47 protein-coding genes and 1 pseudogene are annotated in these 57,671 nt (G+C 74.3%); 32 read left to right on the top strand and 16 right to left on the bottom strand.

Translation table 11 applies throughout. The features are described 5' to 3' along the window. Positions 1–41: 41 nt before the first annotated feature. The 8 genes from IE271_RS07355 (at position 42) to IE271_RS07320 (ending at position 7,866) form a co-directional block, all read left to right on the top strand. A complete protein-coding gene (locus IE271_RS07355; protein WP_190189627.1) occupies positions 42–281 on the top strand; it encodes a hypothetical protein in 240 nt (79 codons plus the stop codon). 29 nt (positions 282–310) lie between these two features. After that, positions 311–2,158, top strand: a complete 1,848-nt coding sequence (glmS, locus tag IE271_RS07350) for a glutamine--fructose-6-phosphate transaminase (isomerizing) (protein WP_190189386.1) — start codon at positions 311–313, stop codon at positions 2,156–2,158. Between the two features lie 4 nt (positions 2,159–2,162). Then, positions 2,163–2,531: a holo-ACP synthase gene (locus IE271_RS07345; protein ID WP_190189385.1), complete on the top strand. Its 369-nt coding sequence runs from the start codon at positions 2,163–2,165 to the stop codon at positions 2,529–2,531. A gap of 476 nt (positions 2,532–3,007) precedes the next feature. After that, positions 3,008–4,438, top strand: a complete 1,431-nt coding sequence (locus IE271_RS07340; protein ID WP_190189384.1) for an NAD(P)H-hydrate dehydratase — start codon at positions 3,008–3,010, stop codon at positions 4,436–4,438. A gap of 48 nt (positions 4,439–4,486) precedes the next feature. After that, positions 4,487–5,644, top strand: a complete 1,158-nt coding sequence (gene alr, locus IE271_RS07335; RefSeq protein WP_190189383.1) for an alanine racemase — start codon at positions 4,487–4,489, stop codon at positions 5,642–5,644. A 122-nt stretch (positions 5,645–5,766) separates the two neighbouring features. Next, positions 5,767–6,987: an alpha/beta fold hydrolase gene (locus IE271_RS07330; protein ID WP_190189382.1), complete on the top strand. Its 1,221-nt coding sequence runs from the start codon at positions 5,767–5,769 to the stop codon at positions 6,985–6,987. After that, entirely contained in the window at positions 6,956–7,489 is a 534-nt protein-coding gene (gene tsaE, locus IE271_RS07325; protein WP_190189381.1) for a tRNA (adenosine(37)-N6)-threonylcarbamoyltransferase complex ATPase subunit type 1 TsaE, read from the top strand. Before IE271_RS07330 ends, tsaE begins: the two co-directional genes overlap by 32 nt. 188 nt (positions 7,490–7,677) lie before the next feature. After that, on the top strand, positions 7,678–7,866 hold the full coding sequence (locus tag IE271_RS07320; RefSeq protein ID WP_190189626.1) for a hypothetical protein: 189 nt from the start codon (positions 7,678–7,680) through the stop codon (positions 7,864–7,866). A 42-nt stretch (positions 7,867–7,908) separates the two neighbouring features. Here IE271_RS07320 and IE271_RS07315 read toward each other — a convergent pair whose 3' ends face one another. Then, entirely contained in the window at positions 7,909–8,463 is a 555-nt protein-coding gene (locus IE271_RS07315; RefSeq protein WP_190189380.1) for a hypothetical protein, read from the bottom strand. Between the two features lie 111 nt (positions 8,464–8,574). Between IE271_RS07315 and tsaB the strand changes: the two genes are divergently transcribed. From tsaB to IE271_RS07290, 5 genes are all read left to right on the top strand, one after another. Continuing rightward, the gene (tsaB, locus tag IE271_RS07310) at positions 8,575–9,228 is read left to right on the top strand and encodes a tRNA (adenosine(37)-N6)-threonylcarbamoyltransferase complex dimerization subunit type 1 TsaB (protein ID WP_190189379.1); all 654 of its coding nucleotides are present in this window, start codon (positions 8,575–8,577) and stop codon (positions 9,226–9,228) included. A gap of 17 nt (positions 9,229–9,245) precedes the next feature. Further along, positions 9,246–9,773, top strand: coding sequence for a ribosomal protein S18-alanine N-acetyltransferase (gene rimI, locus IE271_RS07305; RefSeq protein ID WP_190189603.1), 528 nt, complete (start codon positions 9,246–9,248; stop codon positions 9,771–9,773). Continuing rightward, the gene (tsaD, locus tag IE271_RS07300; protein WP_190189378.1) at positions 9,766–10,857 is read left to right on the top strand and encodes a tRNA (adenosine(37)-N6)-threonylcarbamoyltransferase complex transferase subunit TsaD; all 1,092 of its coding nucleotides are present in this window, start codon (positions 9,766–9,768) and stop codon (positions 10,855–10,857) included. Before rimI ends, tsaD begins: the two co-directional genes overlap by 8 nt. Continuing rightward, positions 10,854–11,123: a hypothetical protein gene (locus IE271_RS07295; protein ID WP_190189377.1), complete on the top strand. Its 270-nt coding sequence runs from the start codon at positions 10,854–10,856 to the stop codon at positions 11,121–11,123. Before tsaD ends, IE271_RS07295 begins: the two co-directional genes overlap by 4 nt. Before the next feature lie 198 nt (positions 11,124–11,321). Further along, a complete protein-coding gene (locus tag IE271_RS07290; protein WP_190189376.1) occupies positions 11,322–12,386 on the top strand; it encodes an LCP family protein in 1,065 nt (354 codons plus the stop codon). 63 nt (positions 12,387–12,449) lie between these two features. Here the strand turns inward: IE271_RS07290 and IE271_RS07285 are convergent, their stop codons facing one another. Next, positions 12,450–13,607, bottom strand: a complete 1,158-nt coding sequence (locus IE271_RS07285; RefSeq protein WP_190189375.1) for an acyl-CoA dehydrogenase — start codon at positions 13,605–13,607, stop codon at positions 12,450–12,452. Positions 13,608–13,772: 165 nt separating this feature from the next. Here IE271_RS07285 and IE271_RS07280 point away from each other — a divergent pair, with 165 nt between their 5' ends. Then, positions 13,773–15,116 (top strand): UDP-glucose dehydrogenase family protein, encoded by a 1,344-nt coding sequence (locus tag IE271_RS07280; protein WP_190189374.1) that lies wholly within the window; start codon positions 13,773–13,775, stop codon positions 15,114–15,116. Positions 15,117–15,195: 79 nt separating this feature from the next. Here the strand turns inward: IE271_RS07280 and IE271_RS07275 are convergent, their stop codons facing one another. Beyond that, positions 15,196–15,696: a CGNR zinc finger domain-containing protein gene (locus tag IE271_RS07275; protein WP_190189373.1), complete on the bottom strand. Its 501-nt coding sequence runs from the start codon at positions 15,694–15,696 to the stop codon at positions 15,196–15,198. A gap of 113 nt (positions 15,697–15,809) precedes the next feature. On the opposite strand from IE271_RS07275, the gene IE271_RS07270 reads away from it, so the two are divergent. Next, positions 15,810–16,169: a VOC family protein gene (locus IE271_RS07270; RefSeq protein ID WP_190189372.1), complete on the top strand. Its 360-nt coding sequence runs from the start codon at positions 15,810–15,812 to the stop codon at positions 16,167–16,169. A gap of 19 nt (positions 16,170–16,188) precedes the next feature. Here IE271_RS07270 and IE271_RS07265 read toward each other — a convergent pair whose 3' ends face one another. After that, positions 16,189–17,340, bottom strand: a complete 1,152-nt coding sequence (locus IE271_RS07265) for a dipeptidase (RefSeq protein WP_190189371.1) — start codon at positions 17,338–17,340, stop codon at positions 16,189–16,191. A 273-nt stretch (positions 17,341–17,613) separates the two neighbouring features. Next, the gene (locus IE271_RS07260) at positions 17,614–18,873 is read right to left on the bottom strand and encodes an LCP family protein (protein WP_190189370.1); all 1,260 of its coding nucleotides are present in this window, start codon (positions 18,871–18,873) and stop codon (positions 17,614–17,616) included. A 131-nt stretch (positions 18,874–19,004) separates the two neighbouring features. On the opposite strand from IE271_RS07260, the gene IE271_RS07255 reads away from it, so the two are divergent. Then, positions 19,005–19,553: an acyl-CoA thioesterase gene (locus IE271_RS07255; RefSeq protein ID WP_190189369.1), complete on the top strand. Its 549-nt coding sequence runs from the start codon at positions 19,005–19,007 to the stop codon at positions 19,551–19,553. Between the two features lie 184 nt (positions 19,554–19,737). On the opposite strand, the gene IE271_RS07250 is transcribed toward IE271_RS07255, so the two are convergent. Next, positions 19,738–21,219 carry an LCP family protein gene (locus tag IE271_RS07250; protein WP_229919186.1) on the bottom strand — a complete coding sequence of 494 codons (1,482 nt, stop codon included), beginning with the start codon at positions 21,217–21,219 and terminating at the stop codon, positions 19,738–19,740. Between the two features lie 126 nt (positions 21,220–21,345). Between IE271_RS07250 and IE271_RS07245 the strand changes: the two genes are divergently transcribed. After that, a complete protein-coding gene (locus IE271_RS07245; RefSeq protein WP_190189367.1) occupies positions 21,346–22,374 on the top strand; it encodes a glycosyltransferase family 2 protein in 1,029 nt (342 codons plus the stop codon). Positions 22,375–22,609: 235 nt separating this feature from the next. Here IE271_RS07245 and IE271_RS07240 read toward each other — a convergent pair whose 3' ends face one another. The 4 genes and pseudogenes from IE271_RS07240 to IE271_RS07225 form a co-directional block, all read right to left on the bottom strand. Continuing rightward, a complete protein-coding gene (locus IE271_RS07240; protein WP_190189366.1) occupies positions 22,610–24,325 on the bottom strand; it encodes an LCP family protein in 1,716 nt (571 codons plus the stop codon). 110 nt (positions 24,326–24,435) lie between these two features. Continuing rightward, positions 24,436–26,208, bottom strand: coding sequence for an LCP family protein (locus IE271_RS07235; RefSeq protein WP_190189365.1), 1,773 nt, complete (start codon positions 26,206–26,208; stop codon positions 24,436–24,438). Positions 26,209–26,575: 367 nt separating this feature from the next. Then, positions 26,576–27,501: pseudogene (locus tag IE271_RS07230) on the bottom strand (LCP family protein). Positions 27,502–28,246: 745 nt separating this feature from the next. Next, complete coding sequence (locus IE271_RS07225; RefSeq protein ID WP_190189364.1) at positions 28,247–29,002, bottom strand: TIGR03089 family protein; 756 nt, start codon at positions 29,000–29,002, stop codon at positions 28,247–28,249. A 108-nt stretch (positions 29,003–29,110) separates the two neighbouring features. Between IE271_RS07225 and IE271_RS07220 the strand changes: the two genes are divergently transcribed. Together IE271_RS07220 and manB are read left to right on the top strand one after the other, a co-directional pair. After that, positions 29,111–30,661: a peptidoglycan recognition protein family protein gene (locus IE271_RS07220; protein ID WP_190189363.1), complete on the top strand. Its 1,551-nt coding sequence runs from the start codon at positions 29,111–29,113 to the stop codon at positions 30,659–30,661. A 117-nt stretch (positions 30,662–30,778) separates the two neighbouring features. Next, positions 30,779–31,861: a mannose-1-phosphate guanylyltransferase gene (gene manB, locus IE271_RS07215; protein WP_190189362.1), complete on the top strand. Its 1,083-nt coding sequence runs from the start codon at positions 30,779–30,781 to the stop codon at positions 31,859–31,861. A gap of 76 nt (positions 31,862–31,937) precedes the next feature. Here manB and IE271_RS07210 read toward each other — a convergent pair whose 3' ends face one another. The 4 genes from IE271_RS07210 to IE271_RS07195 form a co-directional block, all read right to left on the bottom strand. Beyond that, entirely contained in the window at positions 31,938–32,945 is a 1,008-nt protein-coding gene (locus tag IE271_RS07210; protein ID WP_190189361.1) for a DNA-3-methyladenine glycosylase family protein, read from the bottom strand. A 301-nt stretch (positions 32,946–33,246) separates the two neighbouring features. Further along, positions 33,247–34,578 (bottom strand): coenzyme F420-0:L-glutamate ligase, encoded by a 1,332-nt coding sequence (locus IE271_RS07205; RefSeq protein ID WP_190189602.1) that lies wholly within the window; start codon positions 34,576–34,578, stop codon positions 33,247–33,249. 236 nt (positions 34,579–34,814) lie between these two features. Beyond that, complete coding sequence (cofD, locus tag IE271_RS07200) at positions 34,815–35,774, bottom strand: 2-phospho-L-lactate transferase (RefSeq protein WP_190189360.1); 960 nt, start codon at positions 35,772–35,774, stop codon at positions 34,815–34,817. A gap of 109 nt (positions 35,775–35,883) precedes the next feature. Further along, on the bottom strand, positions 35,884–36,471 hold the full coding sequence (locus tag IE271_RS07195; RefSeq protein ID WP_190189359.1) for a cysteine dioxygenase: 588 nt from the start codon (positions 36,469–36,471) through the stop codon (positions 35,884–35,886). 701 nt (positions 36,472–37,172) lie between these two features. On the opposite strand from IE271_RS07195, the gene IE271_RS07190 reads away from it, so the two are divergent. The 3 genes from IE271_RS07190 (at position 37,173) to IE271_RS07180 (ending at position 42,897) form a co-directional block, all read left to right on the top strand. Further along, complete coding sequence (locus tag IE271_RS07190) at positions 37,173–37,439, top strand: WhiB family transcriptional regulator (protein WP_190189358.1); 267 nt, start codon at positions 37,173–37,175, stop codon at positions 37,437–37,439. A 269-nt stretch (positions 37,440–37,708) separates the two neighbouring features. Beyond that, positions 37,709–41,389, top strand: coding sequence for a glycosyltransferase (locus tag IE271_RS07185; RefSeq protein WP_190189357.1), 3,681 nt, complete (start codon positions 37,709–37,711; stop codon positions 41,387–41,389). Then, positions 41,386–42,897 carry a DUF5719 family protein gene (locus IE271_RS07180; protein ID WP_190189356.1) on the top strand — a complete coding sequence of 504 codons (1,512 nt, stop codon included), beginning with the start codon at positions 41,386–41,388 and terminating at the stop codon, positions 42,895–42,897. The genes IE271_RS07185 and IE271_RS07180 overlap by 4 nt, the downstream gene beginning before the upstream one ends. 193 nt (positions 42,898–43,090) lie before the next feature. Here IE271_RS07180 and IE271_RS07175 read toward each other — a convergent pair whose 3' ends face one another. After that, the gene (locus IE271_RS07175; RefSeq protein ID WP_190189601.1) at positions 43,091–43,543 is read right to left on the bottom strand and encodes a metallopeptidase family protein; all 453 of its coding nucleotides are present in this window, start codon (positions 43,541–43,543) and stop codon (positions 43,091–43,093) included. A gap of 420 nt (positions 43,544–43,963) precedes the next feature. On the opposite strand from IE271_RS07175, the gene IE271_RS07170 reads away from it, so the two are divergent. The 9 genes from IE271_RS07170 (at position 43,964) to IE271_RS07130 (ending at position 54,915) form a co-directional block, all read left to right on the top strand. After that, a complete protein-coding gene (locus IE271_RS07170; protein WP_190189355.1) occupies positions 43,964–44,386 on the top strand; it encodes a DUF3499 domain-containing protein in 423 nt (140 codons plus the stop codon). Positions 44,387–44,807: 421 nt separating this feature from the next. Next, positions 44,808–46,424 (top strand): L-lactate permease, encoded by a 1,617-nt coding sequence (locus IE271_RS07165; RefSeq protein WP_190189354.1) that lies wholly within the window; start codon positions 44,808–44,810, stop codon positions 46,422–46,424. A gap of 92 nt (positions 46,425–46,516) precedes the next feature. Then, the gene (locus tag IE271_RS07160; RefSeq protein ID WP_190189353.1) at positions 46,517–47,881 is read left to right on the top strand and encodes a phosphomannomutase/phosphoglucomutase; all 1,365 of its coding nucleotides are present in this window, start codon (positions 46,517–46,519) and stop codon (positions 47,879–47,881) included. A gap of 281 nt (positions 47,882–48,162) precedes the next feature. Continuing rightward, entirely contained in the window at positions 48,163–48,333 is a 171-nt protein-coding gene (locus IE271_RS07155) for a Trm112 family protein (protein ID WP_190189352.1), read from the top strand. A 29-nt stretch (positions 48,334–48,362) separates the two neighbouring features. Further along, the gene (locus IE271_RS07150) at positions 48,363–49,499 is read left to right on the top strand and encodes an SIS domain-containing protein (protein ID WP_190189351.1); all 1,137 of its coding nucleotides are present in this window, start codon (positions 48,363–48,365) and stop codon (positions 49,497–49,499) included. Between the two features lie 199 nt (positions 49,500–49,698). Then, complete coding sequence (manA, locus tag IE271_RS07145) at positions 49,699–50,850, top strand: mannose-6-phosphate isomerase, class I (RefSeq protein WP_190189350.1); 1,152 nt, start codon at positions 49,699–49,701, stop codon at positions 50,848–50,850. A 255-nt stretch (positions 50,851–51,105) separates the two neighbouring features. Continuing rightward, complete coding sequence (locus IE271_RS07140) at positions 51,106–52,083, top strand: cation diffusion facilitator family transporter (RefSeq protein ID WP_190189349.1); 978 nt, start codon at positions 51,106–51,108, stop codon at positions 52,081–52,083. Positions 52,084–52,745: 662 nt separating this feature from the next. Further along, the gene (gene ahcY / locus IE271_RS07135) at positions 52,746–54,203 is read left to right on the top strand and encodes an adenosylhomocysteinase (RefSeq protein ID WP_190189348.1); all 1,458 of its coding nucleotides are present in this window, start codon (positions 52,746–52,748) and stop codon (positions 54,201–54,203) included. 97 nt (positions 54,204–54,300) lie between these two features. Then, entirely contained in the window at positions 54,301–54,915 is a 615-nt protein-coding gene (locus tag IE271_RS07130) for a hypothetical protein (protein ID WP_190189347.1), read from the top strand. A gap of 48 nt (positions 54,916–54,963) precedes the next feature. Here IE271_RS07130 and IE271_RS07125 read toward each other — a convergent pair whose 3' ends face one another. After that, complete coding sequence (locus tag IE271_RS07125; RefSeq protein ID WP_190189346.1) at positions 54,964–56,010, bottom strand: RDD family protein; 1,047 nt, start codon at positions 56,008–56,010, stop codon at positions 54,964–54,966. A gap of 115 nt (positions 56,011–56,125) precedes the next feature. On the opposite strand from IE271_RS07125, the gene IE271_RS07120 reads away from it, so the two are divergent. Then, positions 56,126–57,133, top strand: coding sequence for a stage II sporulation protein M (locus IE271_RS07120; RefSeq protein WP_190189345.1), 1,008 nt, complete (start codon positions 56,126–56,128; stop codon positions 57,131–57,133). The last annotated feature ends 538 nt before the right edge of the window (positions 57,134–57,671 follow it).

Here is a 57,671-nt window from a genome sequence, read left to right as displayed (position 1 = left end):
CCGAGCCGGCGTGGGGTGCGGAGCCGGCCCTTCAGGAGCGGGTGTGGAGCGAGCTGGTCGCCGACCTGCCGGACGAGGACCTCGGCGAGGACCTCGAGGCTTGCCTGGAGGACTACGAGATGGGCAGCAAACCGCGCTGCGAGGAGGCGGAGTACCTCGCGCTGGTGCAGGACGCGATCGACCGGATCGCGGACGGCGGGAGGGGGAGCAGCAAGCGCAAGGGCCGCATACACGGTGGCGGGGCTCCGTGGGTGCGGCGCGGGCGGTTTCGTGCGTCGTGACGGCGCGGCCCGGGGCCTAGGCTGCCCGCATGTGCGGAATCGTGGGATACGTGGGGTCGCAGTCGGCGCTTGACGTGGTCGTCGCCGGACTGAAGCGGCTGGAGTACCGGGGGTACGACTCGGCGGGCGTCGCGGTGCTGTCCGACGGCGGGCTGGCCGCGGCGAAGAAGGCCGGGAAGCTGGTCAACCTGGAGAAGGAGCTGGTCGACCGACCGCTGCCCAGCGGGTCCACCGGCATCGGGCACACCCGGTGGGCCACGCACGGCGGACCCACCGACGCCAACGCCCATCCGCACCTCGACAACGCCGGGCGGGTCGCCGTCGTCCACAACGGCATCATCGAGAACTTCGCCGCGCTGCGGGCCGAGCTGGCCGGGCGCGGGCACCGGCTGGCCTCCGAGACGGACACCGAGGTCGTCGCGCACCTGCTGGCCGAGGAGTTCTCCGCGTGCGCGGACCTGGCCGAGGCGATGCGGCTGGTGTGTCGGCGCCTGGAGGGCGCGTTCACGCTGGTCGCCGTGCACGCGGACGAGCCCGGCGTGGTCGTGGGCGCGCGGCGGAACTCGCCGCTCGTGGTGGGCGTCGGGGAGGACGAGGCCTTTCTGGCCTCGGACGTGGCCGCGTTCATCGCCCACACGCGCTCGGCGATCGAGCTGGGGCAGGACCAGGTCGTGGAGCTGCGCCGGGACAGTGTGACGGTGACCGGCTTCGACGGGCGGCCCGCCGAGGTGCGCTCGTACCGCGTGGACTGGGACGCGTCCGCGGCGGAGAAGGGCGGCTACGACTACTTCATGCTCAAGGAGATCGCCGAGCAGCCCAAGGCGGTCGCCGACACGCTGCTGGGCCGCGTCGACGCGGCCGGCTCGCTGACGCTCGACGAGGTCCGCATCTCCGACTCCGAGCTGCGCGAGATGGACAAGGTGGTGATCGTGGCGTGCGGTACGGCCTTCCACGCCGGGCTCATCGCCAAGTACGCCATCGAGCACTGGACCCGCATCCCGTGCGAGGTGGAGCTGGCGAGCGAGTTCCGCTACCGCGACCCGATCCTCGACCAGCAGACCCTGGTGATCGCCATCTCGCAGTCCGGCGAGACCATGGACACGCTCATGGCGCTCCGGCACGCCCGCGAGCAGGGCGCCAAGGTGCTCGCCATCTGCAACACCAACGGCTCGACGATCCCGCGCGAGGCGGACGCGGTGCTCTACACGCACGCCGGTCCCGAGGTCGCCGTCGCGTCCACGAAGGCGTTCCTCACGCAGCTGGTGGCGTGTTACCTGGTCGCGCTGTACCTGGGCCAGGTGCGCGGCACCAAGTGGGGGGACGAGATCCGGGCCGTCGTACGGGACCTGTCGCACATCGCGGGCTCGGTCGAGCAGGTGCTTGGAACCATGGAGCCGGTGCGAAAGCTCGCGCGCTCGCTCGCGGACAAGGACACCGTGCTGTTCCTGGGGCGGCACGTGGGCTATCCGGTGGCGCTGGAGGGGGCGCTGAAGCTGAAGGAGCTCGCGTACATGCACGCCGAGGGGTTCGCGGCGGGGGAGCTGAAGCACGGGCCGATCGCGCTGATCGAGGAGGACGTGCCGGTCGTGGTCGTCGTGCCGTCGCCGCGGGGGCGGTCCGTGCTGCACGACAAGATCGTGTCCAACATCCAGGAGATCCGGGCGCGGGGGGCGCGGACCGTGGTGATCGCGGAGGAGGGGGACGAGGCGGTGACGCCCTACGCCGACCACCTCGTGCGCGTTCCGGCGACGCCGACGCTGCTGCAGCCGCTGGTGGCGACCGTGCCGCTGCAGGTGTTCGCGTGCGAGCTGGCGACCGCGCGGGGCAACGAGGTGGACCAGCCCCGCAACCTCGCCAAGTCCGTGACGGTGGAGTGAGCCGGTGATCATCGGGGTCGGCATCGACGTTGCCGAGATCGAGCGGTTCCGGGCGTCGCTGGAGCGGACGCCCGGGCTGGCCGCGCGGCTCTTCGTGGAGGGGGAGCTGACGCGGCCCGACGGGGAGCGGCGGGGGGCCGCCTCGCTGGCGGCGCGGTTCGCCGCGAAGGAGGCGGTGGCCAAGGCGCTGGGGGCGCCCGGGGGGCTGCGCTGGACCGATGCCGAGGTGTACGTGGAGGAGAGCGGGCAGCCCCGGCTGCGGGTGCGGGGGACCGTGGCGGCCCGGGCCGCGGAGCTGGGGGTGCGGGCCTGGCACGTGTCGCTGAGCCATGACGCGGGGGTGGCCTCCGCCGTGGTGGTGGCCGAGGGGTAGTCGGCGGACGGTGGGCGACGGGCGGCGGGCTGCGACCGGTCCGGCCGCGGCCGGCGGGCGGTGTGCCGTCCGGCTGTGGGTGGGGCGCTGTTCGGCTGTGGGCGGTGCGCCGTCCGGCTGTGGGTGGGGCGGGTGCGGGCCGGTGTGTCCGTCCGCGACCCGTGGGGTTCGCGGTGCGGGGCAAGTGGGCGTTCGCCGGTGCGGGCGTGAGTCGCGGACATGTGACACACCGGCCCGCCCCCTTCCGCCGGATCGCGTCCATGGGTCGTCGTGGGCGGGCCTGGGTGCGGTGGTTCGTTCTTCCATGGTCGGATCGTGTCTGCCGGTCGTCTTGGGCCGGTTCGGGTGCGGTGGTTCGTTCTTCCATGGCCGGATCGTGTCCGCTGGTCGTCTCGGGCCGGTTCGGGTGCGGTTCTCGGGCCGTGGCGCGGTGGGTTCGGTCGGCTGGAGGCCCGGCTGTGGGGAACACTCACGGCATGCGAAATGCGTACGGCGTGGAGACGGTGCGGGCGGCCGAGCGGGAGCTGATGGCGCGGCTGCCGCAAGGGGCGCTCATGCAGCGGGCGGCCGCGGGGCTCGCCGCGGCCTGTGCGGATCTTCTGGGACGTGTGTACGGGGCCCGGGTGGTGCTGCTCGTGGGCAGCGGGGACAACGGCGGGGACGCCCTGTACGCGGGAGCGCGGCTGGCGCGGCGGGGTGCCGGGGTGTCCGCCGTGCTGCTGGCACCCGGGCGGGCCCATCCCGGTGGGCTCGCCGCGCTGCTGGCCGCGGGCGGGGTCGTTCTTCAGGAGGACGCCGAGGACACGGTGCGGCGGGCCGATCTCGTGGTGGACGGCATCGTGGGGATCGGGGGGAGGGGCGGGCTGCGGGACGGGGCCGTGCCGCTGGCCGAGGCCGCCCGGGAGGCGCGGGCCGTCGTGGCCGTGGATCTGCCCAGCGGCGTCGACGCGGACACGGGAGAGGTGCGCGGAGCCGCCGTGCGGGCCGATCTGACCGTGACCTTCGGGACGCACAAGCCGGGGCTGCTCGTCGACCCCGGGCGGGAGTACGCCGGGTCCGTGCGGCTCGTCGACATCGGGCTGGCGCTGCCGGGGGAGCCCGAGGTCGAGGCGTTGCAGCACGCTGATGTGGCCGCGTTGCTGCCCGTGCCGGGTGCCGAGAGCGACAAGTACCGGCGGGGTGTGGTGGGGGTCGCGGCCGGGTCCGACCGGTATCCGGGGGCCGCCGTGCTGGCCGTCGCGGGCGCGCTGCGGGGCGGAGCGGGGGCCGTGCGGTACGTGGGCCCCGCGGGCGGTGCGGTCCTCGCGCGGTTCCCCGAGACGCTCGTGTCGGACCGGGGGCCCGCCAAGGCCGGGCGGGTGCAGGCATGGGTGGTGGGGCCCGGGGCTGGCGACGACGCACAGGTCGTGGAGGAGGTGCTGGCCGCCGAGGTGCCGGTGCTGATCGACGCCGACGGACTGCGGCTCGCCCCGCGGGACGTGGTGCGGGAGCGGTCGGCTCCCACCCTGCTCACCCCGCACGCCGGGGAGGCCGCCCGGCTGCTGGGGACCGGGCGCGAGGAGGTCGAGGCGGCGCGGCTCTCGGCCGTGCGGGAGCTGGCGGGGCTGTACGGGGCGACCGTGCTGCTGAAGGGGTCCACCACGCTGGTCGCCGGGGCGGGGGGCGGGGCGGTGCGCGTGAACGCCACCGGGACGCCCTGGCTCGCCACCGCGGGCAGCGGTGACGTGCTGTCGGGGCTCGCCGGCTCCCTGATGGCCGCCGGTCTGGAGGCGCTGGACGCGGGGAGCGTGGGGGCCTACCTGCACGGGCTCGCCGGGCGGTTCGCCGCCGACGGGGCGCCCGTGGGCGCGCACGACGTCGCGGAGGCGATCCGTTACGCGTGGCGTGACGTCGTCCGTACCGGGTGACCGGTGGCCGCGGGGCGCCTCCGGAGCCTCTGAGAGACTGGGGCCGCTATGAGTGATACTGCGCCGCTGCGCGCCCGTGCCGAGATCGATCTGGACGCCCTGCGGTCCAATGTGCGGACCCTGCGTGCCCGTGCCTCCGGCGCGGCCCTCATGGCCGTGGTGAAGGCCGACGCGTACGGGCACGGGGCGGTGCCCTGCGCCCGGGCCGCCCTGGAGGCCGGGGCCGACTGGCTGGGCACCGCCACCCCGCAGGAGGCCCTGGCCCTGCGGGCCGCGGGACTGCCGGGGCGGATCATGTGCTGGCTGTGGACGCCCGGCGGTCCCTGGCGCGAGGCGATCGAGGCCGACCTCGACCTGGGCGTCGGCGGGATGTGGGCCCTGAGGGAGGCCGTCGGGGCCGCGCGGGAGGCGGGGCAGGCCGCTCGTGTCCAGCTGAAGGCCGATACGGGGCTCGGGCGCAACGGGTGCCAGCCGGCCGACTGGCCCGAGCTGGTGGAGGAGGCGGTGCGGGCCGAGCGGGCGGGGCTCGTGCGGGTCACCGGGCTGTGGTCGCACTTCGCCGCCGCCGACGAGCCCGGGCACCCCTCGATCGCCGGGCAGCTGGAGCGGTTCCGCGAGATGGTCGCGTACGCGGAGGAGCGGGGCGTGCGGCCCGAGGTGCGGCACATCGCCAACTCGCCCGCCGTGCTCACCCTTCCGGAGAGCCACTTCGACCTCGTGCGCACCGGCATCGCCCTGTACGGGATCTCGCCCAGCCCCGAGCTGGGGACGCCCGCCGACTTCGGGCTGCGGCCCGTGATGACGCTGTCCGCCTCGGTGGCGCTGGTCAAGCACGTGCCGGGCGGGCACGGGGTCAGCTACGGGCACCACTACGTCACGCCCGGCGACACCACCTTGGGGCTCGTGCCGCTCGGGTACGCCGACGGGATCCCGCGGCACGCCTCCGGGACGGCGCCCGTGCTGGTGGCGGGCAAGTGGCGGACGGTCGCCGGGCGGGTGGCCATGGACCAGTTCGTGGTCGACCTGGGCGGGGACGAGCCCGCGGTCGGGGCGCGGGCCGTGCTGTTCGGGCCCGGCGACGGGGGCGAGCCGACCGCCGAGGACTGGGCCCGGGCGGCGGGCACCATCGCGTACGAGATCGTGACGCGCATCGGAACGCGCGTCCCGCGCGTCCATCAACATGTGAAGAGTGAACGAGACGGGTAACTCCGGATGGTGTGCGGCACACAGCGAGCATGCGTACCGGAGGCGGGAGCGCTCGGCGGGCGGCGGCCCCCGAGCGCGGGTGCGGCGCGCGGGCGCCGGGCCCCGGCGAGGAGGAGCGGCACGTGAGCGAGAGCAGCGCGGAGGCCGTCGCCGACGTGGCCTCCGCGGCCGGGAGCCGGCGGCGGGCCACTCTCGCGGGTGCCGCGATAGGCGTGGTCGCCGCGGGCGCCGCCGCCGGGGTCGCCCTGGAGCGGCTCACGGTCGGGCGGGGCATACGCCGTAGGGCCCGGCTGGCCCTGGACTCGGCGGGGCCGTACGGCGCGCTGCGCGGCACGCCCGGCAAGGCGTACGCCGACGACGGCACCGAGCTGTACTACGAGGTCGACGAGGCCGACCCGGACGTCGCGCTCGCCCCGCGCCGCCGCAGGCTCTTCGGCCGCAGGGCGCCCGCCCCGGTGACGGTCGTCTTCAGCCACGGCTACTGCCTGAGCCAGGACTCCTGGCACTTCCAGCGGGCCGCGCTGCGGGGAGTGGTGCGGACGGTCCACTGGGACCAGCGCAGCCACGGACGGTCGGGGCGCGGGGTCACCCAGCTGAGGGACGGCGAGCCCGTCTCCATCGACCAGCTGGGGCGGGATCTGAAGGCCGTCGTGGACGAGGCCGCGCCGGAGGGCCCCGTCGTGCTCGTCGGGCACTCGATGGGCGGCATGACGGTGATGGCGCTCGCCGACCAGTACCCCGAGTTCGTACGGGAGCGCGTGGTCGGGGTCGGCCTGGTGGGGACGTCGTCGGGACGGCTCGGGGAGGTCAACTTCGGGCTGCCGGTGGCCGGCGTCAACGCGGTGCGGCGGGTGCTGCCCGGGGTGCTGAAGGCGCTGGGGCAGCGGGCCGAGCTGGTGGAGCGCGGGCGCCGGGCCACCGCCGACCTGTTCGCGGGGGTCGTCAAGCGGTACTCGTTCGCGTCCCGGGACGTCGACCCCTCGGTGGCGCGGTTCGCGGAGCGGCTGATCGAGGGCACGCCGATCGACGTGGTCGCCGAGTTCTACCCCGCCTTCGCCGACCACGACAAGACCGAGGCGCTCGCCCGCTTCGCCGGGCTGCCCGTGCTCGTCCTCGCGGGGATCAAGGACCTCGTCACGCCGAGCGAGCACAGCGAGGCCATCGCCGACCTGCTGCCCGACGCGGAGCTGGTGCTCGTGCCGGACGCGGGGCACCTGGTGATGCTGGAGCACCCGGAGGCGGTGACGGACCGGCTGGCCGACCTCCTCGTGCGGGCCGGCGCCGTCCCCGCAGGGGCTACGGTGGGCAGCTATGGAAGCACCAGCAGCGCACAACCAGGCTGAGCCCGCGACCGACGGCGTCAGCGCCCGGATCACCGTCACCTCCCCCGAACAGATGCAGCAGCTGGGCCGCCGCCTGGCCGGGCTGCTGCGCGCCGGTGACCTGGTACTGCTCACCGGCGAGCTCGGCGCAGGCAAGACGACCCTGACCCGGGGGCTGGGGGAGGGGCTGGGGGTCCGGGGCGCGGTGACCTCGCCGACCTTCGTGATCGCCCGCGTGCACCCCTCGCTGGGCGACGGGCCGCCGCTGGTCCACGTGGACGCGTACCGCCTGGCCGGCGGGCTCGACGAGATGGAGGACCTCGACCTGGACGTCTCGCTGACCGACTCCGTGGTGGTCGTGGAGTGGGGCGAGGGCCGGATGGAGGAGCTGACGGACGAGCGTCTGCATGTGCTCATCCACCGGGCCGCGGGCGACACGGACGACGAGACCCGCGAGGTGGCGCTGACCGGACTCGGCGCGCGGTGGGCCGCGGTCGGTCTCGCGGAGGCGCTGGGGGACTGATACGCGGGTGAGAGGGGAGGGGCGCCTGGCGGCGCCCCTTTTTCGTTTACGCGTTCGTATGTTCGCCCAACGTGCCGACATGTTGTCGGGAAGATATTGCGTCCACGGGTGCGGCCGTGTTCACATGGATGCCAATGTTGGTTAGGTCTACCTAACCACGTCTGCTCCCGGAGCCCCAGGAGGCGGCCATGGCTACTTCGGAACGTGACGTGCCGCGGACTCCGGCGGGGCGGTGCGCGGTGCCGCCGTTCCGGCCGGGCGGCCTCTCCATGGGCGAGCTGCTGGCGTCCTGCGCCGCGGCCGCCGCGGTGTCCACGCCGCCGCCCGCGCCCGCCCCGGCGCCCGTCGTCGCGGAGGAGCGGCGCGAGGCCGCCTGAGCGAGGTCCACCGGTCCGTCCCGCGGTGCGGGACGGCGCGGGCTACTCGACGACGACGACCTTCTTGCCGATCGTCGCGAACTCCCACATCGCGTTGCCGTCCGCGCGCGACTCGCGGATGCCGCCGAGCTTCTTCGTGGCGTCCGGCGCCCGGGTCGAGCCGTCGACCGCCGCGCTGAAGCCGATCGGCACGCCCTCGGTGGACGCGAAGATCACGACGTGCTCGATCGCCACGCCGTCGGAGCCGGTGATCTGCCCCGTGCGCGAGGTGACCGTGTAGCTGCCGGCCGCCGGGTCGACCGTGCCGGGGGTGACCTTGAAGGTGCGGCCCGCCGTGCCGCTCTCGTCGACGATCCAGACCCGGTCCTCGCCCAGCGCGTACACGACCCGCTCGCCCGTGCCCGACCCGGCGGGCAGCGCGGTCGGGTCCTCCTTCTCGGGCGGCGCCTTCGACGCGCTCGCCTCGGGCGACGCGGAGGGCTGCGGCTTGCCCAGGTCGGTCGGCACGTTCGCCGACGCCTGGTAGGCGAGGAAGCCGACTGCGGCGATGGCCGCCGCGGTGAGCCCGGCCACGAATCCCGAGCTGCTCCTAGCCACCGTGTGTGCCACCTCTCGAACCGCGCGTGTGTTTGTGCTGTGACGGTAGCAGCCGCCCCGCTCCGGACCGGGGCGGCCGTGCCCTGTGCTCCGGAGCCGTAGGCTGTTCGCGTGCTCTTGCTCGCTCTGGATACCGCCACTCCCGCCGTCACCGTCGCGCTGCACGACGGCACGGCCGTCGTCGCCTCGTCGAGCCAGGTGGACGCCCGCCGCCACGGCGAGCTGCTGCTGCCGGCCGTGGACAAGGTGCTCTCCGAGGCCGGGCTGCGGCTCGACGCCGTCACCGGCGTCGTCGTCGGCACCGGCCCCGGCCCCTACACCGGCCTGCGCGTCGGCCTCATGACCGCCGACACCTTCGGCCTCGCCCTCGGTGTGCCGGTGCACGGCCTGTGCACGCTCGACGCGCTCGCGTACGCGGCGGACGTCGAGGGCCCCTTCGTGGTGGCCACCGACGCGCGGCGCAAGGAGGTGTACTGGGCGCGGTACGAGGACCGGCGCACGCGCGTCGCGGGGCCCGACGTGGACCGGCCCGCCGACATCGCGCGGGAGGTGGCCGGGCTGCCCGCCGTCGGCGCCGGCGCACGGCTCTACCCCGACACCTTCCCGGACGCCCGCGACCCCGAGCACGTCGGTGCGGCGGCGCTCGCCTCGCTGGCGGCCGAGAGGCTGGCCGCGGGCGAGGAGCTGCCCGCCCCGCGCCCCCTCTACCTGCGCCGCCCCGACGCCCAGGTGCCCAAGAACTACAAGGTGGTCACGCCGAAGTGATCCCCGTGCTGCGCGAGATGCGCTGGTGGGACATCGATCCCGTACTGGACCTGGAGAAGGACCTCTTCCCCGAGGACGCCTGGTCCCGGGGCATGTTCTGGTCCGAGCTGGCCCACGCGCGCGGGCCGGAGGCGACCCGGCGCTACGTCGTGGCGGAGGCGGACGGACGGCTCGTCGGCTACGGTGGCCTCGCCGCGTCCGGCGCCGGCGACGCGCCCGGCGACGGCGCCGGCATCGTCGGCGACGTGCAGACCATCGCCGTCGCCCGCGACCAGTGGGGCACCGGCCTCGGCTCCCGGCTGCTCACCGAGCTGCTGCGGGCCGCGACCGACTTCGAGTGCGCCGAGGTGATGCTCGAGTGCCGCGTCGACAACGTCCGCGCCCAGAAGCTGTACGAGCGCTTCGGCTTCGAGCCCATCGGCTTCCGGCGCGGCTACTACCAGCCGGGGAACGTCGACGCCCTGGTGATGAGACTGGACACAGCAGCCGAGGCGGGACCGCCCGCCGGCTCGACCCCCGCACAAGGAACAGACAACCATGGCTGACGAACCCCTCGTCCTCGGCATCGAGACCTCCTGCGACGAGACCGGAGTCGGCATCGTCCGCGGCCGCACGCTGCTCGCGGACGCCGTCGCGTCCAGCGTCGACGAGCACGCCCGCTTCGGCGGCGTCGTGCCCGAGGTGGCCTCGCGCGCGCACCTGGAGGCGATGGTCCCGACCATCGAGCGCGCCCTGAAGGAGGCCGGGGTCAGCGCCCGCGACCTCGACGGCGTCGCCGTCACCGCCGGACCCGGGCTCGCGGGCGCGCTGCTCGTCGGCGTCTCGGCGGCCAAGGCGTACGCCTACGCCCTCGGCAAGCCGCTCTACGGGGTCAACCACCTCGCCTCCCACATCTGCGTGGACCAGCTGGAGCACGGCGCGCTGCCGGAGCCGACGATGGCGCTGCTGGTGTCCGGCGGCCACTCCTCGCTCCTGCTGTCCACCGACATCACCAGCGACGTGCGCCCGATGGGCGCGACCATCGACGACGCGGCGGGCGAAGCCTTCGACAAGATCGCGCGCGTGCTGAACCTCGGCTTCCCCGGCGGCCCGGTCATCGACCGGTACGCCAAGGAGGGCGACCCGGACGCGATCGCGTTCCCGCGCGGGCTCACCGGGCCGCGCGACCCCGCGTACGACTTCTCCTTCTCCGGCCTGAAGACCGCCGTGGCCCGCTGGATCGAGGCCAGGCGCGCGGCCGGCGAGGAGGTGCCGGTGCGGGACGTCGCCGCGTCCTTCCAGGAGGCCGTCGTCGACGTGCTCACCCGCAAGGCCGTGCGGGCCTGCAAGGACGAGGGCGTCGACCACCTGATGATCGGCGGCGGCGTGGCCGCCAACTCGCGGCTGCGGGCACTGGCCCAGGAGCGCTGCGAGGCCGCCGGGATCCGGCTGCGGGTGCCCCGGCCCAAGCTGTGCACCGACAACGGCGCGATGGTCGCGGCGCTCGGCGCGGAGATGGTCGCCCGGGGCCGCGCCGCCTCCGACTGGGACCTGTCCGCCGACTCCTCGCTGCCGGTGACCGACCCGCACGTGCCGGGCCACGGTCACGACCACGTGCACGAGACGGCCAAGGAGAACCTGTACTCATGACCGTCGCGCTGATGTGGGAGGCCCGGGCCGTGGCCGGCCGGGGCGAGGAGCTGCTGGCCTGGGTGCGGGCGCAGGAGCTGCCGCGGGAGCCGCTGCGCCGCGAGGTGCTGCGGGCGCCGCAGGACCGCGTGCTCGTCATCACCTGGTGGGACGCCCCGTACGACGCGGAGGTGCCCGAACTGCCGGAGCCCGGCGCGGAGCTGGTGACGCGGGCGGTGCACCGGTGGCGCTTCGAGTCCGTGTCCGCGACCGGCACCGGGGACTGAGCGGACCGGGGCCTTTCCGTGCCCGCGGCCGGCGACTGGGCGGGCCGGGGCCTTCGTTCCGCCCGGCGTCCGTGCGGCAGGGCGGCGGTCCGCCCTGCCGTACGGATCCTGAGAAAGCTCAACGAAGTCTGAGAGTTTTCGAAATAAATGCGTTAAGGGGTTCCTGCCCGTAATAATTCGGACTTACGTTCCTGTCCTGTGACGGGAGAAGCCGAGGGCGGGGACGACACCGGCGGCGCGAGACCCGGCGGCCGGCGCCCCCGGCTGCTCAGGGCCGCGGGCATCGTGCTGGGCTGCGCCCTCGTGGCCGGCGCCGCCGGGGCGGGCTGGGCGTACCGGCATCTGAACCACAACATCACCAGCGTCGACATCAGCGGGGCGCTCGGCGACGACCGGCCGGCCCGGGGCGTGACCACCCCGACCCCGTCGGGGACCGGGTCCGCCACCCCGCTGCCCAGCGGCGCCCTGAACATCCTGGTCCTCGGCTCGGACTCGCGCAGCGGCGCGGAGAACGCGGAGCTCGGCGGCGGCGGCGGCGAGGGCGCCCGCTCCGACACGGCGATGGTCGTGCACCTCGACGAGGGCCGCACCTCGGCGACGGTGGTCAGCATCCCGCGCGACACCCTGGTCACCCGCCCGGCCTGCCCGGCGGAGTCCGGGGGCACCACGCCGGTGGCGTACGGCGCGATGTTCAACAGCGCCTACGCGGTGGGCGGCCCGGTGTGCGCCGTGAAGACGGCCGAGGCCCTGACGGACGTGCGCATGGACCACTACGTCGAGATCGACTTCTCCGGCTTCGCACGCCTCGTCGACGCGCTCGGCGGCGTCACGGTCACCACGGACGAGGACATCGACGACGACCGGAGCCGTCTGAGGCTGGAGGCGGGCGAGCACCACCTCGACGGCGAGCGGGCGCTGGCGCTGGCCCGCACCCGGCACGGCATCGGCGACGGCAGCGACCTGGGCCGCATAGGACTGCAGCAGCAGCTCGTGAAGGCCCTGCTCGACCGCGTCTCCTCGATGGACCTGTTCACCGACCCCGCCGAGCTCTACGAGGTCGCCGACGCGGTCACCGGCAGCCTCACCACGGACACCGGCCTGGACTCCCTGGGCGAACTCGTCGAACTGGGCCGCAGCCTGCGCGGCCTCGACTCCGGTGCGGTGAGGACGGTGACCATGCCCGTCGTCCCCGCCCCCTACGACGCCAACCGGGTCGTCGCGGACGAGCCGGAGGCGGGCGAGCTGTGGGAGTCGCTGAAGTAGGCGCGGGGGAAAGGGCCCGCCCCCCGGCGACGGTCCGGGGGCGGGCGGGGAAGCGCCGGGGCGCTACGGCAGGTTGCGCGCCATGACGATGCGCTGGACCTGGTTCGTGCCCTCGTAGATCTGCGTGATCTTGGCGTCGCGCATCATGCGCTCGACCGGGTAGTCGCGCGTGTAGCCGTAGCCGCCGAGCAGCTGGACCGCGTCGGTGGTGACCTCCATGGCGACGTCGGAGGCGAAGCACTTGGCCGCCGCGCCCTGGTAGGTGAGGTCGGCGTCGCCGCGCTCGGAGGCGGCGGCCGCCTGGTAGGTCAGGGCGCGGGCGGCGGAGATCTTCATCGCCATGTCCGCGAGCATGAACTGGATGCCCTGGAAGTCGGCGATCGGCTTGCCGAACTGCTTGCGCTCCTTGACGTAGCCCTTGGCGTAGTCGAGGGCGCCCTGCGCGATGCCGAGGGCCTGGGCGGCGATGGTGATGCGGGTGTGGTCCAGGGTCTTCATCGCCGTGGCGAAGCCGGTGCCCTCCTCGCCGATCATGCGGTCGGCGGGGATGCGGACGTTGTCGAAGTAGACCTCGCGGGTCGGGGAGCCCTTGATGCCGAGCTTCTTCTCCGGGGCGCCGAAGGAGACGCCCTCGTCGGACTTCTCCACGACGAAGGCCGAGATGCCCTTGGAGCGCTTGGCCGGGTCGGTCACGGCCATGACCGTGTAGTACTCGCTGACGCCCGCGTTGGTGATCCAGCGCTTGACGCCGTTGAGGACGTAGTGGTCGCCGTCGCGGACCGCCTTGGTCTTCATGCCGACCGCGTCCGAGCCCGCGTCCGGCTCGGAGAGGCAGTACGAGAACATGGCGTCGCCCTTGGCCAGCGGCGTCATGTACTTCTTCTTCAGCTCCTCGGAGCCGGAGAGGATCACCGGCAGGGAACCCAGCTTGTTCACGGCCGGGATCAGCGAGGAGGACGCGCAGACGCGGGCCACCTCCTCGATCACGACGACCGTGGCGAGCGCGTCGGCGCCCGCGCCGCCGTAACTCTCGGGAACGTGCACCGCGTGCAGGTCGGAGGCGACCAGCGCGTCGAGGGCCTCCTGCGGGAAGCGGGCCTCCTCGTCCACCGCGGCGGCGTGCGGCGCGATCTTGGCCTCGGCGAGCGAGCGCACCGTATCGCGGAGCATGTCGTGCTCTTCGGTCGGCCGGTACAGGTCGAAATCAGGCGATCCCGCCAAGACTCTCACTCTCCAAGGGCGCTAACTACTGTTAAGTAACCGGAATTTTAGGGCGCGGGCTCACCGGAGGGATACGTGAGCTTGGCGACAGCGGGAAGGGTGCCCGGTCAACGGCGCGACTATGCTCATGCAGCGCACCTCCGCCGGACACCCCTGGAGCACCCCATGGCCTTGAAGATCACCGTGATCGGCACCGGCTATCTCGGCGCCACGCACGCCGCGGCCATGGCCGAGCTCGGCTTCGAGGTGCTGGGTCTCGACGTGGTCCCCGAGAAGATCGAGATGCTCCGGCGGGGCGAGGTCCCGATGTACGAGCCCGGTCTGGAGGAGCTGCTGCGCAGGCACGTGGCGGGCATCGAGGGCTCCACCGGGCGGCTGCGCTTCACGACGGACTGGGCCGAGGTCGGTGCCTTCGGCGACGTCCACTTCGTCTGCGTGAACACCCCGCAGAAGCACGGTGAGTACGCCTGCGACATGTCGTACGTGGACAGCGCGATCGCGTCGCTGGCGCCGCACCTGACGGGCCCCGCCCTGGTCGTCGGCAAGTCGACGGTGCCGGTCGGTTCGGCGGACCGGCTCGCCCGGGAGCTGGCGGCGCTGGCCCCGGCCGGCGAGGGGGTCGAGCTGGCCTGGAACCCCGAGTTCCTGCGCGAGGGCTTCGCCGTCCAGGACACGCTGCACCCCGACCGGATCGTCGTCGGCGTGCGCAGCGACCGGGCCGAGAAGCTGCTGCGCGAGGTGTACGCGACGCCGGTCGGCGAGGGCTCGCCGTTCGTGGTGACGGACTTCCCGACCGCCGAGCTGGTGAAGACGGCCGCGAACTCCTTCCTCGCCACCAAGATCTCCTTCATCAACGCCATGGCGGAAGTGTGCGAGGCCGCGGGCGGCGACGTGGCCAAGCTCGCCGAGGCGATCGGGTACGACGAGCGGATCGGCCGGAAGTTCCTGCGGGCCGGCATCGGCTTCGGCGGCGGCTGCCTGCCCAAGGACATCCGCGCCTTCATGGCCCGCGCGGGCGAGCTGGGCGCCGACCAGGCGCTGACCTTCCTGCGCGAGATCGACTCCATCAACATGCGGCGGCGCGGGCAGATGGTGGCGATGGCCCGCGACGCGCTCGGCGACGGCTCGTTCCTGGGCAAGCGGGTCGCCGTGCTCGGTGCGACCTTCAAGCCGGACTCCGACGACGTGCGGGACTCCCCGGCGCTGAACGTCGCGGGCCAGATCCACCTCCAGGGCGGCCAGGTCACCGTCTACGACCCCAAGGGCATGGACAACGCCCGCAAGCTCTTCCCGACCCTCGGCTACGCCGGCTCCGCGATCGAGGCGGTCCGGGGCGCCGACGTGGTGCTCCACCTCACCGAGTGGGCGGAGTTCCGCGACCTGGACCCGGCCGAGCTGGGCGAGGCCGTCGAGCGCCGCGTCCTGCTGGACGGCCGCAACGCGCTGGACCCGGCGGTGTGGCGCGCGGCGGGCTGGACCTACCGGGCGATGGGGCGGCCGTCGGCCTGAGCGCCCCGGACGTCCGTGTGCCCCTCCGGCGGCCGCCGGAGGGGCACACGCGTGTTCCGGCGGGGCGCGGCCGCGCCGGCTACTTCGACCGGTAGCGGCGCATCTTCGCGCGCGCCCCGCACACCGCCATCGAGCACCAGCGGCCGCGGCCCGCGGGGCTGCGGTCGTAGTAAGCCCACAGGCAGGTCTCGGCCTCGCACGCCTTCAGGCGCGGCCAGGTGCCGGCGGCGGCCGCCCCGGCGACGGCCGCGGCCACCCGGGAGACGAGCGGGGCGGGATCGGCCGGGACGAGGGACGCCGAGCCGTCGCGCGCGTCGACGGCGACCAGCAGCGGCGCGCGGGCCAGCAGCTCGCCGAGCGGGGCGACCGGCCGGTGCGGGGGGTGGCCGGCGTGCGCCAGGCAGGCCGCGCGCAGCGATTCGCGCAGCTCGCGGGCGGCCGCGACCCCGTCCTCGGGGACGTCCAGCGCCGCGCGGCCCTCCGCCGTGTCCAGGGAGTCGGCGCCCGACTCCACGTCCAGGGTGTTCACCAGGGCCTGGACCAGGGCCAGGCCGCCGGGGGCGGGCGCGCGGTCGTTCATGGTTGCGACGTTACCCGTCATACGGCACCATGCGGTAACGGTTACCGGCTGACGCCATCTACTGGTAACCGCTGATGCGGTACGGACCGAGAAGACCGACCGAGGAGGAAGTCATGGCTCACGCCGAGCTGGCCACCGTCGTCCTGGACTGCCCCGATCCGCGGGCGCTGGCCGGGTTCTACGCCGAGGTGCTGGGCGGTTCCGTGGAGGGCGAGGGCGACTGGGTGGATCTGAAGGTCCGGGGCGGGCGGACGCTGGCGTTCCAGGCCGCGCCGGGGTACGTGCCGCCGAGGTGGCCGGCGCCCGACGCCTCGCAGCAGTTCCACCTGGACCTCGTGGTGGACGACCTGGACACGGCCGAGAAGGCGGTACTGGCGCTGGGCGCGACGGTGCTCGACGCGGCGGACCGGGAGCGGTCCTTCCGGGTGTACGCGGACCCGGCCGGGCACCCGTTCTGCCTGTGCGCCTCCTGACCGGCCGCTTTCCGGCGGCTCAGCCCGGCAGGGCGGCGGGGGCGCGCGGTCCGTCCAGGTCGGCGATGCGCGCGCCGGACGGGCCGCGGCGCTGCCGGGCGGCGCGGGCCGCGAACTCCACGCTCCGCAGGACGCGCTGCATGTTGCCCCAGGTGAGCAGTGCGACGTCGGACTCGGGCCAGCCGCGGTCCAGCAGTTCGGCGACGAGCCGGGGGTAGCAGGAGGCGTCGGGGAGCTCCTGCGGATGGGCGGCGGAGCAGTCGTACGTCCCCGACAGGCCGACGCTGTGCGGGCCGGCCACCGCGCGCACGTGGTCCAGGTGGTCGGCCACGTCCCGCACGGTCGGGCCGGTCTGCTCGGCGGTGAGCGGCACCAGGCACAGTCCCTTGGCGGCGCCGAGCGCGGCGAGCACGTCGTCGGAGAGGTTCGCCGGGTGCGGGCGCAGGGCGCGCGCGGCGGAACGGGCGCACAGGACCGGCGCCTTGGAGACGCCGAGGGTGCCGCGGATCGTCGCGTCGCAGGCGCCGGACAGGTCGGCGACCATGCCGACGCGGTTCATCTCGCGCACCACCTGCTCGCCGAACCGGGTCAGCCCCGCCTCCGACGCCCAGGAGACGCCGGTGAGGGTGAGCACGCGCAGGCCGAGCGTGTACAGGGCGCGCAGGATCTCCAGGGAGTCGCCCATCGCCGGGGCGTCGGCGGGACCGAGCAGCACGGCGACACGGCCGCAGTGGCGGGCGTCGGCCACCTCCGAGGCGCTGTGGGCCGCCCGCAGGCTCTCGGGGTAGGCGCGGATCACCGAGCCCGCCAGGTCGAGCCGGCGCAGGACGGCGCCGACGGGGCCGTCCCCGTCGGCGCCGTCGGCCGGGTGCAGCGACCACAGCAGCGCGCCCACGTGTCCGGCGCGCAGCCGCGGCACGTCCGTGCAGACGGCGTTCTCGCCCAGCTCCAGGTCGTAGTACGTGAGTCCGCGAAGAGCCCGCGACAGCCCGTTGTAGCCGTCCGCCACCGGGTGCGCGGCCAGGAGGGCGCGGGCCCGGGCCAGGGTCTCCTCGTCCGGCTCTCCGGTGCTCGGCTGCGTCCTCGCGGGGTCGGGCCGGGCGAGGACGAGGCCCTCGTCGAGCTCGCCCACCCCGGTGGCGAAGAGCAGCTCGTCCTGCAGATCAGCCATGGCGACACTCCATGAAAATCGACGCGGCGGGGGGTACGGCCACCGTGCCACGCACATGTCAGGGAGGCGCGGCGAGCGGAGCGTTCGGGGTACGGGGCGCGCGGCGTCCGCGGGGCGCACTGCGGACGCGGCGCACGGCCGTACGGCGACCGGCGGGGCGGAGGCGGCGTCGGGGCGGGTACGGCGACGGGGCCGGGGCGGGTACGGCGACGGGGCCGGGGCGCGCGCCCTCCGGCGCGTGCCCCGGCCCCGTGGGACGGACCGGGCGCGGGGTCAGTTCCCCGACACGGTCACCGTCTCGTCGTTCTTCAGCTGCTCCACCAGGGTCTTGACCTTGGCGGTGTCCCACTGGAGGTTGCCGTTGGCGGCGTTGCCGGAGATCGGCATGTTCATGGACTTGCCGTCGCCGCCGGTGACGCCCTTCATCGCCCAGAACATGCCCGCCAGGTCGAACAGGCCCATGTCCTTGTCCACGATCAGGGTGTCGAGGCCCGCGCTCATCGTCGGGTAGAGCTTGAAGGGGTTCAGGACGGTGCTCGGCGTCGCCGTCTGACCGGCCAGGGCCGAGAGGAACTTCTGCTGGTTCTTCGTGCGGTCCAGGTCGCTGCCGGCGAGGGCGTAGCGGGTGCGGACGAAGGCGAGGGCCTGCTGGCCGTCGAGGGTCTGCTTGCCCTCCTCGAAGTCGGCGCCGGACTTCGTGTCCTTCATGCCGCCCTTGGGGATGTCGATCTCGACGCCGCCGACCGCGTCCACGATGTTCGCGAAGCCCGCGAAGCCGATCTCGACGTAGTGGTCGATGTGGAGGCCCGTGTTGGCCTCGACGGTGCGCACCAGCAGCTCGGGGCCGTCCTCCGCGTACGCCGCGTTCAGCTTCACCTGGCGGCCGGTGCCCTGGTAGAGCTTGCCGGACTCGGAGCCCTTGTACGAGGGGATCGTGACGTTGGAGTCGCGGGGGAGCGAGACGAGCGTCGGGCCGTTGGAGCCGGTGTGCAGGATCATCATCGAGTCCGTGCGCTTGCCCTCGGCGGACCCGGTGTGCAGCTTCTTCTTCTCCTCGTCGGACATGCCCGCGCGGCTGTCGGAGCCGACGATGAGGTAGTTCGTGCCGTCGCCCGCCTCCGGCCGGTCGATCACCATGGACAGGTCGACCTCGCGGTTGAGCTTGGAGTCGGCCCAGAAGTACGTGCCGACGGAGACCACGACGAACAGGACGACCAGGGTGATCGCGGTCACCTTGATGCGGCGGCCCCAGTTCGGCGCGGGGCGCGGGCCGCGCCCGTCCGGACCGCCGGGTCCGCCCCCGCTGCCGGCCCCGTAGACCTGGCCCGTGTTGTACCCGCTGTCGTACCCCGAACCGTCGACGTACGACTGCTGGGGCGGCACCCCGCCGCCCCGGGGCGGCGCGGGCGGGTACGCTCCGCCGCCCTGGCCGCGCTGCACATGACGCATCACACGGGCGCCCTCGGGCTGCGCGCTGGCGCTGCCGCGACCGTGGCGGTTGTCGTCGGACCATCCCTCGGGCCAATCGTTCATGAGCCCCAGTGTGCAGTGCCCTGCTGTGTCCCTTACAAGAGTCCGTGGAAATTGGGGTCCGGGCTGTTGCAGAGCTGATGCAAAGCATCGGCCGCACGCCCCGGGCATGCCCCGGGCATAAGGTGGACGCCATGACAGACCAGGCCCCCGCCTCGGAAAACGGTATTCCGGGCAAGCCGACCTCGGCCTCCCGCACCACCCTCAGCCACATCATGACCCACAGCGACACCAACCTCCTGGGAACGGTGCACGGTGGCGTGATCATGAAACTGGTCGACGACGCGGCCGGTGCCGTGGCCGGCCGGCACTCCGGCGGCCCGGCCGTCACCGCCTCCATGGACGAGATGGCCTTCCTGGAGCCGGTCCGGGTCGGCGACCTGGTCCACGTCAAGGCGCAGGTGAACTGGACCGGCCGGACCTCCATGGAGGTCGGCGTGCGCGTCCTCGCCGAGCGCTGGAACGAGTCGACCCCGCCCCAGCAGGTCGGCTCCGCCTACCTCGTCTTCGCCGCGGTCGACGCCGACGGCAAGCCCCGCCCCGTACCGCCGGTGATACCCGAGACCGAGCGCGACCGGCGCCGCTGCCAGGAGGCCCAGATCCGCCGCACCCACCGCCTCGCCCGCCGCCGCGCGATCATGGAGCTGCGCGAGAAGCGGGCGGCGGAGGGCCTCGACGACTGAGGCGGGACGCCGCCGGGCGAGCGGGTGTCCCGGCGGGTGCCGGAGGCCGGTGCACGCCGGAGCCGGGCGGCCCGCGGCGCCGCGGTGCCCGGTCCCGGTTGCCGGTGCGGTGCCCCTCGGCCCCGGCATGCGGCGCCGCCCCGTGCGGTCCCGGCGGTCCGCCGCCCCCGGCCGGGCGGCCCGGTCAGCCGCCGCACACCACCTCGTCGCCCCGCACCGGGTCCGACCCGGCCTCCGCGGCGGCGTCCACGCGGACGCCGCGGACCCGGTGGGACTCCGAACCCACGATCACCCTCAGGGTCGCGCCCTGGCCGGGGACCGACCGCAGCACGCTGCCCGGCAGGGCCGCCGCGAGGGACTTCGCCGAGCGGTCCCAGCCCGGGTCGTACGCCACGACCGTGCGGCGCACGCCGTGCTCCTGGGAGTTCACCGGCGCGCCCGTGGTGCGGAAGCCCGTCGCGGCCAGCGCGGCGTCGACCCGCTCGGCCAGCCCCGCCGCCGCCGTGCCGTTCTCGACCTGGACCCGGATCCGCTCCGGCGCCACGTCGACCAGCGCCACCGGTCTCCTCCCGCCGTACGGCGCGAGCGGCCGGTCCTCGCGCAGCGCCGCGAAGACCTTCTCCGCCTTCCTGTCGTCCCACTTCACCGTCGACCCGATGCCCTCCACCGGGTACGCCACGTTCCCGACCGGCACGGTCGTGAACTCCGAGGATGCGGGCGAGAAGCTCCGCATCGCCCGTCCGAGGCCCACCAGCTCGTCCGCCCCGAACCCCTCGTCCGCGCGCACCGACCCGAGCACGGCCCGCGTCACGGCGCGGAACTTCACCGGGTTCAGCAGCACCCCGGACGAGCCGGCCCGCGCGATCAGCGCCGCCATGAACCGCTGCTGGCGCTGCATCCGCCCCAGGTCCGCGGCCCCGTCGACGTGGCGCGAGCGCACGTACTGCAGGGCCTGCCCGCCGTTCAGGTCGTGCTTGCCGGCGGGCAGGTCCAGGCCGGTGTACGCGTCCTTCAGCGGCCGCGCCGTGCACAGCTCCACCCCGCCGAGCACGTCCACCGTCCTCATGAAGCTGACGAAGTCGACCTCCAGGTAGTGGTCGATCCTCACGTGCGTCATGTGCTCGACGGTCCGCACGGTCAGCTCCGGGCCGCCCTCCGCGTACGCCGCGTTCAGCTTGACCGGGTGCGGCCCGTGCCGCTCCCCGGTGGTGTGGTCGGTGTGCGCGGGCGTCTCGGCGTACGAGTCGCGCGGCAGGCTCACCACGCTGGCCCGGTCCCGGTCCGCCGAGAGGTGCACGATCATCACCGTGTCCGTGCAGTGGCAGGGCTCCCCGCCCAGCCGGTACCTGCGCTTCTCCTCCGGCGTGAGGCGGTCCCGGCCGTCGGTGCCGACGAGCAGGATGTTCATGCCGTCGCCCCCCTGCGGGCGGTTCTTCATGTCCTTGAAGGGGTCGACGCGGGCGATGTCGGAGGTGAGCCCGCCGACCAGTACGTGCCCGACCCCGGCCACCCCCAGGACGCCGACCGACAGCGCCGTCGCGGCCCGTCCGGCCCAGCGCGCGCCGCGCCGCCCGCCGCCCTCCGGCCGCCCGGTACCGCCGCCCCGGAACAGGGAGAACCGGGCACGTCCCCGCGCGGAGCCGGGGGAGCGGGGCGGCGTGGGCAAGAGGAGCACCTCCACGGCGGCCGAACGGGCGATCTGTGAGCACCGTAGGCCCATACGATCTGCTGCCCGGTGCACCACCGGGGCGGCACGCCTCCGCGTCCCCCGTTCGCGGTAACGTAAGCCGCGATGAACGCGAAGCCCGACGTGCAACTTCCCGCCGTTTCCGTGATCATGCCGGTCCTCAACGAGGAGCGGCATCTGCGCGGCGCCGTCCAAGCGATCCTCGCCCAGGAGTACGCGGGCGAGATGGAGGTCGTGATCGCCCTCGGTCCCTCCACGGACCGCACGGACGAGATCGCCGCCGAGCTGGTGGCCGAGGACCCGCGCGTGCACACGGTGCCGAACCCGACGGGCCGCACGCCCGCCGCGCTGAACGCGGCGATCAAGGCATCCCGCCACCCCGTCGTGGTGCGCGTCGACGGGCACGGCATGCTCTCGCCGAACTACATCGCCACGGCCGTACGGCTGCTGGACGAGACCGGTGCGCAGAACGTCGGCGGCATCATGCACGCCGAGGGCGAGAACGACTGGGAGCACGCGGTCGCCGCCGCGATGACCTCCAGGATCGGCGTGGGCAACGCGGCGTTCCACACGGGCGGCGCGGCCGGCGCCGCCGAGACCGTGTACCTCGGGGTCTTCCGCCGCGAGGCCCTGGAGCAGCAGGGCGGCTACAACGAGGAGTTCGTCCGCGCCCAGGACTGGGAGCTGAACTTCCGCATCCGCGAGGCGGGCGGCCTCATCTGGTTCTCGCCCGAGCTGAAGGTCTCCTACCGCCCGCGGCCGAGCGTGCGCGCGCTCGCCAAGCAGTACAAGGACTACGGCCGCTGGCGCCACGTCGTCGCCCGCTACCACGAGGGCTCGATCAACCTGCGCTACCTCGCGCCGCCGACCGCGGTGTGCGCGATCGCCGCGGGCGTCGTCGTCGGCGCCGTGCTCACCCCGTGGGGCTTCGCGGTCCCGGGCGCCTACCTCGCGGCCATCGCGGCGGGCTCCGTGCCCGCGGGGCGCGGCCTGCCGCTGAAGGCGCGGCTGCAGATCCCCGTCGCCCTGGCCACGATGCACATGTCGTGGGGCTGGGGCTTCCTGACCAGTCCCAAGTCGCTGGCGAAGAAGGTCATCGCGTCCCGGCGGCCGGCGGTCCTCGCCGCGGACTGACACCCCGTCAGGCATCCGGCCCGCCGCGACGCGGGCCGACCCCGCCGCCGACCGCCCCGGTGGCCCGCCGTCCGGGCCGCTGACCGTCGGCCGTCCCGGCCGCCCGTCGTCCCGGCTGTCCGGCGGGCCGTCCGGTCGGCGGTGCCGGCCGCCGCCCCGGCACGGGGAAGCCGCCCGGCCCTCGCCGCCCCGGCTTCCCCCGTTCCCGCCGGGCGGCGGCTCCCGCCGTCTCCCGCTACCAGGTGAACGCCGGGTTCACCTTCATGCAGGCCTCGGTGTCCGAGGCGTTCAGCTCGTCGGCCGTGTCGGGGAGTTCGTCCTTCTTCTCCTCCCCGGCCTCGTACGCCGTGCCCTCGCGCCAGTCCGCGCCCACGACCAGCGTCACGCCCGTGACGTCCGTGGACTTCTCCACCGAACTCAGGGGGACGCCCAGGGCCTTGGCGACCCGCTGGGCGTCGCCCTCCAGCTCCGCGCTGGGATAGCGGACGACCGTCGTCTCCCGCCCGGCGGCCGTCGCCGGGTCCGCCGTCGCCCGGGCGAAGCCCTCGCCGGCGAGCGCCTGGACGACGGCGTTGGCGCGGCCGCCCACCGGGGCCAGCGTGGACGTGCGCGTGCCGTTCTGCACCAGGACGGAGATCTCGTCGTCGGGAGCGGACGGGTCCTTCGACACCTCGTCCGCCTTCTTCTTCCTTTTCTCGTCCTTGCCGTCGAGCGCCGCGTCCTCGCGCACCATCCGGAACAGCGTCTCGGCATCCTCCGTGGGCTCCACGCGCGCGCCGACGTAGCGGTTCGGCATCGTCGTCATCGTGATGCGGTCGGTGGGCACCTTGCGCAACTCGACCGCCAGGTCGTACAGGTCCTTCACCGAGCCGAGCGCCTGGTCGACGGTGATCGCCCGCGTCGCCGTCTCCGCCAGCCTGCGCAGCTTGTTGGGGTTGGTCAGGGTGGCGTTCTCGCGGAGCTGGCGGACCATCGAGCTCATGTACATGTGCTGCGCCTTGGCGCGGGCGAGGTCGCTGCCGTCCTCGAAGCCGTAGCGCGTGCGCAGCCACTGCAGGGCCTGCTCGCCCTTGACGTACGTCGTGCCCTTCTCCAGCTTCAGGCCCGAGCCGTGGCCCGCGCCGTCGCGGGAGTGGATGTTGTCCTTCACGCACACGGGGACGCCGCCGATCGCGTCCGCCATCGACACCACGCCCGCGAAGTCGATCTTCATGAAGTGGTCGATGTGGATGCCGGTGAGCTCCTGCCAGGTGGCGACGGTGCAGCCCGGGCCGCCGTGGCCGAGGCTCTGGTTCGTCATCGTCCGGCCGTTGCTCGCCGCGTACACCTTGCCGGTGTCCGGGTCGGTGCACTTGGGGATCTGCACGAGGGTGTCGCGCGGCATGCTGATGACGGACATGTTGGTGCGGTCCGCGGAGAGGTGCAGCAGCATCTGCACGTCGGCCAGGGGCACGCCGTTGAAGGTCTCCCTGGCGCCGCCCAGCTTCTGGTTCTCCTTGGTGTCCCGCGCGTCCGAGCCGATCAGCAGGATGTTCAGCGGCGTCTGGCCCGCGGCGTTGGGCGTCGGCTTGGCGACCTTGCTGTCGCCGAGGTTCAGGTCGTCCTTCTTGATGTTGTCGTTCAGGTGCTGGTAGTACACGTAGCCCGCGCCGGCGGTCCCGAGTATCAGGACCGACAGGACCGTCGCCGACCAGCGCAGGACGCGGCGTCTGCGCCGCGGCGGACGGACGCCGTCGCCGCGGCCCGCCGCGCCGCCGGATCTCTGCGGGTCGTCCGGAGAGCCCGGTGGCCCGTCACCGCCGTCGCCGTCCTTGTCCCCGTCGCCGCTCCCGGCCCGGCCCTTCGCCCGGCCGCCGCCGTCCTTCTCGTACAGGCTCTCGTCCCAGCCGAGGTCGTCCGCCTGCGGGGCACCCGGTGGTGCCCCCTCTCCGCGCACACCGCTCCGCGCCATCTCCCCTGCCTCCCCGCCCTGCCGCGCCGCGACACAGATCCGTCCTGCGCCCAGTCAGACGCAGGACGGACCCGAATGGTTACCTTGTTGTTCGGTGCGTCACCCGGTGCTCACCGGGCGCACTCGACCTTGTCCGCGGTGGACTTCGAGACGCCCTTGGGTGCCTCCGTCGGCGCGGTCAGCGACACCCCGGCACCCTTGAAGTCCTCGCCCAGGGTCAGGGTCATGGCCGGCAGGCCCTGGGAGTTCTCGACGCTCTCGCCGGGCTTCATCGCGGACCCCGACAGGCCCATGATGTCGGCGAGCCGGCGGGCCTGGTCGGCCTGGTCGGGCGCGTACTCCAGCGTCGTCTTCTTCAGCGTCTTCGGGGCGTTGCCCGCGTTCTCGGACTTCGTCACGCCCTCGTCGATCTGCAGCCACTGGAGGGTCTCCTGGGCGGAACCCGCCTTGGCGCCGCCGTTCATGACCCTGACCCGGACCTCGGAGGCGTCGGCCTTGGCGCCCTTCAGGCGGGCGGCCACCTCGGCCTTCTCCTTCTTCTCCTGCTGCTTCACCTCGGTCAGCGAGACGTCGTCTCTGATCATCGCGAACAGCGGTTCCGCGTCCGCCTCTCTGACGACGACGGTCGCCTTCACCTTCTCGGCGGGGTTGTCGTCCACCGGCAGCGTGGCGAAGGTGATGTTCTTCGGCGGCACCTTCTTCAGCTCCAGGGCCATGTCCTTCAGGGCGTTCACGTTGCCGATGCCGGTGTCCACGGTCAGCGCCTTGGTGGCGGCCTCGGCCAGCTTCACCAGCTTGGTGGGGCTGGTGAGGGTGTCGCTGGAGCTCATCTTGCGCATCAGCGAGCCCAGGAACTGCTGCTGGATCTTGATGCGGTCGAGGTCGCCCTGGTTGCCGAAGCTGTGCCGGGTGCGGACGAAGGCCAGCGCCTGCTCGCCCTCGACCTTCGACTTGCCGGCCGGCAGCTTCAGGTGCGAGTCGGGGTCGTCGACGGCCTTGGCCAGGCAGACCTCGACGCCGTCCACCGCCGTGGTGAGCGTCTTGACCGCGTTGAAGTCGGCCATCATGAAGTGGTCGACGGGGATGCCGGTGAGTTCCTCGACCGTGCGCATGGTGCAGCCGGCGTCGCGGCCGTCCTGGCCGAGGCTCGTGTTGAAGCGGGCGTTCTGCGTCCCGGCGACGACCTCGGTGGAGCCGTCCGCCTGCTTCGTCGGGCAGTCCGGCACGTCGACGATGAGGTCGCGCGGGATGCTCATCGCGGTCGCGTTCGTCCGGTCCTTGGAGACGTGCAGCAGGATGTTGGTGTCGGCGTGCCCGACGCTGCCCGTGTCGCCGTAGCCCTCGTTGCCCTCGCCGGTGCGCTTGTCCGTGCCGATGATGAGGACGTTGAAGGCCTCGTCCTTGCTGAAGCCGTCCGCGCCCGCGCCGGCGACGTCCGTCGTGGCGACGTTGCCCTCGAGGTGCTTCAGGTACAGGTAGGCCCCGCCTGTGACGGCGACCAGGACGAGGGCCAGCGAACCGCCCGTCCACACCAGGATCTTCTTGCTCTTCGACTTCTTCGGCTTCGTGCGGCCCCGGCGGCGGCCGGGCGGCTCCTCCGCCGGGGCGCCGCGCCGCCGGCGCTGGCCCGGCAGCTGCTCCGGCTCCCCCCGGCGGCCCGGCGCGGTGCGGGTGCGGGGCGGGGCGGCGGTGCCGGTCCCGGAGCCGCTGCGGGAGCCGGTGGCGGCCTTCGCGGCGGCGGTGCCGCGACCCCGGGGGCGGGGTACGGACGGTTGCTCTCCGGAAGGCTGCAGTTGCAGTTCGTAGTCACCGGTGTCGGGGTTGAGTACCCACTGGTCTGCGGGGTCGATGTCGTCCGCCCGCCCACGGCCTTGCGCGTCCACGGTTGTCTGAGTCCTCCGTCGGGGCCACGCGGCGCCTTCCCCCTCAAAAAGGCGCTCGGTCAGTCTCCAGCAGTGCGCGACCTCATGGCCGGGTGCACCGGACCGCTCACACTATCCGGCACTCTCGGCGTCAAGCGACGGCGGTGACAAATTACACGTCCATACAACTGGGCAATTGCCCCATTTCCCTGGAGGAAGTTCCGACGGCTTGGTTTCGGCTTTACTCGTAGGTGCGTTCGGAAGCCACGTGCATGTGTCCTCGGCGGCGGTGTTTCCGCGGAAAGTGGGGACGGGGTCCGTGGAACGGGCGGGCGCGCCCGGCTCGATTCCGGGAAGTTTTCCGCCGCCCGCGCGCACCTTTCCGTACTTATTGTGATTGTCCGACTCCAATGCGCTGTCCTGCGTCGACACGCCGCCCGGGCCCGCCGCCGTCCTGTCGTGCCGTGCGCCGGAATCCACCGGAAGTCCCCGCGCGACGGCGACGGGCTCGTCCTTCCGCGGCCGTCGGAAGAGTTTCTCCGCCTCGGGTTCGACGAGCCGGTCGCGATTGGCGTCGTAGACGTACGACTCGCGCGGAACGGTCAGGAACCGCACCCGTTCTGTGGGGATGTCCCGCATGCCGCGCACGAGGTCGTACAGGCCCCGCAGGCTCGCCAGGGCCGGGTCCGTGGTGAGCGCGGGTGGCCGCGTCGAGCACCGGACAGAGCTTCACCGGATTCAGCAGTACGCCATCGCTGCGCACCTTGGTGACGAGCGCGCCGAGGAACCGCTGCCGGCGTTCCATCCGGTCCGTGTCGCTGCCGTCGCCGACCGGCTTGCGGGCGCGGACGCAGCCCAGCGCCTGCTCGCCTCCAACCGCACCCGGCCCGCGGGGAGCCGGAGCCGGGCGGCCTTGTCGCTGATCGGTTCCTCGAGGCACACGTCGACGCCGTCGACGGCGTCCACCATGTCCTTGAAGCCGCTGAAGTCCACGACCACGTGGTGGCCGACGCGGACGCCCGTCAACTGCTCGGCCGTGCGGATCGTGCAGGCCGAACCGCCGCCCTGGAAGGCGTGGTCGGACATCGCGAACACCGGCCGCGTGCGGCCGCCGTCCCGCCGCGCGCAGCTCGGCACCTCCACCATCAGGTCGCGGGGCAGCGAGACCGCGGTCGCGCTGCGCCGGTCCGCGGCCAGGTGCAGCAGGATCGTGGTGTCCGAGCGCGCGGTGCCCGGGTCGCGGCCGTACGCGCGGTTGCCGTCGCCGGAGCGCGAGTCGGAGCCGATCGGCAGGATGTTCCGCGCGGCGCGCACCGGCGCGGTGGGCCGCTCCTTCTCGTACCGGGCCGGCTCCGCGGCGGCGCCGTCGTCGTCCGAGGTGATGTTGGCGCTCGGCCTCTCGTACGCCGCCCAGCCGGCGGCCGTGGCGCCGACGAGGAGCACGACGGCCCCACTCCGGTCCACCGCAGCCAGCGGCGACGGGGCGGGACGGGGCGGGGACGGAGACCGCGGCGGCTCCCGGGACGGGGCCGGTCCCCGGGGCGGTCCCGGTGTCCGGCTGCGGCTCGGGGACTGTTCCTGGGGTGGGTCCGGCGTCCGGCTTCGGTCCCGGCCCGGTTCCCGGGGCGGAGGCGGCTCTCGGCCGTTTCCCGGTCTTCGGGTGGTTCGGGGGCTTCGGCCGAGGTCCGGCCCCCTGTCCGGAACCGGTCCCGGGGGCGCGGCCCTCGTCGCGGCGGCCGGCCGGACCGGCGTGCGGTCCGCGCGGCCCGGAGGGCGTGCCCGCGCTGCCGGTCACTGCTGCTCCCCCTCCACGCGCCCTGCGGTACCAACCTGCTCCCCTACGGCCATGGCGCGGCCACGCGCGTCCGGCCCAGCGAGGCTGGGCCGAACGGTGCACGGGGTCCCGGGCGGCGGGGCGCAGGACGGCGGGGCGCGGTGGAGGCGCCCCGCCCGCGCCGGACGCCGCGGACGGCGCGTACACCGCATGCGTCGAGCGCGCTGGACGCGCCGGGTGCGGCGGGGGTGACGGCCTTTCAGGAGCCGGGCCGCCCCGGCGGGCTCAGTGGGCCGTGGCCGTCACCCGCTCCGCCTTGACCCGCTTCGCCAGCGCCTCCTCGCCGAGGTTCTCCGCGTGGCGGCACAGGACGACGGAGCCGCCGGTGGCCAGCGGGGCGTACAGGCCGGCGCTCAGCCCTTCCCAGGTGTCGTACGGCAGCGTCGACAGCAGGCGCGAGCCGGGGCCGGTCAGGCCGAGGCCGGACGCGTCGGCGCGGGCCCGCTCCACGGCCTCGGCGCCCGTCAGTTCCGCCCCGGCGACGATCAGCGCGGGCTCCTCCGGGTCGACGGGCGCGTACGGCCGGAAGCGGTCGCCCTGGCCCGGCACCTCGACGGCGTAGTCGGTGTAGCCGGCGGGCGGCGTGGGGAAGCGGCCGCCCAGCGGGCGCAGCGCGAGCGCGATCCGCTCGCCGGAGCAGGCGAGCCCGGCGTCCAGCGTGTCGGGCCCGCTGACGACGAGGTCCGCGGCGGCCGGGTCGCCTCCGACGTCCGCGACGACGCCCACCGAGGAGCACGCCAGCAGCCACACGGCCGTCTGCCAGTGCGCGGGCAGCAGCAGCGCGAGCCGGTCGCCGGGTTCGGCGGACAGGCCGTCCTGGAGGAGGTTGGCGGTCTTGGCCACCCAATTGGAGAAGGTGGCGACGGACAGTTCGACCCGTTCGCCCGTGGCGTCGTCGTAGAAGGTCACCAGGGGGCGTGCCGGGTCCGCGGCGAGCGCGGATCGCAGCAGGTCGGCAGGGGTGCGGTCGGTGGCGTTCACGGGACGCAAGCGTACGCGGCGGACGAGGGGCGGCGCGGCGCGCGCCACCGGTTCGGAGGAGCCCGGCAGACGGCCCGTCAACTCCCCGATGGACAGATGTGTATGGCTATGTCCAAGATCGAAGGTATGCGTAGATTTCTCGCTTCCTCGATCGGTGTCACGTGCGCGGCCGCCCTCGCCCTCCCGCTCGTCCTGCCCGCCGAGGCCACGGCCGGCCCCTCGCCCGCGCGGTCGGGGGCGGCGGGGCCCGCGCCGGCCGGCCGGGCTCCGGCGGACGTCGACGCACCGGCGGACGTCGACGCACCGGCCGCCACCGCGGCGGCCGTTCCCGGCGGCACCCGGTCGCTCCCGCTCGTCCCGCTCGCCGCCGACCGCGCCACGGGCGCTCCCGCACAGGGGCTGCCGCGGCGGGACGTGGGGCACTTCTCGCTGGTCGGCGTCGTCTGGGACGACCCGGACAGCGAACTGCGCGGCCGCGTCCAGGTCCGCACCCGCGCCGCCGGCACCCCGCACTGGTCCGGCTGGCAGGACGTCGAGACGCACAACGGCGACCACGCGGCCGACCCGGACGCCCCCGAGCGCGCTTCGGGGCACGTGCGCGGCTCCACGGCGCCGCTGTGGGTGGGCGACTCCGACGGCGTCGAGGTGCGCGTCCAGGCGGAGGCGCAGACAGAGACAGAGACAGAGGCAGGGGCAGGGGCGCAGGCGGAGGGAGTGGAGGCGCCAGCGGAGGGAACGGAAGGCGAGAGCCATGAGCACGGAGGTGCTCATGAGCCCGATGGTGTCCATGAGCACGGCGGTGGGCCCGGCGTCGCCGGCGACGCCGGGCTGCCCCGCGGCCTGCGCCTGGAGCTCGTCGACCCGGGCGAGGAGCCCCGGACCGTGGCCCCGCGGGGCGGCAGGAGCGCCGCCGCACCGGCCCCCGAGGCCGCCGACGAGGCCAACGCCGGGCTGGTCGCGCCCGGCGCCACCGAGATCCCGGCGCAGACGCGGGAGGAGGCCGAGCGGGAACCGGCCGCCGTGCGCGGCGGCGCGCCCGGCGCGGCCAAGCCGTACGTCGGGCCGCGCCCGCGCATCGTCACGCGCCGCGGCTGGGGCGCCGACGAGAAGCTGCGCGGCCGCGGCTTCCGCTACACGAAGAAGGTGAAGGCGGCCTTCGTGCACCACAGCGCCTCGGGCAACAAGTACCGCTGCTCACAAGCCCCTTCACTCATCCGCAGTATCTACCGCTACCACGTCAAGAGCAGTGGCTGGCGCGACATCGGCTACAACTTCCTCGTCGACAAATGCGGAAACATCTACGAGGGACGGGCCGGGGGAGTGGCCCGCGCGGTCCTCGGCGCGCACACCGCGGGCTTCAACAGCAACACCACGGGGATCGCCGTTCTCGGCTCTTTCGGCACGTCGAAGCCGTCCGCGGCCGCGGTCAGGGCCGTCGCCCGGCTGACGGCCTGGAAGCTGGGCCTGTACGGAGCCGACCCGCGTGGCAAGACATATCTGAAGTCGGGAGGTGGCAATCTCTACCGAAAAGGTAGGAACGTACGTCTGAATGTGATCTCTGGTCATCGGGACGGTTTCGCCACGGAGTGCCCGGGGCGCCGCCTGTACACCAAGCTCAGCACGGCCCGGGCCACCTCGGCCCGTTACCAGGGACGATGAGGTCCCGCGGCGCCCCACCGCCACCCCGGAGGCCCCCCACGGCCGACTGAACGGTCTGCATACACTGGCCCGCCGAAAGTGAGTTCGGCCGGCCCCAGCAGGAAGCAGAGACGACAGGTGACAGAAGCGATTCTCCTGGTCGGCGGCAAGGGCACCAGACTGCGTCCGCTCACGGTGCACACACCCAAGCCAATGGTCCCCGCGGCCGGAGTCCCGTTCCTCACGCACCAGCTGGCCCGGGCCAAGGCGGCGGGCGTCGAGCACATCGTGCTCGCGACCTCCTACCTCGCCGAGGTCTTCGAGCCGTACTTCGGGGACGGCTCGGCCCTCGGTCTCCATCTGGAGTACGTCACCGAGGAGGAGCCCCTCGGCACGGGCGGCGCCATCCGCAACGTCGCCTCCCGGCTGCACTCGGGCCCCCAGGACCCGGTGCTGGTCTTCAACGGCGACATCCTCACGGGCCTGGACATCCGCAAGCTCGTGCACACCCACGAGACGGCCGGGGCGGACGTCTCGCTGCACCTCACCCGGGTCACGGACCCGCGGGCGTACGGCCTGGTGCCCACCGACGCCACGGGCCGGGTCCAGGCCTTCCTGGAGAAGCCGCAGACGCCCGAGGAGATCGTCACCGACCAGATCAACGCGGGGGCGTACGTCTTCCGCCGCTCGGTCATCGACACGATCCCGGCGGGCCGGCCCGTCTCCGTGGAGCGGGAGACCTTCCCGGACCTGCTGGCCGCCGGGGCCCATCTGCAGGGCATGGTCGACTCCACGTACTGGCTGGACCTCGGCACGCCGCGGGCGTTCGTGCGCGGCTCGGCCGACCTGGTGCTGGGCCGGGCCCCCTCGCCCGCCGTGCCCGGCCGCTGCGGCGACCGGCTCGTGCTGCCCTCGGCCTCGGTCGCCGACGACGCCAAGCTCACCGGCGGCACGGTGATCGGCGAGCACGCGGTGATCGGCGCCGGTGCCCGCATCTCCGGGAGCGCGGTCCTCGCGGGCGCCGTGGTGGAGCCGGGCGCGGTGGTCACGGACTCCCTCGTGGGCGCGGGCGCCCAGGTCGGCGCCCGGGCGGTCCTCGACGGCGTCGTGGTGGGCGACCGCGCGGCGGTCGGCCCGGACAACGAACTGCGCGAGGGCGTCCGCGTGTGGTGCGAGGCCCGCATCCCGGCGGGCGCGGTCCGCTTCTCCTCGGACCAGTAGGGCCGGCAGGCCCCGCGGACAGGCGACGGAAAGGCCGGGCGGCCCGGTGGGCGTGCGCACGCCCACCGGGCCGCGGCTACCACCGGGCGATGTCGGTGCGGGGCATGCGCGGCGCGCGGCGCGGGGGTGTGCGGCCGCTGAGCAGGATCAGGCGGGCGGCGCGGTGCCGCTGTCCGGCGTACGGCTCCAGCAGGGCCAGCATCGCGGCGTCGTCCGCGTGCCGGTCGCCGGCCAGCGCGTAGCCGACGATGCCCGGCAGGTGCAGGTCGCCGACCGTCACCGCGTCGGCCGCGCCGTGGCTGCGCTGCACGGTCTCGGCCGAGGTCCACGGGCCGATGCCGGAGACGAGTTCGAGCCGGGCCCGGGCCTCGGCCGGCTCCATCCGCGCCGCCTCCTCCAGCCGCGCGGCCACGCGCACGGCCCGCAGGACCGTCGAGGCGCGCTTGTCGTCGACGCCCGCGCGGTGCCACTCCCAGGACGGGATCACCGCCCAGGTCCGCGGGTCCGGCATGACGTACATGCGCTCCGGCACGGGGCCGGGAGCGGGCGTGCCGAACTTCGTGACCAGCCGCCGCCACGCCCGGTACGCCTCCGCCACCGTGATCTTCTGCTCCAGGACCGACGGGATCAGCGACTCCAGGACCAGACCGGTGCGCGCCAGGCGCAGGCCGGGCCGCCGCTTCCGGGTCAGCGCCAGCAGCCGGTGGCGCGGCTCGAAGGCGGCCGGGTCGTCCGCCGCGCCGAGCAGCTCCGGCAGCCGGTCCAGCAGCCACTCGGCGCCCGGCCCCCACGCGTCCGCCTCGACCGCGCCGCCGCCGTGCCGGGCGATCCGCAGCGTGCCGGGCCCCAGCGGCGTACGGCTGGCCCGCCACACCGCCCCGTCCGGGGCCGTGCGGAACGTCGGGTCGCCGGAGCCGCGCCGCAGCACGCTCAGCACGAGCGCGAGCTCCAGCGGCCAGGGCGGGGTCCAGGTGCGCCGCAGTCCCGGCGCCGCCGTCTGGCGCGGCACGCGCGCGGACGCGGGCGCGCCGGACGGCCCGCCGTGCGGGGCGCGCGGAGGGCGGGGGGCGAAACGTCCGGCCACGGGTGAGGTCCTCGGGGTACTTGCTCGGGTGCCCTACGAGGGTAGGGGCTCCCCGCACGCGGACCGCCGCCGCACCCCCGGCACGGCCGCCACGGCACCCGCACGCGGGACCCGCCGCGCCCGTACGCGGGAGCCGCTGTTCTCCGTACGAGCGCCGCCGCGCCCGTACGCGGGGACCTGCGTACCCGTGCCCGTACGCGGGGACCGCCGTACCCGTGCGCGTACGCAGGACGCGGGTGTCAGCGCCCCTCGCGCGCGGGCCACGGCCCCCCTGCGCTCGTGCCGGCCGTCGGCCGTGCCGTCAGCGCACCTCGACGAACGCCGTCGCGTCGCGCCCGGGCCGGGCCTTCGGCGCCTCCGCCGGGTGCCCCACGGCCACGGCCCCCATCGGGTCCCAGTCCGCGGGCAGCTCCAGCACCTCGCGCACGACGTCGCGGCAGAACATCGTCGACGACACCCAGGCCGAGCCCAGCCGCTCACCGGCCAGCGCGACCAGGAAGTTCTGCACGCCGGCGCCCGCGGCGACCACGAACATCTCCCGCTCGGCCCCGTCCCGGCGCGCGTCCCCGTAGGTGTGCGAGCCGTCCATGACCAGGCAGGGCACCACCAGGTACGGCGCGTTGCGCAGGACGTCGCCGCGCCGGACGCGCCTGGCGATCGACTCCTCGCTCCTGCCGTCCCGGCGCAGGTCGGCGATCCAGGCGTCGCGCATGGCGTCGAGCAGCCGGGTGCGCGACTCCGCCGACTCCAGCAGCACGAACCGCCACGGCGTCGTGTGGTGCGGCGCCGGCGCGGTCACGGCGGCGGCGACGGCCCGGCGCACCGCGTCCGGGGCGACCGGCTCGTCCGTGAAGGACCGCACCGTCCGCCGCTGGGTGACGGCCTCCCGTACGGCCTCGGAGGTGCCGAGGCGGAACATGTCGTCGCGCGCTCCGCGGACCAGGGCCCGCGCCCCCTCCCCGCCGTCGCCCACCACGTGCGGCAGGCCGCGCACCACGGCCACCGGCAGCCCGGCGGCCTTGCCCTTGACCAGGTCGCCGGCCGCGGCGAGCTCGTCGGCCGTGGCGACGACGGTGGCGCTGAGCGGATTGCCGTACGCGTCCGTGCCGCCGCGCAGGTCGTCCAGGACCCGTACGCCCGCCGCGCCGATGGCGACGTCGGTGAGCCCCGTGCGCCAGGGGCGCCCGAAGGTGTCGGTGACCACGACGCCCACGTCCACGCCCAGCGTGTCCCGCAGCCCGGCGCGGACCTTGCGCGCGGAGGCGTCGGGGTCCTCGGGCAGCAGCAGGACGGTCCCGGCCGGGGTGTTCGAGGCGTCGACACCGGCGGCGGCCATCACCAGCCCCTGCCGGTTCTCCACGATCCGCAGGGTGCCGCGGCGCGCCACGACCCGGACGGTCTCGGCGTCGATCGCGGCCTCGCGGTCCGCGGCCTCGACGATCCGGCCCTCGGCCTTGGAGACGATCTTCGAGGTGACGAGCAGGACGTCGCCGTCGGCCAGGCCCGGCTCGGCCGCGGCGATCAGCTTGGCGAGGTCGTCGCCCTCGCGCACCTCGGGCAGCCCCGGCACGGCCCAGACCCGGAAGCCCGGGGCGGCCGCCGGGGCGGCGGAGGGCGACGCGGCGTCCGCCACGACGGCCTCCGGCGCCGGGCCGGCCTCGGCCTCCGGCGCCGCGGTCGCCGACGGCACGGTCGCCGACGGCTCGGCGGGGCCCGGCGCCGCGGCGGATCCCGACGGCGCGGCGGCCGGTACGGCGGATCCCGGTGCGGTGGTCCCCGGTGCCGGGGCGGCCGGGGACGCCGGCCCCGGAGCCGCGGTCCCCGGCTCCGCGGCCCGCGGCGTCTCCCGCTCGGCGGGCGGCACGCTGCTCAAGCGCTCCGCACCTCCTCGGCCAGTGCCAGCGCCTCGCGGGCCATCGCGGCCGTCGCGTCGAGGTCGGTCATCATCAGCGGCACCGCGCGGCAGCGGATGCCCGCCGCCTCGACGCGCTCCACGGCGTCCGCGTCGACCGTGTCGACGAGCCAGCCGTCGAGCAGCCCCGAGCCGTAGTGCTCGGCCACCGCGGCCGCCGTGGACTCCACGCCCACGGCCGCGAGGACCTTGTCGGCCATGCCGCGCACGGGCGCGTTCCCGACGATGGGGGAGAGCCCGACGACCGGGACGTCCGCCTCGGCGATCGCCTCGCGGATGCCGGGTACGGCCAGGATCGTGCCGACGGAGACGACGGGGTTGGACGGCGGGAACAGGACGACGTCGGCCTCGGCGATCGCCTCCAGCACGCCGGGCGCGGGCTCGGCCTGCTCGGCGCCCACGGGCACGATCGCCTCGGCCGGCACGGAGGCCCGCAGCCGCACCCAGTACTCCTGGAAGTGGACGGCCTTGCGCTCGCCGTCCACCTCCACGGCGACGTGCGTCTCCACCCGGTCGTCCGACATCGGGATCAGCCGCACGCCCGGCTTCCACCGGTCGCACAGCGCCTCGGTCACCGCGCTGAGCGGGAAGCCGGCGCCCAGCATCTGCGTGCGCACGATGTGCGTCGCGAAGTCCCGGTCGCCGAGCCCGAACCACTCGGGCCCGACCCCGTACGCCGCGAGCTCCTCCTTGAGGTGGAAGGTCTCGTCGGCCCGGCCCCAGCCCTGCTCCTCGTTGATGCCGCCGCCCAGCGTGTACATCACCGTGTCGAGGTCCGGGCAGACCTTCAGGCCGAAGAGGTGGATGTCGTCCCCGGTGTTGCCGACGACCGTGATGTCCGCGTCGGGCACGGCCTTCTTCAGGCCGCGCAGGAAGCGGGCACCGCCGATACCGCCTGCCAGAACCACAATGCGCATGGAAACAGTGTGTCAGTCCGGCCGCCGGGCCGATCCGTCGAGGGGTGGCGTCCGGACACCGGGCGGGCCGGTCGCGCGGACCCGTCCCGCGGACGGCGCCCGCGGCGCGTCAGGCGGTCACCGCGTCCACCGGGCCGTGCGGCCCGTACGGGGAGCAGTGGGAGGCGGGCGTCGCGGCGGCCGCGCCGGAGCCGGGGCGCGGGTGCGTCGGCATCTCGGTCAGCCCGGGGAAGTAGACGTGCAGGCTGACGGCCGGTTCGAGCGCGTCGTTGACGACCTCGTGGACGTAGCCGGGCGCGAAGACGCGCTGCGCGCCGGCGGCCAGGGTGCGGGCGCCGCCGCGCGTCCGCTCCGTGAGCGTCCCCTCGAGGACGGTCAGCACCCCGGACGAGGGGCCGTGGCCGTGCGGTCCGCTGCCCTGGCCGGGCACCCAGGACAGCAGCCACACCTCGTAGCCGATCGGGGCCTCCCCTGGTCGAGCGGGGTCGAGAGCTTGGGGAACGCTGCGCAGCCGGTGGTACCAGCGCGTCGTCGCGTCGTACTCGACGAGGTGCGCCCACCGGGAGCGGTCGCGGGCGAAGGAGCGGGCGAGACCGACGAACTCGGCCACGGTGGCCGGGTGCTCGCGCGCGGGCTGCAGGAGGTGGGGTACTTCGAGGATGTCGCCGGCGATCTGGAGGTCGCTGTCGCTGTTCATGGGGTGACGTGGTCCCTGGGCCTGGGAGGGGATGCGGGGTTCCGCGGAACGGGCCGTCCGGGTCACGGACGACGGGCGTGCCCTGTGTGCGGGCGGAGGGGGGTGCCCCCGGGGAACGGGGACGGCGGCCGGAGCGCGGTGGGGCTCAACAGCCGGGACAGCAACAGCTACAGCGAGCGCGGGCAGCACCATGGGACCCGGCGGAGCGGGTCGGGGTGAGCGCCGAAGTCGCGAGCATGCCCACAAGGAGATCGGTTCACACCACGGCTGTCAACTTCCCACCCCCGAATGGGTGCTTCGTCACCTCATCGGGGCCATCCGGGTGGCGAAAGGTTTGTCCCCGTGGCTTCGGGGACACATGGCGCTCACCGGGCATGCGTCGCCGTTGCGATGCCGTGATCGGAATGTGATCCGGTTCGCTTCGCCGCGCGTGTCGGAACGAGATCGTCCTTCCGGGCGTCCTTCTCGGCAGAGGCTCTCTCCGAGAGGGGAGGCTCGGGCGGACCCCTCTGCTTGTCCTGGTTTTTGCCGATTTGAACACTTTCCGCAAAGCCTTGGTTCCGCAGAGTGAATAAGGGGCCCAATAGCAGATCTCGGCTTGACTCGCCCGGAGCCACACACTTGTAATTTCACTCGTGTCGTTCAGCCGTAATCGGTAACGGCAGCATCACGGGGACGCGAAAGACAGACGAGGGGCGCACATGACCGAGCTGGTGCAGCAACTGCTGGTCGACGACGCGGACGAGGAGCTCGGCTGGCAGGAGCGCGCGCTGTGCGCCCAGACCGACCCCGAGTCGTTCTTCCCCGAGAAGGGCGGCTCCACCCGGGAGGCCAAGAAGGTCTGCCTCTCCTGCGAGGTCCGCTCGGAGTGCCTCGAGTACGCCCTCGCCAACGACGAGCGGTTCGGCATCTGGGGCGGCCTGTCCGAACGCGAGCGGCGCCGCCTGAAGAAGGCCGCCGCCGTCTGAAGCCACCGCGCACGCCGCGCACACGGCGGACGCGGCGGCGGCACCCCGGGCGGCGCCGACGGGAACCGGCCGCCCGCGCGCGGGGGGCGCCCCGCCGACCAATCGGCACACATCTCTACGTAACGCAGGCCCGGCGCAGGTGGGTTGTCCACAGGCGGCGGGCCGTCGTGTTGCCCAGCCGTTAGTGTGGGCCTCCGTCCGAGACGCCCCTGCGCCCCCGCCGGGCACAGGCGTCCACCGCAGTCCATCGAACCGGGGCCCGTACCTCGATGTCCGTGCACAGCCATACGGCAGCCCACCACGACGCTGCCGCCCCTGAGTTCCCGCGCCACGTGGTGACCGCGGTGCTCGTCTCCCACGACGGAGCCCGCTGGCTGCCCGACGCGCTCTCCGGCCTGCTCGGCCAGGAGCGCCCGGTGCAGAACGCCGTGGCGGCCGACACCGGCAGCGCGGACGACTCCGCCCGCCTGGTCGCCGAGGCCCTCGGCGACGACCGGGTCCTGCACCTCGCCCGCCGCACCGGCTTCGGCCAGGCCGTCGAGGAGGCCGTCGGCACCGCCGGCGTGCTGACCCCGGACGACCTGCCGTACCTGAAGCGCCCCAGCGGCTGGGACCCGGTCACCCGCACCTGGCGCGACGACGCGTACGACATGCCGGAGCTGCCGCACGGCGAACCCGTCCAGTGGCTCTGGCTGCTGCACGACGACAGCGCCCCCGAGCCCGACGCGCTCGCCCGGATGCTGCGCGTCGTGGAGAACGAGCACGAGCTCGGCCGGGACGTCGCGATCGTCGGCCCCAAGCTCCGCGGCTGGTACGACCGCAGGCAGCTGCTGGAGGTCGGTGTCTCCATCGCCAACAGCGGCCGCCGCTGGACCGGCCTCGACCGGCGCGAGCAGGACCAGGGCCAGCACGACCACGTACGGCCCGTGCTGGCCGTCTCCACCGCCGGCATGCTGATCCGCCGCGACGTCTTCGAGGAGCTCGGCGGCTTCGACCGCCGGCTGCCCCTGATGCGCGACGACATCGACCTGTGCTGGCGCGCCCAGGCCGCCGGGCACCGCGTCCTGGTCGCCCCCGAGGCGGTCGTCCGGCACGCCGAGGCGGCCTCGCGCGAGCGCCGCACCGTCGACTGCGTGGGCCGCACCGCCGCCTCCCCGCACATGGTCGACAAGGCCGGCGCCGTCTACACCCTCCTGGTCAACACGCGCGGCGCCGCACTGCCCTGGGTGCTGCTGCGGCTGGTCGTCGGCACCGTGCTGCGCACGCTCGCGTACCTCGTCGGCAAGGTCCCCGGGCAGGCCGTCGACGAGATCCGCGGCCTCCTGGGCACGCTGCTGCGCCCCGAGCGGATCCTCGCGGGGCGCGGGCGGCGCGGCCGCCCGCAGGTCGACAAGGGAGAGCTGCGGCCGCTGTTCCCGCCGCCCGGCGCGACCGTGCGGGCCACCGTCGAGCAGGTCGCGGGCAATCTCTTCGGCGGCTCCGACCAGGAGGCGTCCGCGGCCGGACGGCACGGCGGGGCCGTGGAGTCCGGGCCCGGCGGCGACGACGCCGACTTCCTCGAGGTCGAGCAGTTCGCCCGGCTCAAGCGCGTCGCCCGCAGACCGGGACCGGTGCTCCTCGCCGTCCTCCTCCTCGTCTCCCTCGTCGCCTGCCGCGCGCTGCTCGGCGGCGGCGCCCTCGCCGGCGGCTCGCTGCTGCCCGCGCCCGCCGGCGCCTCCGAGCTGTGGTCCCGCTACCTGGACGCCTGGCATCCCGTCGGCGCCGGCGGCCCCCAGTCCGCGCCGCCGTACCTGGCGCTGGTGGCGCTGCTCGCCAGTGTCCTGCTCGGCTCCACCGGCCTCGCGGTCACCGTGCTGCTGATCGCGTCCGTGCCGCTGGCCGGCTCCGCCGCGTACTTCGCCTCCCGCCCGCTCGTCCCGTCCCGGCTGCTGCGCGCCTGGGCGTCCGTCGCGTACGCCTTCCTGCCCGCCGCCACCGGCGCGCTCGCGGGCGGCCACCTGGGCACCGCCGTCCTCGCCGTGCTGCTGCCGCTCATCGCGCGCGCGGCCGTCGCCGCGGCCGGAGCGGGCAACACCCCGGGCGAGCGCGGCAGCTGGCGCGCGACCTGGGCGTACGCACTGCTGCTCACGGTCACCACCGCCTTCACGCCGGTCGTGTGGCCCATCGCGTTCGTCCTGGGCGTCGCGCTGCTCGCCGTGCGCCGCGGCGACATCGCCGCCTACGGGCTGCGCTTCCTGGCCCAGCTCGGCACCCCGCTGCTGGTCCTCGCGCCCTGGTCGCTGTCGCTGCTGCCGCTCGGCTTCTTCCGGGAGGCCGGCCTGGAGTACGGCGCGGGCGCGGCCTCCGCGCTCGACCTGCTCGGCGCCAGCCCCGGCGGCCCCGGGACCGTCAGCGGGCTCATGCTGCTCGGCGTCGTCTGCGCCGCCCTGGCCGCGCTGCTGCGCGGCGAGCGGCAGTGGGGCATCCGGGCCGCGTGGACCGCCGCCCTGGTGGCGCTCGTCGTCGCCGTCCTGGCCAACGGCTCGGTCTGGGCCGGTCCCGCCACGCTCGTCTACGGCCTCGCCCTCCTCGCGGCCGCCGCGCTCGGCGCCGACGGGGCCCGCTTCCGGGTGGCCGAGCAGAGCTTCGGCTGGCGCCAGCCGCTGGCCGCGCTCATCGCGTTCGCCGCGGCGGCCGGGCCGCTGCTCATCGCCGCCGGCTGGATGATCGGCGGCGCCGACGGCCCCGTGGAGCGCCGCGACCCCGTGCAGGTGCCCGCGTTCGTCGCCGAGGAGAGCGGCACGCGCGACCAGGCCCGCACGCTCGTCCTCGACAGCGACTCCGCGGCCCGCGTCGGCTACACGCTGGTGCGCGGCTCCGGCGCCCGCCTCGGCGACGCCGAACTGGCCGCCGAGGGCGGGGAGAACGCGAAGCTCGACAAGGTCGTCGCCAACCTCGTCGCCGGCTCCGGCGCCGACCAGGCCGACCAGCTCGGCGGCTTCGCCGTGCGCTACGTGCTCGTCCACAAGGGCGCGCCCCGCCAGGTCGCCCGCGTCCTGGACGCCACGCCCGGCCTGACCCGGCTCAGCCAGCAGGACGGCGGCGCCCTGTGGCGCGTGGACCGGCAGGTCGCCCGCGTCACCGTCGTCGCCGGCTCCGGCGACCCCGAGCCGGTCGCCGCCGGCCCCGTCGAGGTGCACACCACGCTGCCCTCGGGCGGCGAGGGCCGCGTCCTGCGCCTCGCCGACTCCGCCGACGAGGGCTGGACCGCCACCCTCGACGGCAAGCCGCTCACCCCGACCACCGTCGACGGCTGGGCCCAGGGCTTCGAACTGCCCTCGGCCGGCGGCCGCCTGGACGTCACCTTCGAGGCGCCGCTGGGCCACACCGCGTGGCTGTGGGCGCAGGGCCTGCTCGCCGTCGTCCTCGTGGTGCTCGCCCTCCCGGGCCGCCGCCGCGACGTGGACGACGACCTGCCCGAGGAGCCGGACGCGCCCGCGCCGGCGGCCGAGGGAGAGGGCCGCAGGGCCCGCAGGCTGCGCGCCCAGGCGGAGGCGGAGGCCGAGCAGCAGCGGGAGCAGGACCCGGATCACGGGCACCGTGCGGAGCCGGACGGCGACGGCGGACCCGGCCCGTACGCGTCCGCGCAGGCCCCGGCGCCCGCGGTCCCGCAGCAGCAGGCGTACGGCGAGTGGGACGCCGCCGGGTACGGCGGCGCGGGCTACGACCCGTACGGGAACGGCCCGTACCAGGACGACGGGCAGTATGCCGCGGGCGCCTACGACCAGCAGGCCTACCAGGCGGACCCGTACCAGGCGGGGCAGTACGACCCGTACGCGTACGACGCCGCGCAGACGCCCCCGTACGACCCGTCGCAGCCGTACGCGCAGGGCTACGACCCGGCGTACGACGCCGCGCGGCAGCAGCCGTACGGCACCGACCGTGAGCGCCCCGACGGGAGCCAGCAGTGAACCGCACCACCCTGTCCTTCCTCGCCGGCGTGACCGCGCTCGCCGCCGTCACCGGGTTCGCCGTCCTCACCGGGCCCGACGCCGCCGGCGGCGGCACGGCGCCGGCGGCCGCCCGGCTGCCCGTGGAGCGCACGAGCCTGCTCTGCCCGGCACCGAGCTCCTCCGACCTCGCGGAGACCGCCTACACGTCCTTCACGCCGGTCGTGAAGGACGCCGCCGGCGGCGGCGAGGCCGAACTCACCGCGGCCGCCACGCAGACGGCGGACGGCGGGGACGAGGCCGGCGACCGGGCGAAGGACGACGGGAAGAAGCGGGAGAAGCCCGCCCTGACACCCGGGGAGCCCGGCAAGCCGGTCACCGGCGAGACCTCGGCCGCCGACGCGCCGGCGCTGATCGGCACCGCCGGGGGCAAAGCCGCACCCGGCTGGACCGTCCAGCAGACCACCGAGGTCACGGCGGGCACGGGCCGCGGACTGCTCGGCACCGCGTGCACGGCCCCGGACACGGAGTTCTGGTTCCCGGGCGCGAGCACCGCCGAAAGCCGCACCGACTACGTGCACCTGACCAACCCCGACGACTCCGCCGCCGTCGTCGACGTCGAGCTGTACGGCAAGGACGGCGCCCTCAAGTCGACCGTGGGCGAGGGCATCCAGGTCAAGCCGCGCTCCAGCGAGCCGATCCTGCTGTCCACGCTCGCCGACAAGGCGGAGGCCGACCTGACCGTGCACGTGAGCGTGCGCAGCGGGCGGGTCGCCGCCGCCGTCCAGGCCCTCGACGACAGCCTCGGGGGCGACTGGCTGGCCGCGTCGGCCGACCCGGCGGGCGCGCTCGTCCTGCCGGGCATCCCGGAGGACGCCGCGTCCGTGCGCCTGGTCGCCTTCGCGCCCGGCGACCAGGACGCCGACCTCAAGCTGCGGCTGGCCTCCCCGTCCGGCACGATCACCCCGGCGGGCAACGAGAGTCTGCACGTGAAGGCGGGCATGACCGCCTCCGTCGACCTCGGCGACGTCACGCGCGGCGAGGCGGGTTCCCTGATCCTGACGCCCACCGGCACGTCGGTGCCCGTGGTCGCCGCCCTGCAGGTCGTGCGGGGCGAGGGGAGCAAGCAGGAGACGGCGTTCATCCCGGCCACCGCGCCGGTGACCTCGCGCGCGACGGCCGTCGACAACCGCTCCAAGGGCACCACGCTCTCCCTGACGGCCCCCAGCGGCACGGCGAAGGTCAAGGTCACCGCGTCCGCCGGCAGCGAGGGGGGCACGGCGGCGGCGAAGACGTACACGGTCAGGAGCGGCACCACCCAGAACGTCGAGGTGCCCGTCCCGAGCGGCCTCAAGGGCACGTACGCGCTCACGGTGGAGCCGGTGTCCGGCGGCCCCGTCCACGCCGCGCGCACCCTGGTGGTCCCGGTGGGCGGCGTCTCGGCGTTCACGACCCAGACGCTCCCGGACGACCGCGGCACGGTGGCGGTGCCGGAGGCGGAGCAGGACCTGTCGGTGCTGCAGAAGTAGGGGGGCGGGCCCCGGGACCGCCCCGGAGCCCGGCTGCCCCGGCCGCCGCCCCTCGGCGGTCCTCGGCGGCCCTTGGGGGTCTCCTCCGGCGGCTCTCGGCCGCCGCCCTCAGCGGTCCACGGCCCGTCTCCCTCGGCGGCTCTCGGCCTGCTGTCCTCAACGGTTCCGGCCGGCGCTCCCGGGGCCCCGGCCCTCAGTCCTCGCCGTAGCGCGGGTCGACCGTCTCCGGGGTCAGGCCGAGCAGTTCGGCGACCTGTTCCACGACCACCTCGTGCACCAGGGCGGCGCGTTCGTCGCGGCCCTTGGTGCGGATCTCCACCGGGCGCCGGTAGACGACGACGTGAGCGGGCCGGCCGTTCCGCGCCGGGACCGTGCCGCCCAGGGGCACCGTCTCGTCGCTCCAGCCGTCCACGGTCCCCGCGTCGAGCCGGGGCACCTCCAGGACGACGAACTCGATGTCGGCCAGCTGCGGCCAGCGCCGCTCCAGCCGTTCCACGGAGTCCTGCACCAGGTCGGCGAACACCTCCGCGCGGCTCGCGGCGAGCGGCACCTGGGGCGGTGCCACGGGACCGCGCATACCCCTGCCGTGGCGGTCACGGCGGCGGGGCCTCGGGCCGGCGGCGCGGGGCGGTACGGGGTTGTCCATCACCGGTGAAGAGTAGTCCCCGTACGCGTCCGGCGCCCGGAATCGCGCCGTGGGCCGGGGCCGCGCCGCCCGCGCGTCCGGCGGTTCGCGCCGCCGCGCGTCCGCCGTCCGTGACACTCTTTCGAGGGGCATCGGAGCGCGCGGTCCGGGTACGCGGGACCCGTGCCCCGGTGCGGCCGAAACCGGAGTTCCGGCGAGCCGTCCGAGCATGTCTCCTGATGACCGTTCCGGTCACGGTTGGACTCGATTCCGTATCTCTCCGGGACCGTGGATCTCATGGCAAATGGCATGCTTTGTACCCCGCAGTGACCGGACGGAAGACGGTTCGACACTGTAAAACTGGGCATAATGGCTGGTCAGGAGCGTGGGTTCAGAGAACTGTGTGGGCATGATCACAGCACGACACGGTGGAGTGACCTGATGGAGAGTCGTCGCGGCCCGCTCAAGAGTGCGGTACCGTCCAACGTCGTGAGCCCTGTACGTCGCTGTTCGCGCACCGCCTGCGGCCGTCCCGCCGTTGCGACGCTGACGTACGTCTACGCCGACTCGACCGCGGTCCTCGGCCCGCTCGCGACCTATGCCGAGCCCCACTGCTACGACCTGTGCGCCGAGCACTCCGAGCGGCTCACCGCCCCCCGGGGCTGGGAGGTCGTCCGGCTCGCCGACGCCTCGGGTCCGTCCCGCCCCAGCGGCGACGACCTCGAAGCGCTCGCCAACGCCGTGCGCGAGGCCGCCCGTCCGCAGGAGCGCGCCGCGCAGGCCGGGGGCGGCGCCCGCTCGGCCGACCCGATGGAGGTCGCCCGCCGCGGCCACCTGAGGGTGCTGCGCTCGCCGGACTCCTGAGCCCCGCCGCTCCGCCGGAGACACGCCGTTCGGGCTTCCGGGCCCGCCGCGCCCGTCGCGCGGTCCTCCGATCCGCCGTCGCCCCGGCCCCGGCCTCCCGCTGTCCCGCGTCCCGCTGTTCAGATGTTCCGCTCGCGTGCCGTTCCGTCGTCCCCGTCGGTGCGACCTCCCGGCGGGCGTGATCACTTCCGTACCGTTTCCCGGGTGCCGCGTTTCATAACTCCCCTTCCCCGGAGTGGTCCCCGGAAGGACCTCCGGAACGGTCCTCGGACGGCCCGGGAGTGCGCCCGCGTCCGCGCCTGCGCGCACGCCGGTCCGGATCGCTGCCGCACGACCCATTGACGCGCGCTTGTCGCGGACACGACCATTTTTCAGCCTGCCCATGAAATGGCTTTCCGCATCGCGGAATCCGGGAGGTCGTGTGTACGTCCAGGAACTGGATCCCGTGGCCGGCTCGCTCGGCCTGTCCGCCCTCGTCGCCGCCCTGCCCCTCGTCCTCGTCCTGGTGCTGCTCGGCGGCGTCCGCACGAAGGCGCACCTGGCCGGGCTCATCGGTCTCGCAGCCGCGGCCCTGGTCGCGGTGCTCGCGTACGGCATGCCGGTCGGCCAGACCCTCTCCGGCGCCGCCCAGGGCGCCCTCTTCGGCCTCTTCCCCATCCTGTGGATCGTCGTCAACGCCCTGTGGGTGTACCGGATGACGGTCCGCACCCGGCACTTCGACATCCTGCGCCGCTCCTTCGGGCGCCTGTCCGACGACCCGCGCATCCAGGCGCTCGTCGTCGCCTTCTGCTTCGGCGCGCTCCTGGAGGCCCTCGCGGGCTTCGGTGCGCCCGTGGCGATCTGCTCGGTGATGCTGGTCGCGCTCGGCTTCGAACCCGTACGGGCCGCCGTGGTCGCCCTGGTCGCCAACACCGCGCCCGTCGCCTTCGGCGCCATGGGCACCCCGGTCGTCACGCTCGCCCAGGTCACCGGACTGCCGCTGGAGACCGTCTCCTCCGTGGTGGGCCGCCAGACGCCGCTGCTGGCCCTCGTGGTGCCGCTCCTGCTCGTCGCCCTGGTGGACGGGCGGCGCGGGCTGCGGGAGACCTGGGCGCCCGCCCTGGTGTGCGGACTCGCCTTCGCCGTCGCCCAGTTCCTGGCCTCCAACCACGTCTCCGCGCAACTCGCCGACATCGGGGCCGCCCTGGCCGGCGCGGGCGCCCTCGTGGCGGTGCCGCGGGCCCGCAGGCCCGCGGCCGAGCCCGTACGGGCCGCCGTGCTGACCGGCGCCCGCAGCGAGGACCTCGACGTGGCGGACCCGCGCCGCGAGGTGGCACGCGCCTACGCCCCGTACGCGCTGATCGTGGTGATCTTCTCCGTCGCCCAGCTCCCCGCCGTCAAGGACCTGCTGGCGAAGGCGACCCGGACCTTCGACTGGCCCTTCCTGGACGTGGCGAACCCCGACGGCGAGCCCGTGGGCGGCAACGTCTTCTCGCTGCCCCTGGTGGCGACGGGCGGCACCCTGGTGCTGCTCGCCGGGCTGTGCACGGCGGTCGTGCTCGGCGTGCACGCACGCGACGCGGCGCGGGAGTGGGGCGCCACCGTCCACGAACTGCGGTTCGCGATCCTGACGGTGACGAGCGTGCTGGCGCTCGCGTACGTCATGAACCTCTCCGGGCAGGCGGCCACCATCGGCCACTTCGTGGCGGCGGCCGGGGCCGGGCTCGCCTTCCTGTCGCCGGTGCTCGGCTGGTTCGGCGTCGCGGTCACCGGGTCCGACACCTCCGCCAACGCGCTGTTCGGCGCGCTCCAGGTGACGGCGGCGCGCGAGTCCGGCCTTCCGCCGGAGCTGCTCGCCGCCGCCAACAGCTCCGGCGGCGTCCTCGGCAAGATGATCTCGCCTCAGAACCTGACCATCGCCTGCGCGGCCGTCGGCCTGGCGGGCCGTGAGGGCGACCTGCTGCGCAAGGTGCTGCCGTGGAGCATCGGTTTGTTGCTGGTGATGTGCCTGATCGTCGTGGGGCAGAGCTCGCCCGTCCTGGAGTGGATGCTTCCGTAAATCTGTTCGCGCGGGGTGGGTGAGTACACACCGCACCGTCGGCCGATACGGGTAGTTTGGCCCCACCGATGAGGACTCCAGGAGGGCCGGCTGTGGCTGCTGATCTGTCGCAGATCGTGAAGGCGTATGACGTACGCGGGGTGGTCCCCGACCAGTGGGACGAGTCGCTGGCCGAGTTGTTCGGAGCCGCCTTCGCGCAGGTGACGGGCGCGGCGGCGATCGTGGTCGGGCACGACATGCGGCCGTCGTCCCCCGGTCTGTCGCGGGCCTTCGCGCGCGGGGCGACGGCGCGCGGCGTCGACGTCACGGAGATCGGGCTGTGCTCCACCGACCAGCTCTACTACGCGTCGGGCGCGCTGGACCTGCCGGGCGCGATGTTCACCGCCTCGCACAACCCCGCCCAGTACAACGGCATCAAGATGTGCCGGGCGGGCGCGGCCCCGGTCGGCCAGGACACGGGCCTCGCCGAGATCCGCGCACTCGTGGAGAAGTGGTCCGACGAGGGCGCGCCCGGGCCGGCCGCCGCGCCGGGCACGGTCACGCGGCGCGACACCCTGGAGGACTACGCCGCGCACCTGCGCTCCCTGGTCGACCTCACCTCGATCCGCCCGCTCAAGGTCGTCGTCGACGCGGGCAACGGCATGGGCGGGCACACCGTGCCGACGGTCCTCGCCGGACTGCCGGTCGAACTCGTCCCGATGTACTTCGAGCTGGACGGCACGTTCCCGAACCACGAGGCCAACCCGCTCGACCCGAAGAACCTCGTCGACCTGCAGGAGCGGGTCCGCGAGGAGGGCGCCGACCTCGGTCTCGCCTTCGACGGCGACGCCGACCGCTGCTTCGTCGTCGACGGGCGCGGCGAACCCGTCTCGCCGTCCGCGATCACCGCGCTGGTCGCCTCCCGCGAGCTGGCCAGGAACGGCGGCAGGGGCACGGTGATCCACAATCTGATCACCTCGTGGTCCGTCCCCGAGGTCGTCCGCGAGAACGGCGGCACCCCGGTGCGCACCCGCGTGGGCCACTCCTTCATCAAGGCGGAGATGGCGACCACCGGCGCCATCTTCGGCGGCGAGCACTCCGCGCACTACTACTTCAAGGACTTCTGGAACGCGGACACGGGCATGCTGGCCGCCCTGCACGTCCTCGCCGCCCTCGGCGGCCAGGACGGCCCGCTGTCGGGCCTGGTCGACCGGTACGACCGCTACGTGGGCTCCGGGGAGATCAACTCCACGGTCGACGACCAGGCGGACCGGCTCGCCGCGATCAGGGCGGCGTACGAGGGCCGGGAGGGCGTCGTGCTCGACGAACTCGACGGCCTGACGGTGACGAACAGCGACTGGTGGTTCAACGTCCGCCCGTCCAACACCGAGCCGCTCCTGCGCCTGAACGCGGAGGCGCGCGACGAGCCGACGATGAACAAGATCCGCGACGAGGCGCTCGCGATCATCAGGGCGTGAGCCCCGGGCGGGCGGTGCGGGCGGGCGGTGCGGACCGGCAGCGGGGACCGGCGGCAGCGGCAGCGGAGGCGGGACAGGGCGGAGGCAGTACCCGCCCGGCCCGCACCATGCGTACCGCCCGATCCGCCCGGTCCGCACCGCGCGGTACCGTCCGGTCCGTCCGGCCCGTGCCGGATCTGCCCGCCCGGAAGCCCGGTCCGCGGGTTCCGGGCGGCCCCGTCCCCCGCCGCTCGCAGCGGTACTCTGACCAGGCCGCATCCGTCCGTCCGAAGGGACACCCCATGCCGCTCGAAGCCGGCCTCCTGGAGATCCTCGCCTGCCCGGCCTGCCACGCCCCCCTCAAGGAGGAGGAGAACGAGCTGGTCTGCACGGGGCAGGACTGCGGCCTGGCCTACCCCGTCCGGGACGGCATCCCCGTCCTGCTCGTCGACGAGGCCCGCCGCCCCGCGTAACGGCGCACGGCGACCGGAGGCTGCCGACCATGCTCGACGAATCGCTGCTCGACGCCCCCGAGGCGCTGTCCGAGGCGGACCGCCGGGGCCTGCTCAGAGGCGCCGCCGAAGCGGGCGCCCGCGTCCGCACGGCCGCCCGGTACGCCGCCGAGGCGGGCGTCACCGCGCTGCGCCCTGACGGCCGCCCCCGCGCCGTGCTGATCGCGGGCCCGGGCACCGCCGCGCAGTGCGTCGCCGACCTGCTCGACACCCTCGCCGGCGCCGGCTGCCCCGTGGTACGGCTGGCGCCCACCGGCGTCGCCCCCGCCGCGGGCGCCCTGCGCTGGGAGCTGCCCGGCTGGGCCGGCTCCCTGGACCTGCTGCTGGCCGTCACGCCCGACGGCGGCGAGCCCGGCCTCGCGGTCCTGGCCGAGCAGGCGTACCGCCGCGGCTGCACCGTCGTGGCCGTGGCCCCCGCCCGCACCCCGCTGACCGAGGCGGTGGAGGCGGCGCGCGGACTGTTCGTCCCGATGGCGACCGCCCCGTACGAGCGGGAGGAGGCGCGCGAGCCGGCCGCCGGTTCCGCGCCCGGCGTCCTGTGGGCGCTGCTCACCCCGCTGCTCGCGCTGCTGGACCGCACCGGCCTGGTGACCGCGCCGCCGGAGGCCCTGCAGAAAGTCGCCGACCGCCTGGACCGCGTCGCCGAGCGCTGCGGCCCGGCCGTCGCCACCTACGGCAACCCCGCCAAGACGCTCGCCGCCGAACTCGCCGAGGCCCTGCCGGTGATCTGGACCGAGGGGCCCGCCGCGGGCCCGGCGGGCCGCCGGTTCGCCGCCGCCCTCGCCGAACTCGCCGGCCGCCCCGCCCTCGCCGCCGAGCTGCCCGAGGCGCTCGCCGCGCACGGCGCCCTGCTCTCCGGCGACCTCGCCGCGAACTCCGGCTCCGACGACTTCTTCCGCGACCGCGTCGAGGACGCGGCGGCCCTGCACGCGCGGGTGGTGCTGCTGCGCGACCGCCCCGCCGGCGGCCTCAGCGCCGCCCCCGCCGCCCGCGAGCTGGCCCTCGCCCACGACACCGCCGTCAGCGAGCTGGAGCCGGAGGAGGGCGGCGAGCTGGAGTCCCTCGCGGAACTGATCGCCACCACGGATTTCGCCGCCGTCTACCTGGCGCTCGCCTCGGGCACCTGACGACGGCGTGATCTTGTCCCGGACGGGCCCGAGCCCGGCCCGGACACCCGGCGCGGCCCCGGTCCGCCCGGACGTACGGACGTACGTCCGACGGCCCGGCCCCGCCCATAGCCCGCCCGCCCCGCCGCACCGCGAACGCGACACGACGCCGAGCGGCCGCCGGCGGCGGCACGACGCAAAGGACAGGCAGAGAGACCGCATGGACCGCCTCGACAACACCATCCGTCCCTACGCCTGGGGCTCCACCACCGCCATCCCGCGGCTCCTCGGCATCGAGCCGACCGGCGAGCCGCAGGCCGAGATGTGGATGGGCGCGCACCCGGGCGCCCCGTCGCGCACCCCCCGCGGCCCCCTCACCGAGGTCGTCGACGCGGCCCCCGAGCGCGAGCTGGGCGCCCCCGCCGTCGCCAGGTTCGGACCCCGGCTGCCGTTCCTGCTGAAGGTCCTCGCCGCCGGCGCGCCCCTCTCCCTCCAGGTCCACCCCGACCTCGCGCAGGCCGGGCAGGGCTACGAGGACGAGGAGCGCCGCGGCGTCCCGGCCGATGCCCCGCACCGCAACTACAAGGACGCCAACCACAAGCCCGAGCTCATCTGCGCGCTCACCGAGTTCGACGGCCTGTGCGGCTTCCGCGCCCCGGCCGAGGCCGCCGGCCTGCTCGCGGGCCTCGGCGTCGACTCCCTGAAGCCGTACGTCGACCTGCTGCGCGCCCACCCGGAGGAGGCCGCTCTGCGCGAGGTCCTCACCGCGGTGCTGACGGCCGACCCCGACGCGATGGCCGCGACGGTCGGCGAGGCGGCCGCGGCGGCCGCCCGGCTCGGCGGCGCGTACGCCCCGTACGCCGACATCGCCCGCCACTACCCGGGCGACCCGGGCGTGATCGCCGCGATGCTGCTCAACCACGTGACGCTGCAGCCCGGCGAGGCCCTCTTCCTCGGCGCCGGCGTCCCGCACGCGTACCTGAACGGCCTCGGCGTCGAGATCATGGCCAACTCCGACAACGTCCTGCGCTGCGGCCTCACCCCCAAGCACGTCGACGTCCCCGAACTGCTGCGCGTCGTCCGCTTCGAGGCGAGCGCGCCCGGCGTGCTGCGCCCGGAGGCCTCGCCCGACGGCGAGGAGGTCTACGAGACGCCGATCGACGAGTTCCGCCTCTCGCGGTACGTCCTGCCGGCCGGCGCGCCCGCCCGCGACCTCACGCGCGCCACCGCGCAGATCCTCCTCGCCACGGAGGGCTCCGTCCGCGTCGGCGACCTGGACCTCGCGCCCGGCGGCTCCGTCTTCGTACCGGCCGGTGAGCGGACCGAGGTGTCCGGCACCGGCACGCTCTTCCGCGCGACCGTGGTGGTCTGACGCGGCGCCCGCGGCGGTCCGGAGCGGCGGCGCCCGCGACGGTCCGCCGCGCCGCCGGCGGCCGTCCCGCGCGGTGACTGTGGTGGCCCGGCGCGCTCACACCGCTCCGGGCTGCAACAATGACCCACCGCAAAGGACGGGCAAAGCCCGGACCGGCGTGCGACGTGCGACGTACGAGGAACGGGGTACGGGTACGGGCGAACTCCGGGACGGCGTGCGACGGGTACGACGGGTACGAAGGGACAGCAGGAGCAGATGAGCGCTTCAGGGGGCACCAAGGCGATCGTGGCGGCACTCGCCGCCAACCTTGCGATCGCGGTATCGAAATTCGTGGCGTTCCTCTTCAGCGGTTCGTCGTCGATGCTCGCCGAGTCCGTGCACTCGCTCGCCGACTCGGGCAACCAGTTCCTGCTGCTGCTCGGCGGCAAGAAGGCCCAGCGCGAGGCGACCCCGCAGCACCCCTTCGGGTACGGCCGCGAGCGCTACATCTACGCCTTCCTCGTCTCGATCGTCCTCTTCTCGGTCGGCGGCATGTTCGCGATCTACGAGGGCTACGAGAAGATCAAGCACCCGCACGAGCTGGAGCACTGGTACTGGCCGGTGGGCGTCCTGGTCTTCGCGATCATCGCCGAGGGCTTCTCCTTCCGCACCGCCATCAAGGAGTCCAACGGACTGCGCGGCCAGCTCTCCTGGAAGGAGTTCATCCGCCGCGCCAAGGCGCCCGAGCTGCCGGTCGTACTGCTGGAGGACTTCGGCGCGCTGGTCGGTCTGGTCCTCGCGCTCGGCGGCGTCGGCCTCGCCCTGGCCACCGGCAACGGCGTCTGGGACGGCATCGGCACCCTCTGCATCGGCGTCCTGCTGATCCTGATCGCGCTCGTCCTCGCCGCCGAGACCAAGTCCCTGCTGCTCGGCGAGTCCGCGGGCGTCGACGAGGTCAAGAAGATCGAGAAGGCCCTGGTCGACGGCGAGACGGTCACCGGCATCATCCACATGCGCACGCTGCACCTCGGCCCCGAGGAGCTGCTGGTCGCCGCCAAGGTCGCGGTGCAGCACGACGACACGGCGACCGAGGTCGCCACCGCGATCGACGCCGCCGAGGCCCGCATCCGCGAGGCCGTGCCGATCGCCCGCGTCATCTACCTGGAGCCCGACGTCTACCGCGAGTCCGAGGCCGCCAGGGGCGCCGACCCCGAGGCCACGCCCGGAGGCCCGAGCCGCGTCGCGGAGCACTGACCGACCGCCCGCGACCGGTCGCCGACGCGTGACCGGACCGATCACCGACGCGTGGCCGGTCCCGGCGCGTGATCGGACCGATCGCCGAAGACCGGCCCGTGGGGCCCTCCGGCACACCCGGCGGGCCCCACGGTTTTGCGCCCCGCGTCTCTTCCGCTCCACGCGTTTCCGGCCCCACGCGTTCCTGGACCTGTGCGTTCCGTTCCCGACCGGGCCGGGCCGGACCTGGAGTGTGCCGGCCGGGCCGCGACCGGGCCTGGGAGCAGCGGTCCCGCCGCACCCGGTCCCGGCCCGGTCGCGCAACCCCCGCAGGACGCGCGTCCCCCGGCCCGCGGCGGCCGGGAGCGGCCTCGGGAACGGCCCCCGGCCGCTCCCGGGGCGGCCCGGCGGCCGGTACCGGACACTTCCGGTCAGCGGCCCGGCGCCGCCGGAGGCGGGCTGGGGCGCACTGCGGTGACCGGTGTAGCTTTGATGTGAGCCAGACGTCGCTGCTGATGGCGGTCGGGCGGTCCCACCCGGACCGGCCGAGGGAGAGAGGGCCTCCGACGGACTGCGCTGCGCGTCCCGGGGACGCCTGTGCCCTTGTACGGGTACGCCCGTGTCCCGCCGCCGCGCAGATCAGCCGTATCCACCTCGACCCGAACACCGAGGAGCAGCTCCCCATGACGACTGTCGAGAACCGACAGGACTTCAAGGTCGCCGACCTTTCCCTGGCCGAGTTCGGCCGCAAGGAGATCACTCTCGCCGAGCACGAGATGCCCGGCCTGATGTCGATCCGCGAGGAGTACGCCGCGGCGCAGCCGCTGGCCGGCGCCCGCGTCACCGGCTCCCTGCACATGACCGTCCAGACCGCCGTGCTGATCGAGACGCTGGTCGCGCTGGGCGCCGAGGTCCGCTGGGCCTCCTGCAACATCTTCTCCACCCAGGACCACGCGGCCGCCGCCATCGCCGTCGGTCCGAACGGCACCCCGGACAACCCCCGGGGCGTCCCGGTCTTCGCCTGGAAGGGCGAGACCCTGGAGGAGTACTGGTGGTGCACCGAGCAGGCGCTGACCTGGCCCGACTCGCCCACCGGCGGCCCGAACATGATCCTGGACGACGGCGGTGACGCCACCCTCCTCGTCCACAAGGGCGTCGAGTACGAGAAGGCCGGCGCGGTCCCGTCCCTCGACACCGCCGAGTCCGACGAGCACCGCGTGATCCTCCAGCTGCTGACCCGCACGCTGGGCGAGAACCCGCGGAAGTGGACCCAGCTCGCCTCGGAGATCCGCGGCGTGACCGAGGAGACCACGACCGGCGTCCACCGCCTGTACGAGATGCAGCGCGACGGCACCCTGCTGTTCCCGGCGATCAACGTGAACGACGCCGTCACCAAGTCGAAGTTCGACAACAAGTACGGCTGCCGCCACTCCCTGATCGACGGCATCAACCGCGCCACCGACGTGCTGATCGGCGGCAAGACCGCGGTCGTGTGCGGCTACGGCGACGTGGGCAAGGGCTGCGCGGAGTCCCTGCGCGGCCAGGGCGCCCGCGTGATCGTCACCGAGATCGACCCGATCTGCGCGCTGCAGGCGGCGATGGACGGCTACCAGGTCACCACGCTCGACGAGGTGATCGACAAGGCCGACATCTTCGTCACCACGACCGGCAACAAGGACATCATCATGGCCTCGGACATGGCCAAGATGAAGCACCAGGCGATCGTGGGCAACATCGGCCACTTCGACAACGAGATCGACATGGCCGGCCTCGCGAAGATCCCGGGCATCGTCAAGGACGAGGTCAAGCCGCAGGTCCACACCTGGACGTTCCCCGACGGCAAGAAGATCATCGTGCTGTCCGAGGGCCGCCTGCTGAACCTGGGCAACGCCACCGGCCACCCGTCCTTCGTGATGTCCAACTCGTTCGCGGACCAGACCCTGGCCCAGATCGAGCTGTTCACCAAGCCCTCCGAGTACCCGACCGGCGTCTACGTGCTGCCCAAGCACCTCGACGAGAAGGTCGCCCGCCTGCACTTGGCCGCGCTCGGCGTGAAGCTCACCACGCTCCGCCCCGAGCAGGCCGAGTACATCGGTGTGAAGGTCGAGGGCCCGTACAAGTCGGACCACTACCGCTACTGAGCCCACCGAGCCCCGCGCCCGGCGGACGCTCCCCGGCAGTACAGCAGGCCCCCGCCGCCACGGCGGGGGCCTGCCCCGTGCGAAGGACCCCAGCCCCATGCCCCGCGGCCGTTATTCGCTCCACGACCCGCACGACCACACCCCCCTCGCGGACGAGTACTTCCACTGCGCGCCCGGCCCCTCCGGCTGGCGCTACGTCTCGCAGCTGACCACCCCCTCCGGCGACCGCTCCGGCTCCGTCGACCTCGCCCTGGACGACCTCGGCCGCCCCATCCGCCTCGAACTGCACGCCGGCGGCTGGCAGGTGCGCGGCGCCGCCCTTGACGGCGTCACCTGGGTCCGCACCGACCCGACCGGCGAGCACGCCACCGAGGGCAACGTCCGCGCCCACGCCTTCACCGGCGCCTCCCCGGCGTTCCTCGTCGCCACCGCGCGGCTGCTGCGCCTCACCCCCGGTTCCCCCGCCACCCGCGTACGCCTGGTCGCCCTCACGGACCCGGTCCTGGCCCCCCTCACCGTCGACCAGTCCTGGGCCCTGGTGTCGAGAGAAGCACACCCCACCGACAACGGCCCGCTGACCGTGGACGCGTACGAGGTCACAGCGCTGGACACGGGCGAGCGGAGCACGGTGCACCTCGCGGGCGACGTGGTCCTCTCGGCTCCCGGCGTCGAACTGGAGGACCTGGAGACACCGCCGTCCGTCTTCGAGTGACGCGGCGGGACCCGGCCGGTACCGGCCGGTACGCGCGGCGGCGGGGCGTCAGGCAGGCGGCACGAAGCCGCCGGCCGGGCGCTCGGCCCCGGCCCGCTCGTCCCGCGGCGCCGTCGGCGCAGGCGCGGCGGGCGGCTGAGCGGCGGGCGGCCGAGGAGTCTGCGGGGCCTCAGGGGCCTGGAAGCCGCCCTGGGAGGGCGCGGGCTGCCGCGTCCAGGACGCCGGCTGCCGCGCCGGTCCCGGTCCGGGCGCCGGAGCCGACGCCCGCAACGCCGTACCGCCCGGACCGCCCGCGACCGCTGCGGATCCTGCCGGACCGATCACTCCCGTACCCGCTCCCGCCCCGCCGTCGCCGAACGCCCGCCGGGCCTCCCGCGCCTGCCGCTCGTGCACCACGGCGGCCAGGAACGCCGCCGGCGGCACCCCGTACGGAACCGGGGTCCCGGTCCGCGAGGCGACGTCGGCGGCCAGCCGCTCCGCCATGGCGTGCCCGACCTGCGGGTCCAGCTGCTGCATCCGCGTCAGGTACTGGCGCACCGCCAGCCACAGCCCGTCCGGTACCGCCGACAGGTCGAGACCGGAGAAGTGCCCGGCCAGCCAGGGCGGCGGCGGGGGCACGAAGGACGCGCGGCCCGCGGGGACCCGCTCCCGTACGACCAGGGTCCCCGCGAACACGTCGCCGAGCCGCCGCCCCCGCGCCGAGACGAGCGAGGCGATGCACGCCACGACCCCGAACGTCATCAGGGTCTCCACGATGCCCACGGCCCCCCGCACCAGCGCGTGCCGGAACCGGATCGGCCCCCCGTCGTCCCGCACCACGCGCAGCCCGCACGCCAGCTTGCCGAGCGACCTCCCGTGGCTCAGGGTCTCCACCGCGATCGGTCCGCCCACCAGCACCAGGACGAAGGCGGCGATGGACACCGCCGTCTGCGCCGCCGCGTCGAGCGACGCCGTCGCCGCCAGCAGGGCGAGGGTGACGGCCACGTACGCGGCCATCGTCACCAGCAGGTCGAGCAGCACGGCCAGTGCCCGGCTCGGCAGTTTCGCGGGACGCAGTTCCAGCGCCACCGCCTCGCCCGTCACAAGCTCACTCACGTCCCCGTCCTTCCCCGAACCTCCCCGAGAACAGCCAGTCTGCCAAGCTGGGGAGCATCGCGCCGCAGTACGACAAGCTGACACATACGACGAGCAGCCAGGAGCAGTCGAACCGATGGACCTCGACGTCTTCGTGTCCGCCCACCGCGCCGAGTGGGACCGGCTCGACGCCCTCCTGCGCCGCAGGCGCCGTCTCAGCGGTGCGGAGGCCGACGAACTGGTCTCCCTGTACCAGCGGACGGCGACCCATCTGTCCCTCATCCAGTCCAGTGCCCCGGACCCCCAGCTCACCGGCCGCCTCAGCCGGCTCGTCGCCCGTGCGCGCAGCGCCGTCACCGGCACCCGCCGTGCCTCCTGGCGCGATGTCGCACGCTTCCTGGCGTACGGGTTCCCGGCCGCCGTCTACCGCTCCCGCCGCTGGTGGGTCCCCACGGCCCTGCTCTCCACGGCGGTGGCGGCCCTCCTGGGGTGGTGGATCGGCGCCCACCCCGAGGTGCGGTCCTCGATAGCGGCCCCGGAGGAGCTGCGGCAGATGACCCGCCCCGGGGGCGAGTACGAGACGTACTACTCAAGCCATCCCGCCGCGTCGTTCGCCGCCCAGGTCTGGACGAACAACGCACAGGCCGCGGCGATGTGCCTGGTCCTGGGGGTGTTTCTCGGTCTCCCCGTCCTCTGGATCCTCTTCCAGAACATGCTCAACGTGGGCGTCGGAATCGGCCTGATGTCGTCCGCCGGCCGCCTGGACACCTTCCTGGGGCTGATCCTTCCGCACGGCCTCCTGGAGCTGACGGCGGTCTTCGTCGCCGCAGGCACCGGCCTCCGGCTCGGCTGGACCCTGATCGACCCCGGCCCCCGCACCAGACGCACGGCACTCGCGGAGGAGGGCCGGGCGGCCCTCGGGATGGCGATCGGCCTGGCGCTGGTGCTCTTCGTCTCCGGCGCCATCGAAGGCTTCGTCACTCCCTCCGGGCTCCCGACCTGGGCCCGGATCGGAATAGGCGTGGCGGCGGAGCTGTTGTTCCTGGCGTACGTCTTCGTCCTCGGCGGACGCGCGGCGCGCGCCGGCGAGACGGGAGACTTGGACGACGCCGAGCGCAGCGCGTCGGTACCGACCGCCGCCTGATGTGCGTGCACGCCGGGCGTGCTGCTAGTCTCCTGTCCTCCTCGCGAGCCCGGTTGACGCCGTTGCTGCGGGGAGGTAGATTCGAACAGTTGCCTGAAGCCGGACAGGCTCAGCGGCAACCGTGAGCATCTGCTCGTCTCCCCGGAACACTCTTCCGCAGAGACACCTCCCGATTATTCAGAAATGAACGGCCGGTCAGCCCGGTCGAAAACCTCTGATAAAGTCGGACCCGCCGAAAAGGAAGCCGCAAGGAGACCGATTCGGCAAAGGCCCCCGATCGGCCACTGGAAACGAATTCCGACCGGAAACGGAACGGAAAAAGGATCTGGTAAGGTCGGAACCGCCGGAAAGGGAAACGCGAGAGCGGGAACCTGGAAAGCGCCGAGGAAATCGGATCGGAAAGATCTGATAGAGTCGGAGACGCAAGACCGAAGGGAAAGTGCCCGGAGGAAAGCCCGAGAGGGTGAGTACGAAGGAAGCGTCCGTTCCTTGAGAACTCAACAGTGTGCCAAAAGTCAACGCCAGATATGTTGATACC

This window comes from Streptomyces minutiscleroticus (genome assembly GCF_014650875.1).
In the GTDB taxonomy this organism is placed as follows: Bacteria; Actinomycetota; Actinomycetes; order Streptomycetales; family Streptomycetaceae; genus Streptomyces; species Streptomyces minutiscleroticus.
This window is presented reverse-complemented; position numbering and strand designations above follow the sequence as displayed.

What these genes read in the sequence shown, in the direction of transcription:
- rimI (WP_190189603.1), top strand. Translation starts at nt 9,246, where the DNA reads ATGCGCTGGTGGGACATCGATCCCGTACTGGACCTGGAGAAGGACCTC.
- IE271_RS07170 (WP_190189355.1), top strand. Translation starts at nt 43,964, where the DNA reads ATGGAGAGTCGTCGCGGCCCGCTCAAGAGTGCGGTACCGTCCAACGTC.
- IE271_RS07155 (WP_190189352.1), top strand. Translation starts at nt 48,163, where the DNA reads ATGCCGCTCGAAGCCGGCCTCCTGGAGATCCTCGCCTGCCCGGCCTGC.
- IE271_RS07295 (WP_190189377.1), top strand. Translation starts at nt 10,854, where the DNA reads ATGACCGTCGCGCTGATGTGGGAGGCCCGGGCCGTGGCCGGCCGGGGC.
- IE271_RS07140 (WP_190189349.1), top strand. Translation starts at nt 51,106, where the DNA reads ATGAGCGCTTCAGGGGGCACCAAGGCGATCGTGGCGGCACTCGCCGCC.
- IE271_RS07190 (WP_190189358.1), top strand. Translation starts at nt 37,173, where the DNA reads ATGACCGAGCTGGTGCAGCAACTGCTGGTCGACGACGCGGACGAGGAG.
- IE271_RS07150 (WP_190189351.1), top strand. Translation starts at nt 48,363, where the DNA reads ATGCTCGACGAATCGCTGCTCGACGCCCCCGAGGCGCTGTCCGAGGCG.
- IE271_RS07175 (WP_190189601.1), bottom strand. Translation starts at nt 43,543, where the DNA reads ATGGACAACCCCGTACCGCCCCGCGCCGCCGGCCCGAGGCCCCGCCGC.
- IE271_RS07280 (WP_190189374.1), top strand. Translation starts at nt 13,773, where the DNA reads ATGGCCTTGAAGATCACCGTGATCGGCACCGGCTATCTCGGCGCCACG.
- cofD (WP_190189360.1), bottom strand. Translation starts at nt 35,774, where the DNA reads ATGCGCATTGTGGTTCTGGCAGGCGGTATCGGCGGTGCCCGCTTCCTG.
- IE271_RS07255 (WP_190189369.1), top strand. Translation starts at nt 19,005, where the DNA reads ATGACAGACCAGGCCCCCGCCTCGGAAAACGGTATTCCGGGCAAGCCG.
- manA (WP_190189350.1), top strand. Translation starts at nt 49,699, where the DNA reads ATGGACCGCCTCGACAACACCATCCGTCCCTACGCCTGGGGCTCCACC.
- IE271_RS07220 (WP_190189363.1), top strand. Translation starts at nt 29,111, where the DNA reads ATGTCCAAGATCGAAGGTATGCGTAGATTTCTCGCTTCCTCGATCGGT.
- IE271_RS07195 (WP_190189359.1), bottom strand. Translation starts at nt 36,471, where the DNA reads ATGAACAGCGACAGCGACCTCCAGATCGCCGGCGACATCCTCGAAGTA.
- IE271_RS07275 (WP_190189373.1), bottom strand. Translation starts at nt 15,696, where the DNA reads ATGAACGACCGCGCGCCCGCCCCCGGCGGCCTGGCCCTGGTCCAGGCC.
- glmS (WP_190189386.1), top strand. Translation starts at nt 311, where the DNA reads ATGTGCGGAATCGTGGGATACGTGGGGTCGCAGTCGGCGCTTGACGTG.
- alr (WP_190189383.1), top strand. Translation starts at nt 4,487, where the DNA reads ATGAGTGATACTGCGCCGCTGCGCGCCCGTGCCGAGATCGATCTGGAC.
- tsaD (WP_190189378.1), top strand. Translation starts at nt 9,766, where the DNA reads ATGGCTGACGAACCCCTCGTCCTCGGCATCGAGACCTCCTGCGACGAG.
- tsaE (WP_190189381.1), top strand. Translation starts at nt 6,956, where the DNA reads ATGGAAGCACCAGCAGCGCACAACCAGGCTGAGCCCGCGACCGACGGC.
- IE271_RS07120 (WP_190189345.1), top strand. Translation starts at nt 56,126, where the DNA reads ATGGACCTCGACGTCTTCGTGTCCGCCCACCGCGCCGAGTGGGACCGG.
- IE271_RS07245 (WP_190189367.1), top strand. Translation starts at nt 21,346, where the DNA reads ATGAACGCGAAGCCCGACGTGCAACTTCCCGCCGTTTCCGTGATCATG.
- IE271_RS07270 (WP_190189372.1), top strand. Translation starts at nt 15,810, where the DNA reads ATGGCTCACGCCGAGCTGGCCACCGTCGTCCTGGACTGCCCCGATCCG.
- IE271_RS07340 (WP_190189384.1), top strand. Translation starts at nt 3,008, where the DNA reads ATGCGAAATGCGTACGGCGTGGAGACGGTGCGGGCGGCCGAGCGGGAG.
- IE271_RS07240 (WP_190189366.1), bottom strand. Translation starts at nt 24,325, where the DNA reads ATGGCGCGGAGCGGTGTGCGCGGAGAGGGGGCACCACCGGGTGCCCCG.
- IE271_RS07320 (WP_190189626.1), top strand. Translation starts at nt 7,678, where the DNA reads ATGGCTACTTCGGAACGTGACGTGCCGCGGACTCCGGCGGGGCGGTGC.
- IE271_RS07265 (WP_190189371.1), bottom strand. Translation starts at nt 17,340, where the DNA reads ATGGCTGATCTGCAGGACGAGCTGCTCTTCGCCACCGGGGTGGGCGAG.
- IE271_RS07130 (WP_190189347.1), top strand. Translation starts at nt 54,301, where the DNA reads ATGCCCCGCGGCCGTTATTCGCTCCACGACCCGCACGACCACACCCCC.
- ahcY (WP_190189348.1), top strand. Translation starts at nt 52,746, where the DNA reads ATGACGACTGTCGAGAACCGACAGGACTTCAAGGTCGCCGACCTTTCC.
- IE271_RS07260 (WP_190189370.1), bottom strand. Translation starts at nt 18,873, where the DNA reads ATGAACGATTGGCCCGAGGGATGGTCCGACGACAACCGCCACGGTCGC.
- IE271_RS07185 (WP_190189357.1), top strand. Translation starts at nt 37,709, where the DNA reads ATGTCCGTGCACAGCCATACGGCAGCCCACCACGACGCTGCCGCCCCT.